The organism is Limnohabitans sp. DM1, assembly GCF_001269385.1.
In the GTDB taxonomy this organism is placed as follows: Bacteria; Pseudomonadota; Gammaproteobacteria; order Burkholderiales; family Burkholderiaceae_C; genus Limnohabitans_A.
In genome coordinates, this window is record NZ_CXOO01000037.1 from 57672 (window position 1) to 99830 (window position 42159).

Here is a 42159-nt window from a genome sequence, read left to right on the forward strand (position 1 = left end):
GGGGTGGAGGCATAGTCGCCAAAGGTGGCCGCCAAATCCAAAGTTGACACAGGATCCTGCACCACCTGGCCTGCGCCAACGCCCGGGCCACGCACAACCAGTCCGACACGCAAGAGTCCTTCGTAATGCATGGGGCCTTTGAGCATCAGGCCATGGTCACCGAGCAGTTCGCCATGATCGGAAGTGAACACGACCAGCGTGTTGTCGGCCAAACCTTCCTCTTGCAGTGCAGCAAGAATCCGGCCCACTTGGTGATCCACAAGTGAAACCATGCCGTAGTAGTTGGCCGTGATGTCGCGCAGTTGGGCATCTGTTTCAAATTTCATGCGCGAATACTCTTGCCGGACTTTGCGGCTCTCCGGCGTGCCGCCTGGGGTGTTTTCGAGCGCGGCACGGTGCCACCATGGCCGTCGGTCCAAGTCCAGGCTTCGATGCTTTGGCAAATCGACGTCTTCTGCTCTGTGCATCCAGCACCAAGGTGCTGGTGCGTCAAACGGGTGGTGTGGATCGGCCATGGACACCCAAGCGCAAAAGGGCTTCGGTGTTTTTGCCGAAGTCCGGTCCTCGCGCTGTTGAAGCCCTTGCTGTTTTAAAAAACTCACTGTGCGGTCACCCACCCAAGTGCTGTTGTGCCAAGCCGTGGGAAGTGCGCTGTTGTGGGTTTGTGCGGCATCCGTGAACGGTGCAAGCGCTTGTTTGTAAAGCGCATCTTTCATGTCGCCCAAACCGTCTGCGTGGTACCAACGCTCGTAATGCAAGCCGCCAGGTGGACGTTCTGGCAACCAGTAGTTGTGCCCGAGCTGCATCAGTTCAACGTGGTCAAACCCCATGTAGGGGCCATGCCAATCGTCCGCAAACTGGTGTGAGCTCGGAATGTTTTCGCAGCGGCCTGTGGGGCGATTGCCATAGGAGTGATTGCTGGAAAAGTGCGCTTTGCCAATGAAGCAGGTGTCGTAGCCCGACCTGGACAACGAACCTGCAAAACCATTCGCGGCCAGGGATTCATCGAGGTCGATCCCGTTGTCATGCACGCCGCTGGTGAGCGGCAGCATGCCCGTCAGCAATGCGCTGCGCGAAGGCATGCACACCACATTCGGCGTGATGCACGCCGAAAAACGGGTGCCTTGTTGGGCCAATAAATCCAGGTGCGGCGTCTTGACGCCCCGCCCTTCAAAGCCAAAACAATCACCTCGGTGTTGATCACTCATGATCAACAAAATATTGGGCTTTTCCATGTGCGGGGTCACTCAGTTTTACGGTGTCACTTGTCGGCTGTGTAGCCCGTCGCCTTGATCACAGGGCCCCAGCGCTCAAAGTCTGCTTTGAGTTGTCGGCTCAAATCCACCGAATTGAGAACCGCCGAGTCGAACTCCAATTTTTCGATGGCCGCCACCAAACGAGCAGACTTGGCCGCCGTCACCATGGCTTTCTCAAGCTCCGCCACAACCGGGGCCGGAGTTTTGCTGGAGGCAAACAGGCCAAAGACCTCACTGATTTGAAGATCTGGATAGCCCAGCTGCTTGAATGTGCTGACCCCAGGCAAGCTGGGCAATGGCTGGTCACCCGAAAACGCCAAAATGTGCAACTTGCCCGACTTGTGGTGTGTCACCAAATTGGGCAAGGTGGTCGCCAGTGCAGGGATGTTGCCACCCAAAACATCGGTCATGGCGGCCGCGCCCCCACGGTAAGGCACATGCTGAAAATCAATGCCGGCCAGTCGGCCAAACATCACGCCCATGAAATGCATGGCCGTGCCTGCGCCGGGCGTGCCATAGCTGGCTTTGCCTGGATTGGCCTTGGCCCAATCCACAAACTCTTTGAGTGTTTTGGCAGGTGTACCAAGGCCCACACCCAAGGCAAATGTGAAAGAGCAAACACTGGCCAAAGGCTTCAAATCAGCCATGCTGTATCGCAAGTTGGGGTGGACGTGCGGAAAAATAGTGGCGTTGCCACCCGGCATGAGTACTACGGTGCTGCCATCGGCGGGTGCCGCCAACATGGCCTCTGTGGCCAGTTGCCCGGCTGCGCCTGTTTTGTTTTCCACAATCGCGTTGTATCCCAACACACGCAGTTCTTCCGCCATTTGACGGGCCACCACATCGACCGCGCCGCCAGCGGGATAGCCCACCCATATCTTCAATGGCTTGGCCTGTGCATTCACCCAGCTGGGCGCCATGGCCAGCAGGCTGGCGGCGGCGATGAAACTGAGGGCGTGGCGGCGATGGGTCATGGCCTAGCTTCCGTGAAGTAAAGAACAGACGGATGTTGGGTTCGCGTGTTGTCCCGCTCAGTTACTTCGGTAACAATTTAGGGATGACCCTTAGCGAAAATGTCGAATCGTCCAAAAACGACCCGGTGTGGCGCAACAGCCAAAGCTTGGCACGCCAATTGGCCCAGGCGCTGGCTCAGCCCGTGGACTTGAAACAGCGCCCCAGGCACCGCGTGACGGTGGGTCAAACCTTGATCAACACCCGTGAAACGGTTGCCCGCTTACCTTTTGTCATGAGTGGACGCCTCAATGCCGTGGTCCACATTCCAGGCCAGCAAGGCGGGCAGATCGTGCCCATCGCATTTGGCCCGGGCGAAATCGCGCTTTTGTCCTACTTGTTCAATCGCTTGCCCAGCGGTAGCGATTTGGTCGCAGCTCAGGCCTCGACGATCCAATGGGTACCGGTGGAAGAACTTGAGGCCGCATTACTGCATGACCCTGAACTGATGGTGCTTTTGGTCAGGTTTTTAGGCTTGCGTTTGCGCGAAGTTCAGGTGCGTGAAAGAGCCGGTTTTGCGCGCAGCGTTCCGGCCCGTTTGAGCGCCAGTTTGTCACGCGCCCTGATGGATTTACCGGCCAGACCCGATGGGCGACTGCTGATCCAAGCGACCCATGAACAACTGGCTGCGAGCTGCGGCGTCAGCCGTCCCAAGACATCGCTGGCTTTGAAAAAAATGGAGCGCGACAGGATTGTGAAACTAGGGCGCAAGTGGGTCGAGGTCCTCAACCCAAAGGCCCTCCAGTCGCTCGCAAACTGAGCACATAAGCTCAGCTTGCGTGCGCCATCTGAAGACGCAGACTCAAGAGGGCCAAGCTGCAGAATCAAAGCCAACAGCTCAGCCAGCTTGATGCGCCTTCATCGCCTTGCCCACTTCCAGCGTGCCCTGCTCTGAGCCGGAGCGCGGCACTGTCTCGCCCTCACGGTCGGTGACCTGAGCCATCGCCGCCAGCAGGCGCTCTGCCGTGTCGGGGCCGGTGCCTAGGTGCACGCCTTGGGTCAGGGTGATGTGGGCCACCTCAAAGCTGCCCGCGCCTGCGCAGATGATGGTGCGGTTGGGGGCGTCATCGCTGGCCATGACCAGCATGGCGGGCACCACGGCGCTGGGCTCCAGGGCTTTGAGCACTTGCTCGGGCATCAGGCCTTCGGTCATGCGGGTGGCGGCGGTAGGGGCCAGCGCGTTGACGCGGATGTTGTGTTTTTCGCCTTCAATCGACAGGGTCTGCATCAGGCCCGCCAGCGCCATCTTGGCTGCGCCGTAGTTGGCCTGGCCAAAGTTGCCATACAGGCCGCTGGACGAGGTGGTCATCACCACGCGGCCGAAGTTTTGCGCTTGCATGATGGGCCACACGGCTTTGGTGCAATGCACCGCGCCCATGACATGCACGTCCATCACCAGCTTGAAGTCGGAAAGCTCCATCTTGGCAAAACTCTTGTCGCGCAGGATGCCCGCGTTATTCACCAGGATGTCCACGCGGCCCCAAGTGTCCATGGTCTGCTGCACCATTTTTTGCACGGCTTCAAAGTCGGTCACAGAGGCGCCGTTGGCGATGGCTTCGCCGCCTGCAGCACGGATTTCATCGACCACCGATTGCGCGGCCGACACCGAGCCGCCCACGCCGTGCACATCGCCGCCCAGGTCGTTGACGACCACTTTGGCGCCGCGTGCGGCCAGTGCCAGGGCGTGCTGTTTGCCCAGACCGCCGCCTGCGCCGGTGACGATGGCGACACGGCCTTTGAAATCAATGCTCATGGGTTTTCCTTCTTGGAGTGTGTGTGAATGGGTGACAGGGCCGCCGGGCGCCATCTGCTAATCTGGCATCTGACTGAAAAGGCCTTGTGCCGAACTTTAAAGCAGCCGGTCTGCCCGCTGTGTTACCCGATTGACACCCTCATGGAACTGAACACTGAAATCATCACCACCCCGCCCCTGGACTCTGCCTCGGTGGTCTTGCTGCGTGACCACGCCGAGGGCATGCAGGTGCTGCTGCTCAGGCGCCATCAGGCCTCCAATGTGCTGGGGGGGGCTTATGTGTTTCCGGGCGGCAAGCTCGACGCGGCCGACCATAGCCCCGCGCTGCTGGCCAGGCTGAGCCAGGACGCCGCTACATTGCACCAGCGTCTGGCCGAGCCCGAGCTGCCCGAAGAGCGCGCCGCGGCCTTGTTTGTGGCCGCGATTCGCGAAGCCTTTGAAGAATCCCGCGTGTTGCTGGGCCAGGCGCACAGCGAAACGCCCGATCTGCAGGCCCTGCAAAACGCTCTGGCCCAGGGGCACAGCTGGTCCGAGGCCTTTCAAAAGCTCTCGCTGCAGCTGCGCACCGACGCCCTGGTGCCCTGGACGCGCTGGATCACGCCCCGCCAGGCCTCAGTCACCAACAAGCGCTTTGACACGCGGTTTTTCATCACCCGCGTGCCCGACGGGCAAACTGCCGCACACGACAACCACGAAACCACCGAAACCCTGTGGATCACCCCGCGCCAGGCACTGATCCGCTACTGGGACCGCCAGATTGAACTGGCACCGCCGCAGATCATGAGCCTGGTGCATCTGGCCCGGCACCCAAACACCGACAGCGTCCTGGCAGAAGCCCGCTGCCGAAAGCCACCCGTGATCGAGCCCGAACCCTTCGACCAGGACGGCATCCGCACCATCTGCTACCCGGGCGATCCACGCCATTCCGTCGCCCAAGTCGCGTTTCCGGGCCCGAGCCGATTGATGTACAAAAACAAGCGGTTTGAACCCGAATGGGGCTTGGCGGCATTGCTTGACTAGAATATGCTGTTCAAACGTTTCAAATTGTTACGTTATTCCCAGATTTAACCCGCATCCTTCCTGTATGAGCCAAGCCGCAGATCCGACCTACCTGTCCATTGACCGGGCCATGGAATTCATTGGTGATCTCAATGGCGTTTTGTCTCTGCTCAAGACTCTGCAGCAAACCCTGAGTGACGACTTGCCCCGCTTGCAAGAATTTCTCAACAAAGACGATGTCGGTGGTGCCAATCGCATCCTGCACCAGCTCAAAGGTTTCACGCCTGTGTTTTGTGTGGACAGTCTGGTCGAACGCGTCGTCATGGTCGAGCAGCTGAGCAAACACGGCGAGCCCGCCGAAGTCCGCGCAGCCTACAGCCATTTGGCCCCCCAACTCGACCAACTGCGCGCCGAAGTCGTCGCCCACCTGGCCAGCCAATAAGCCAGGCCTGTCCCTCCCGCATTGATGTATTGCGCAGGTCGGCGGTCGAAGACCCCGACAGGTGTGGGCTTGGCGGACATGGGTATTTGCGCAGAACAGGTCCTGTGCGCCAAGACATGGGCATTGTGGGAGCCTGCCCTGCTGGCGATATGAGGCTTGTGGACCGCAGACCATCGCTTGCAGGGCAAGGCGCCTACAAAAGCCCACCCCACACCCATCGTTGAACATGACAAAAATTCAAGCAGCATGGGGCCGGATCAACAGCAGGTCAGCGGCTTCAGCCCTGACATGGGGCCTTTGCCACTGCCAAAAACGTCGGACCTTAAGGTGCCGACCTACGGGAGGCCTTGCATTCGTAGGTCGTCGGCTTCAGCCCTGACATGGGGCCTTTGCCGGAGCCCCAAAACGTCGGGGCTGAAGCCACCGACCTACGGGGCGCTGGCGTTGGATTGCTGACTGAGCCAGTTTTCGATGAGTTTGGCGTCGTGCACCAGCCTCAATTGATCGAAGGCTTGTTGGGCTTCGGGGTAGACGCGGCGCATGTAGTTGAGCCATTGTTTGAGGCGACCGGCCCGGTGTCTGGGCGCTACGCGTTGGCTGATGCCCACCCAGAACAGGCGCATCAAGCCGACGATCTGTGACCACGCCACGGATTGACCGGGCGCCATCTTGGCTGTAAATGCAGCACCACCCGCCAAATCACCCGCCACACCGCCCACAGCCGCATCGTGACGCGCAATCGCCAGGGCCAAGCCGGGGTCGGCCACCATGCCGCGTCCGATCATCAACCGTTCACAACCGGTCACCTCGCGGCAACGCAGCGCGTCGGCCACGGTCCAGATTTCGCCGTTGGCCACCATGGGCAAGCGCACATGCTGGCGCAAATCCGCGATGCGGTCCCAATATGCCGGGGGCCGATAGCCGTGCGCTTTGGTGCGGGCGTGCACCACCAGATCGCTGGCCCCTGCGGCCTCGATGGCCTGGGCGCAGTCTTCGGCGCGGCTGTCATCGTTGTAGCCCAGCCGCATCTTGGCCGACACCGGAATGTGGGCAGGCACCGCACGGCGCACGGCCGCAACGATTTGCCCCACCAGTTCGGGCTCGTCCAGCAAAACGGCCCCGCCCCGGTGCTGATTCACCGTCTTGGCCGGGCAGCCAAAATTCAGGTCGATGCCATACGGGTTGAGCTCTGCCAAGGCGGCGGCGTTGTCGGCCAGGCAGATCGGGTCAGAGCCCAGCAGTTGCACCCGCACCGGCACGCCTGCTGGGGTGCGGCTGTTGTTCAGAAGCTCTGGCGCCACGCGAATGAAGGCCCGGCGCGGCAATACCGTGTTGGTGACACGGATGAACTCGGACACGCACAAATCCACGCCCCCCAGCCGCGTGAGCATGTCGCGCAGCGTGTGGTCCAGCAGGCCCTCCATGGGCGCCAGCAAGAGTTTCATGGACTGGCGGGCCGTCTCAGACTCAGCCCAACTTGCGCTTGAGGCGCACTTCTTCCACTTTCACCCCGCCCAAAGGCACGGTGCGGGCGGTGTTCATTTCGCGCTTGAAACCGGCCAGATCATGAAAGCGCAGGGTTTTTTCATGCAAAAGCGGCAGCCAGACGGTGACATCGGTGCAGCCTTCGTCTTCCAGGCCTTCACGGGCCGCGTCCCACAGGGCCAGGCCCACGCCTTGGCCGATGCGATCAGGGGCGGCATAAATGGCCCAGATTTCACCGGTGGTGTTTTTAGATTTGGGGTCGCGAGAACGGTCAAAACCCACAAAACCCACAATCTCTTGCCCCGCCAGGGCCACGATGACTTGCGGCTCGCCGTATTCGATGGCTTCTTTCCAGTAGGACACGCGTTTGGCCATGGGCGTGGCCTCCCAATGGGTGTCGGGCACCTGCCCGGCATAAGCGGCGCGGCAGGCGCTCACATGCAAAGCGGCAACGGCGGTGGCGTCTTTTTGGGTGGCAAATCGGACTTGGATATCGGACATGGCGTGAACTTGAATGAATGAACTGAGCGCCCAAGGTGTCTGCACATCGGGCGCAAAACCTGCAATTGTCGCCGCTTCGGTTATCTTCCAAGCATGATGACGTTTTTTTATCGCATGAAATCCAGTGGGGCCTGTGCCCGCCTGCTGGTGGGCACCCTGCTGGGAGCCCTGGCCTTGAGCGCGGCCGCCCAGACCCCGGCCCGTTTTGCTGACAACATGGCCGAGCGCACCCGCGCCTGCACCGCCTGCCACGGCGAACAAGGCCGCGCAGGCCCCGATGGCTATTACCCCCGCCTGGCGGGTAAACCGGCCGGTTATCTGCACAACCAGCTGCGCAACTTTGCCCAGGGCAGGCGCCATTACGAGCTGATGACCCGCCTGATCGACCCGCTGAGCGACAACTACCTGGGCGAGATGGCGCGGTATTTCGCCGACCTGCAACTGCCCTACCCCCGCCCCACCGCCGCCAACACCATTTCGGCCGAACGCCTGGCACGCGGTCAGCAGCTGGTCACCCAGGGCGATGCCGCGCGCGACCTGCCTGCCTGCATCCAGTGCCACGGCGCGCGCCTGACCGGCGTGCAGCCCAACGTGCCGGGCCTGTTGGGCCTGCCGCTCGATTACCTGAACGCCCAAATGGGTGCCTGGCAAACCGGCCAACGCAAGGCGCATGCGCCCGACTGCATGGCCCAGGTCATCCAGCGCGTGCCCAGCGATGACCTGATTGCCGTGTCCAGCTGGCTGGCACGTCAGCCCCTGCCTGCCGACACACGCCCTGCTGCCCTGGCACCGCAGTCACCGCCCCTGCCCGAGGCATGGCGCTGCGGCAGTGCGCCCGAACTGAACCCAACTTCTGCAGGAGCCAAGCCATGAACCGCCGCCTGATCCAGCGCATCGGTCTGGGCCTGCTGGGCTCTGCATTGGCCCTGTCGGCCTGGGTGGTCTGGGACAACTGGAGAGACACCTGGCTGCCTTCTTCCTCAGCACCGCCTTCCTCCAGCGCCAGCACCGCTGCAGACCCCGGCCAGATCGAACGCGGTCAGTACCTGGCCCGTGCAGGCAACTGCGTGGCCTGCCACACCGCCCGTGGCGGCGCCAGCATGGCGGGCAGCCGCCGCATTGACACACCTTTTGGCAGCGTCTTCAGCAGCAACCTGACGCCAGACATGGCCACGGGCCTGGGCCGCTGGACAGCCGATGATTTCTGGCAAGCGCTGCACCATGGCCGGTCCAAAGGTGGGCGATTGCTCACCCCAGCCTTTCCGTACAACCACACCAGCGTCATCACCCGAAGCGACAGCGACGCCCTGCTGGCCTGGCTCAAAAGCCTGCCCCCGGTTGTGCAGGCTCAGCCCGCCCACACCCTGGTGTGGCCCGTGGGCACCCAAGCGGCGCTGGCCGTGTGGCGCAGCCTGTACTTCAAGCCCAGCCCATTTGAGCCCGACCCAACCCAGACTGCCGAATGGAACCGGGGCGCTTATCTGGTGCAAGGCCTGGGCCACTGCGCGGCCTGCCACAGCCCCCGCAACCGCCTGGGCGCCAGCGGCCCGGTGGAAGATCTGTCGGGGGGATTGATGCCGGTGGTCAACTGGTATGCGCCCGATCTGACACGTGAATCAGAAAGTGGCCTGGCCAGTACACCCCTGGCCGACATCGTGCAGCTGCTGCGCACAGGGCACGCTCCGCAGGCCCAGACCAGCGGCCTCATGGCCGAAGTGGTGCAACAGGGTACCCAGCACATGAGCCCCGCCGACCTGCAGGCCATGGCGGTGTATCTGAAATCACGCAACAGCCCGGCAGCGGCCACCACGGCAGCCACGTCCACCAGTCCAAAGGCCACCATCAGCCCCCGCGTGGCCGAGCAAGGGCTCAAGGTCTATGACCGCCACTGCGCCCAATGCCACGGCGAACAAGGCCGGGGCACGACGACCGCTGCGGGCCTGGTGGCTTATCCGGCCCTGGCAGGCAACCGGGCGGTGTTGCTGCGCGACCCGACCAATCTGGTGCAAATGGTGCTCTATGGAGGGTTTGGCCCCGCCACCGCAGGTCACCCCCAGCCCTTTGGCATGCCGCCTTCTGTGCTGGAGCTGGACGACCGCGACATCGCCGCCGTGCTCACGCACCTGCGCACCCAATGGGGCAACCAGGCCAGCGAAGTCACGCCGTTGCAAGTCAACCGCATCCGCGCGTCACAAGGTTCATAGCCCCCCATCCACAGGCCTCCCCTGTAGGTGGGCAGCTTCAGCACCGACATTGCGGGTTTCGGCGTAGGCCCCATGTCGGGGCTGATCAGGCCACCGTTTCAACGCGCCACAGCCCGTCGCGGATATGGCGGGCATAGGGGCCGGGAATGTCGGCACGCCACTCGCCCTGGCGCACCGGCGTGCTGTATTGGCAAACGGTTTGCCCGTTTTGGTCCAGGATGAGCCAGGTGACCCGCTGGCCTTCGGGCAGGCTGCTGGTTGCGCCGACGCTGGTGGCCGAGAGGTTGCAGCCCACATGAAAGGGCTGACCCATGTCCTGGGCCTCGTGCGGCGGAAAATCTTCGCCGCCCAAAAAGCCAAACACCGGATCGTGCGACAACAGGCTTTGCCGCACCGTGGGCCAGATATGCATGCGCAAAAAATGCTGGTCCACCACCCGTGCGCCCAGGTATTGGCCCTGAGCGATGTACTGCACCATCTGCTGACGCAGGTTCTTGAACACGCCGCCGCAGCCGCCCCACATGCCTGCCAGTAGCAGCTCGGTGTGACTGAAGTAGTCGCGCATGAGGTGAAAAAACCGGCCACTTTGCACCCAGGCTTGCACCGCCGCCGCCTCCCGTTGGGAAATCAGTGAATCGGCGTCGCGGATCAGATAACGGTCCACCCCGGGGTCTTCGAGCACACTGAAACGCCACATCAGGCCGCTGAGTTCTTGCTGGTCTTGCGCGCTGACCATGAGCACCTGCGCGCCCATGGTCTGCAGGGCCGTGCGCACCGCCTCGGGCACGGTCTCATCCACATAAAAGCGGCAGGTCCAGTCAGGCAACAACTCTTGCGCAGCCGTCACATTGAGCTTGGCTGTTTCACCATAGCGCGGGTTGTCCCCAAACAAGCTGAAAGCAATGATTTGGCGGCGGGCGTCCGAAGTGGCCGCTGGCACTTGCGCAGGCAAGGCATACGCGGGTTGGCCCTGCACGCTCTGGTCCTTGAGCTGCAGGCTGCGCACACCGTGCTCACGCACCTCATCCATCCGCCCCAGATGCCCACAGGTTTCGGTCAGGCCGTCCCACAAATTCACGTCCTGGGGCGCCAGCGCGCAAGCTTGCAGATACAGAGTACGGGCCTTGTCGTAATCGAGCAGGCGCAAATGGCACAAAGCGGCATCGCCCAGAATTTGCGGGTGCTTGGGAATGATTTGTCGCGCCAGGGCGTTGACCTTGAGCGCTTCGGCAAACTTGCCCTGATTGGACAGGGCCACAAAGCGCTGCCCCAACTCGGTCAGGCGCTTGTTCATTTGGGCGGCATTCTGGGGAGATCGTTGGCCAGGTCGCATGGTGTGAAAGCCTTGTATTCAGATGGCTCTGGACACGCCCAGGCCAAGGACTGAGCATAACCAGAATTGGCCTCGTTTCAGGTCTGCCCCGTTCGTCCAAAGACGCACTCAGACGCCTGTGTCCAATAAATTTCACACCGCTTGTCCCAAGTTTCACAGTCCGTGGCCCTGCACTGCACTACGATCAAGTCCACTCAAAAATCGCCCCCTTCCAGGAGAATCATTCCATGCCCGTGATCACCAACATCGAAGACCTGCGCGTTCTGGCCGAAAAGCGCGTGCCGCGCATGTTCTACGACTACGCCGACAGCGGCTCCTGGACCGAAGGCACCTACCGCGCCAACGAGACGGATTTCCACAAAATCAAGCTGCGCCAGCGCGTGGCCGTGAACATGGAAAACCGCACCACGGCCACCAAAATGGTCGGCATCGACACCAAGATGCCCGTGTGCATCGCTCCGGTGGGCCTCACGGGCATGCAGCACGCCGACGGCGAAATGCACGCCGCCATGGCCGCCAAGAAGTTCGGCATTCCCTTCACGTTGTCGACCATGAGCATCTGCTCCATCGAAGACATCGCGGCCCACACCCAAGCGCCGTTCTGGTTTCAGCTGTACATGATGCGCGACCGCGAGGCCATGGCCCGCATGATCGACCGCTGCAAGGCCGCCAACGTGAGCGCCATGGTGCTCACACTCGATTTGCAGGTGATCGGCCAGCGCCACAAAGACCTGAAAAACGGCCTGACCGCGCCACCCCGCCCCACCATCGCCAACATCATCAACCTGATGACCAAGCCCCGCTGGTGCTTGGGCATGGCCGGCACCAAGCGTCACACCTTTGGCAACCTGGTCGGCCACGTCAAGGCCGTGAGCAACATGAAGTCGCTGGCCTCATGGACCAACGAACAGTTTGACCCGACGCTCAACTGGGAAGACATCGCCTGGGTCAAGAAGCAATGGGGCGGCAAACTGATCCTGAAGGGCATCATGGATGTGGAAGACGCCAAACTGGCCGTGGCCAGCGGTGCCGACGCGATTGTGGTCAGCAACCACGGCGGCCGCCAGCTCGACGGCGCGCCCAGCAGCATCGAAGCATTGCCCGCTATCGTCGCGGCTGTGGGCGACCAAATCGAAGTCTGGATGGACGGCGGCATCCGCAGCGGCCAGGACGTGCTCAAGGCCTGGGCGCTGGGTGCCAAGGGCGTGATGATTGGCCGCGCCATGGTCTATGGTCTGGGCGCCATGGGCGAAGCGGGCGTGACCAAGGCCCTGCAAATCATCCACAAAGAGCTGGACGTGACCATGGCCTTTTGCGGCCACACCAACATCCAGAATGTGGACACCAACATCTTGCTGCCCGGCACTTTTCCGACCGCATAAAAACCCCGCCGGGCCCCTCACGCCACATGAGAGGCCCGGCGCTGGCGCTATGCTTCAAGGGTGACCAACACCGCACCCTCCGCCCCTGCGCCTAGGCGCATCGCCCACCTCGACATGGACGCGTTTTACGCATCCTGCGAGCTGCTGCGCTACCCGCAGCTCAAGGGCATGCCGGTCGTCATTGGTGGCGGCAGGCGCAAAGAAGACGACCTGCTCAGCAAGCTGCAATCGGCCTACCCCGAGGACGAGTGGACCGAAGACAGCTTTGTCGAACGGCTGGACCGCATTCCTGTCGACTTCTTCCCGCGCTTGAATGGCTACACCGGGCGCGGCGTCATCACCACCGCCACCTATGCGGCGCGGCAGTTTGGCGTCGGCTCGGCCATGGGCTTGATGAAAGCCGCCAAGCTCTGCCCGCAGGCCATCATGCTGCCGGTAGATTTTGAGCGTTACCGGCACTTCTCGCGCACCTTCAAAAGCATCATCACCGACATCGCCCCCGTCATGCAGGACCGGGGCGTGGACGAGGTCTACATCGACTTCACGGAGGTGCCCGGCGGCCAGCGTGAAGGCGGGCGCGTGTTGGCGCGCTTGATCCAGAAAAGCATTTTCGAGGCCACGGGCCTCACCTGCTCGGTGGGTGTGGCGCCCAACAAGCTGATCGCCAAGATGGCCAGCGAGTTCAACAAACCCAACGGCATCTCGGTCGTGCACGAGGCCGACCTGCAAACCCTGATCTGGCCACTGGCTTGCCGCAAGATCAACGGCGTGGGCCCCAAGGCAGACGAAAAGCTCAAGGGCTTTGGCATCCACACCATCGGCGACCTGGCCGCACGCGAGCTGCCTTGGCTGATGGCGAACTTTGGCAAAAGCTACGGCGCATGGCTGTTTGATGCGGCTTGGGGCCGCGACGACCGCCCGGTCGAGACCGAAAGCGAGCCCGTCAGCATGAGCCGCGAAACCACCTTCGAGCGCGACCTGCACGCCGTGCGCGACCGCGAAGAACTCGGGGCCGTCTTCACCCGGCTGTGCGAACAAGTGGCGGCCGATTTGCAGCGCAAAGGCTACGAAGGCAAAACCATCGGCATCAAGCTGCGCTATGACAACTTCCAAGCCGTGACACGGGACCAAAGCCTGAGCGACTTCACCGCAGACGCCAAACGCATCCGCCAAGTGGCAGGCCAGTGCCTCAAGCGGGTGGACCTGTCACGCCGCATTCGACTGCTGGGCGTGCGGGTGGGCTCGCTGGTCAAGGCGGGAGCAGCGCCTGATTCGGTGAATCACCCCATGAAGGCCGAAGAGCCGGGCCATGAATGGCAAACGCAGCTTCTGTTCACAGACGAATGAGAGGCCTACCGTTGGTCAGCGGTTGGGGTGCAGAAGTGTCCCGGAAGATATCTTTTTAATTTCGGAATAACTGAAACAAGTTCCTTGCCACGGATAACAAAAAGTAAATTTCTGAAATACCGAAACAAAGCTTGACGACCCCAGCAAAACCCGATAGTTTCGGATTGTCAGAAATAACAACCCCAAACCATGCCCCCGGATGCCTCTCACCAGAAAGTTCCACATGGATGACCAGCCCACCCGACAAGCCACAGTTTTGACGACAGCCAACACACTCGGCCCCGTCGTGCGCGAACGGCGCAAATCCCAATCGCTGCGCATCGACGACGCGGCCGGGCTGCTGGGCGTGTCGGTGGACCTCATGTCCCGGCTCGAAAACGGTCACGGCACAGTGCAACTGGACAAAGCCATGGCCGTGCTCGACGGCTTGGGCCTGGCGCTGATGGTCTTGCCCAAAGAACACCCTTGGGTCCTTGAGGCCAGCACCCCAGGCGGCGTCTCGCCGAAGGCATGAAAGGACTGTCATGACCGACGCGCTGCATGTCTGGACCGACCATAAGCCCATTGCAGTCATCGAGCACGAAGGCCGCGATGACCAGTGGCGCTTGCGCTATGCACCGCCATGGCTCGCCAACCCACAAGCTTTTCCGCTGTCGCCCCCGCTGCCATTGGCAAGAGCAAAAAGCGCACCTGATGGGTACGGCTCTGCCACGATCAAGCGCTTTGTCGAGCACCTGCTCCCGGAAGGCCGGGCACTGGACGTGGCGGTCGCCTACAAGGGCCTGACCAAAAGCAATGTCTTTGGACTCATCCGGGCGCTCGGTGCCGAGACGGCAGGTGCCTTGCAATTCACAGGTGATGTCACGGCCGCCCCCCCCGATGCGCCCACGCAGCGCGAAATACCCCTGAGCGAACTGGCAGAGCGGATCGCCCAGCGAGAGCAGCTGCCGCTGACCGTGTGGGACGGCCAAGTGCGCATGTCGGTCGCAGGCTTGCAAGACAAGCTGGTGGTTTTCATCGACACCCCACTGGCCGAAGGTGGGCGGATGTGGCTGGTGGATGGGCAGCGCCTGGCCTCTACACACATCCTCAAACCCGACACAGGCAACCCCAAGACACCGCACCTGGCCGTCAACGAGCACTTTTGCATGTCACTCGCCCGCCGCATGGGCCTGCCCGTGGCCGATGTGGCCTTGCTGCGCACGCCTCGCCCCGTGTTGGTGGTGCGCCGCTTCGACCGGGCGATTCTGGGCTCTGGCGATTCGGTGCAGGTCCAGCGCCTGCACATCATCGACGCCTGCCAAGCCTGCGACCTGCCGGTGAGCTACAAGTACGAACGCAACCTGGGCAACGCCGCCGAAGTGCGTCACATCCGCGATGGCCTGAGCCACGAAAAGCTATTTGCCTGCGCCGAACTGAGCGGCAACAAGGCCAGCACGCGGCTGGCCATGCTGCGCTGGGCACTGTTTCAGTTTCTGATTGGCAACAGCGATGCGCATGGCAAGAACTTTTCGTTTTTCGTGCGCCCTGGCGGCCTGCTGGAGCCAACGCCTTGGTACGACCTGGTGAGCGTGCTGCAGTACGACGGCTTTGACACCGAACTGGCCATGGCCTGGGGCGATGTTTTCGAGCACGAAGCTGTGAGCCCCTACGCCCTGGCCGACTTCGCCACCCGCTGCGGCATCGACCGCAAACTGCTGCGCCGAGAAGGTCAGCGCCTGGCCAAACTGGCCGAACCCGCAGCCATGGTGCAAGCCCAAGCAACGGATTACGAAGCGGGCGAACAGGCATTTGTCCAAGGCATCGCCAGCTTTGTGGCGCAGCAGGCACAGCGACTGACCCGACTCGTCGCAGACGCCGCCAACATCAAGGCCGAATACCTCTGATCCCACTTGCCAGGGCGGCCCTCTGCAAGCCCTCAGGTCAAGACGGGGACAGCGCAGCCCATCAACGATGGGCTAACCTCCGCCAAAGGAGACACCCCATGAAACCACTCAACTGCTTTTCTTTGACGAATGAAGGCCCCAATGGCCATGTCGCCCATTTGGTGATGAACCGCCCCGAGGCGATGAACACCATGCACCCGACGTTTTGGCGCGAGCTGCACGAGGTGCTGACCGACATCCACAAAGCGGGCACCGCCCGGGCGCTGGTGATCTCGAGCACGGGCAAACACTTCAGCGCGGGCATGGACCTGCAAACCTTTGGCAGCGCCATCCAGATGGACGACACCAGCGCCGAAGGCCGCTCGGCCGTGTACGACCTCCTGACCGACATGCAGCACACCTTCACCCTGCTCGAAGAACTGCGCATCCCGGTGATCGCTGCCATTCACGGCGGCTGCATTGGCGGCGCGGTGGACATGGTCACCGCCTGCTGCATGCGCTATGCGTCGGCCGACGCGTTTTTCTGCATCCAGGAAATCAACATCGGCATGGTGGCCGACGTGGGCACGCTGCAGCGCCTGCCCAAGCTGCTGCCCATGGCCTTGGTCAAAGAACTGGCCTACACAGGCCGACGCCTGAGCGCCGACAAAGCGCTGGCCCACGGCCTGGTGAACGAGGTGCTGCCCACCCACGAAGCCACCGTGGCCGCCGCCCTTCAAGCGGCCAAAGAAATCGCCAGCAAACCGCCCGTGGCCATCTGGGGCACCAAGCAAGTGTTGCACTACGCCCGCGACCACAGCACCGAAGACAGCTTGCGCCACATGGGCTGGCTGCAAGGCGCGATCTGGAGCAACGCCAACGTGCGCGAGGCCATCAGCGCGTTCCAGCAAAAACGCGAGGCCAACTTTGCGCCGTTGCCTGCGCTTAAGGGGTTTCGGGAGTTTGGGTGAAGGCTTAGCCAAGCCCCGTTGAAAGATTTGGATTACACCGGGGCAAACGGGTTGAACACCTCAAACCCCAGCGCCTGAAAGTCCGCTACATTCCGCGTCGCAACGGTCAGTCCATGCACTTTCGCCGTGGCGGCAATCATGGCGTCTTCGTAAAACGTGTCTGACTTTCGATGCATCAACTTTGCCCACGCCGTGAAGGCTGCGGCGTCCATGGGCAAGACGTTGTACGCGCCCGCCACCAAGGCCAGCCAGTCTTCAATTTGTTGAGCCTTGGCTGGGTCTTGTTCACGCGTCAGCTCGATGCCCGCTTGGATTTCGCCCAGGGTGACGGCCGACACGTAAAGCTGAGCGTCATCCAGCGTTTCCAGCCAAACCACAACGCCCCCATGCGGGCGCGGCTTGCGCAACTCAGACACCACATTGGTGTCCAGCAGATACCGCTGCGTCACAGCATCGGCTCCACAGGTCGACGTTTGGCCTGCCCTCGAGGCGGCACGATCAACTCGGTGCGGGCTTGATCAGAGAGCAAAAGTTGCTTGAGCGATGGGCGAGCAGCCGACTGCATGCGCCGCCACTCCTGCACGGGCACCAGCACGGCAGCTTCGGCACCGCGCCGGGTCACCATTTGAGGCCCCTCGACCAGGCACGCATCCAAAAACTCACTGAATCGCGCTTTCGCGTCTTGTACTGGCCATGTATGCATCTCAGCCCCCTTAAACTAGTCAGTCATCTAGTCTGCTCATAATTCCCACCCCTGTCAAGGCAAACAACGGTTGCCCTCCTTGGGCACTGGCACACTGGAGCCCAAACAAGTCTCAAGCCCATGAAAATCTTCCACAACACACACCACGCCCAACACGCAGGCCGCCAGGAAATGTTCCGGGGCCGCTTGGTCGATTGCCACGAAGTGCCTGACCGTTTGCGCTATGTGCTCGATGAACTGCAGCGCCGCCCTGTGGGTCAGTTGCTGACGCCCGATGCAGCGGCGGATGTGAACGCCGCCATGGCCCGCGTGCATGCGCCGGACTATTTGGCATTTCTGGCTCGGGCGTGGGACGACTGGGTAGCGCTGGACCCGGCCAATGCGGCGGTGGACGCCCTGCCCTCGGTCTGGCCGCTGGCATCCAAGCACGGCTTTCGCACCGATGTGCCGCCGCTCAACTTTGCGGCGCGGCTGGGGCAGTACGCGTTTGACTCGGGCACGCCCTTGACGGCGGGCAGCTGGGCCGCCGCTCGCGAAGGCGCGGCCTGTGCCCTGGCGGCTGCGCAGGCGGTGCTGGGTGGCGAACGCTTTGCCTTGGCCCTGACCCGCCCACCGGGCCACCATGCAGGTCCCAACTACATGGGTGGTTATTGCTTCATCAACAACGCCGCCGTGGCCGCGCAGGCCTTACGCGACGGTGGGCTACAGCGCGTGGCTGTGCTCGATGTGGACTATCACCATGGTAATGGCACGCAAACCATCTTTTATGAGCGCAGCGACGTGTTCACCGCGTCCATCCACGGCGATCCGCGCACCGAATACCCCTTCTTTTTGGGCCATGCCGACGAGCGCGGCCATGGCGCAGGCGAAGGCTTCAACCTCAACCTGCCCCTGCCGCGTGGCACCGGGTTTGAAGTCTGGTGGGCCGCGCTGCAAACCGCCATGCAGGCCGTGAGCGACTTTGCGCCGCAAGCGCTGGTGGTGCCGCTGGGGCTGGACACGTTTGAGGGCGACCCGATCTCGGGCTTTAAATTGCGCAGTGCCGATTACCTGAAGCTGGGGCAAGCCATTGCGCAGTTGGGCTTGCCAACGGTGCTGACCTTTGAAGGCGGCTATGCCGTGGCCGAGGTGGGCGTGAACACGGTGAATGTGTTGGAAGGGCTGCGCGGCTGATCAGCCCTGAATGCTGCGCCAGCGGTCCAGCTCTTGCGGGCGCAGGCCATAGCGGGCCAACACGCCTTCGTGCAAACGGCGCAGCTCTTGCATCACCAAGGCCCGAACGTTTTCACGGTCCGGCCCGGGCGCGGCCAAAGCCACTTGGGTGGCCACCAGCGCCAGCGGGTCTTGCTCGGGGTTTTGCACCACGGCCTTGACGATGTGGCGAATGGCGTCGCGGAAGGTCAGGCGCAGCACATCGGGCTCCACCACGCTGGACTTGGCGGTCAGGTATTCCTTGGTCGAGCGCTCATAGGCCCACATGAACAAGTCGCGCAGCAGCTCCACGCGCCTCATCTCGTAAACGCCCAGCACCGATGCGGTGTACCAGTCCTGCGACACGCCCAAAAACGTGAGCGGGCACAGGTTGGCCCGCAGCAGCGGCCAGTTGGCCAGCAGGCGCGACGTGCGCTTGTTGCAGTCGGCAAAGGGCTGCAAATACGGCAAGTGCACCATCGCAAAAAACGACTGCTCAAACGGGTCTTCGATGGCGTTGAATTTGGCCAGCGCTTCATCCAGCAAAGTGCAAATGATTGACTGGCCCGATGGCGGCTGGTAATTGCTTTGGCCTATTTGCACCGGGTGCAGCCGCAAGCGGCCTTCGTCCTCGGGGCTTTCGAGCAGGTTTTCTGACAAGGCGCTGTGCAGGTTCATCAGCAGATAGCGGCTGAACTGAGGCGCGGCCACGTTGTCCATGAGCAACTCGATGGCGGCTTTGTGGTTCAGGATCATCTGCGTTTCGGTCACGCCGTGGCCTTGCGCCTGCTGACCGTGGGCGATCAGGGCGCGGGTGTCCAGGCGCGTGTAGGTGTTGCCCTCCAGGTGGCTGGACGCCCAAGACAGGTCGATCAACAAACGGTCGAGCACGGCGCGGCCATGGGTGCCCGCCGGTTGCGGCCCCGGCGCGGTGCGGCCCATGCGGTGCAACTGCGCCCGCACAGGCTGGGGCAAATAAAACGTGACGTTGGGCTGGTAGGCGTGCAAAAACTCAGACTGGTAACCCACGGCTTGGCGAGTGCTCCAAGGCTGGGTCAGATAGGCGCGAATGTCTTTGCTGTCGGGCGAGAGCGGCCACTGGCCCGTGGAGAGTTCTTCTTCGGCCCGCCAGGCGGACGACTCTGACAAACCGACCGAAGTGGGCAAAGCGTAAGCCAACACTTTTGGCGCGATTTCAATATTAGCCACATAACGGGTAGCACGCGCCTTGCCAACTGGCGCGATTTCACCTTCCGCAACCCACTTTGCCAAAGCTCTTTGCAAGCTGCGGCGCGGCACATCGGGCCATTTCGCAGAAGATTCCGCAAGCGAAAAGCCATCAGGCTGGGCCTGAATGGCGGTCAAGAGTTGGGCGTTAAAGTCTGGCATGATTGGCGCGATTTTAAACAATCGCGCCAATTTTGCAACCAATGATGTGGACTAATCATTGATACGGGCCGATCGCTATGTCCAAAATAAGTAACACAAGTGTTACCATGAAATCACGAAGCGGCCACACAAGCCAAGCCAGAAAGAAGGCCTTGGCTGTGAACAAAAAAGGAAAGTCAACATGACCTTGACGCGTGATTTCAGGCAAACCGTGGTTGAACGTGTGCAACGTGATCCGGCTTTTGCCAAAGCATTGCTTGATGAAGCGGCCACACTGTTTTTGAGCGGTGAGCCCGATTCGGCGCGGTTGATTCTGCGCGATCTGGTCAACGCCACCGTTGGGTTTAAAGGCTTGGCCGAACTGACCCACAAACCCAGCAAGAGTCTGCACCGCATGCTTTCACCCAAAGGCAACCCCAGCATGGACAACCTGGCTGCCATCTTCGATGCCATCAGAAATTGGCTCAAAGTGACTTTCGATGTCCGCGTGGTCGAGCTGGCTTAAACCGAAGAAATGACACGGCTGCAGCCCTAAAAGTACCCTCAATTACCCAAAGGCAGATGAATTATCTTTTTCCAGATAAAACTGGGTATTTGCACAATCGCCCTCCACCAACCCGCCCTGACCCAACCTCGACTATCACTAAGGCCGTCATGACTCGCATGCACAACCCTCCGCACCCCGGGGAAGTCCTTCGGGAATATCTGGGTGACATCACCATCACCGAGGCCGCTGTCAAGCTGGGCGTCAACCGAGTCACGCTCTCGCGTGTGGTGTCTGGCGCCTCAGGCGTTTCGGCTGACATGGCCTACCGCCTCGCGCAAGCCTTCGGCACCAGTGCCGAAATGTGGGCGGGCATGCAGATGCAATACGACCTTTATCAGGCGGGCAAGGTCAAACGTCCCAAGATTGAGCGCTTCGCAGCTTGATCGCCGACAGCAGCCACTGACCGAGCGTTAGACCCTTTAGTTACACCCCCAGCACTACCTCAGTCAAAAAAAAGGGAACTTTCCATTAACATCCAAGCTCACTTTGTGAGCACCAAATGGGTCTTAATTGGAACGAAATCAAATCCAGGGCATTGCTTTTCAGCAAAACCTGGGCCGACGCCTGCAACGAAGACAGCCAGGCCAAGCCCTTTTGGATCGATTTCTTTGAAATCTTTGGCATCACCAACAAACGCGTTGCCACCTTTGAGCTGAACGTCAAAAAGCTGGGCGGCGCACAAGGCTTTGTGGACCTGTTTTGGCCCGGCGTGCTGTTGGTGGAGCACAAGTCGCGCGGCAAAAGCCTGGACGACGCGTTGGACCAAGCCATTGGCTACCTGCACAACCTGCCCGAGCGCGACCTGCCCCAGCTGGTGGTGGTGTGCGACTTTGCCCGCTTTCGGGTGCGCCGCTTGGGCACGGGCGAAACGGCGGAGTTTGAGCTCAAGCACCTGCACAAACACGTCAAGCTCTTTGGCCTGCTGGCGGGCTACAAGGTGCAAGACATTCAGGCCGAAGACCCGGTCAACATCAAGGCCGCCGAACGCATGGGCCGCCTGCACGACGCCCTGAAGGCCAGCGGTTACAGCGGCCACGCGCTCGAGGTGCTGCTGGTGCGCCTGCTGTTTTGTTTGTTTGCCGATGACACCGGCATCTTTCAGCCCGCGCAATCGTTCAGGGACTTTGTGGAAGAACGCACCGCGCCCGACGGCTCGGACCTGGGGCCGCGCTTGGGGCAACTGTTTCAGGTGCTCAACACGCACGAGAGCCAGCGCAGCAAAAACATCGACGAACAGCTGGGCCAGTTTGCGTACATCAACGGCCGCCTGTTTGAAGAAACCCTGCCCATGGCCGACTTCAGCACCGCCATGCGCGAAGCCCTGCTGGATGCCTGTGCACTCGACTGGTCGGCCATCAGCCCGGCGATTTTTGGCAGCCTGTTCCAAAGCATCATGGACGAGAAGGCCCGCCGCAACCTGGGCGCGCACTACACGTCTGAGGCCAACATCCTCAAGCTGATCAAGCCCCTGTTTCTGGACGAACTGCACGCCGAGTTTGAGCGCGTGAAAGGCCATCGCAACAAGCTGTTTGAGTTTCACAAAAAGCTGCGCCAGCTGACGTTTTTTGACCCGGCTTGCGGGTGCGGAAATTTCTTGGTCATCAGCTACCGCGAACTGCGCGAGCTGGAGCTGAAAGTGCTGCGGGCCGACCACGAACTGAGCGCCCACAAAGGCCAGCTGACGGTGGACGTGCATGGCCTGATCGGCGTGAACGTGGACCAATTCTTTGGCATCGAGATCGAAGAGTTTCCGGCACAAATTGCCCAAGTGGCCCTGTGGCTGGTGGACCACCAAATGAACCTGCGCGTGAGCGTGGAGTTTGGTCTGTACTTTGCCCGCATCCCGCTCAAAAGCTCACCGCAAATACGCCACGCCAACGCGCTGCGGCTGGACTGGAACGAGGTGCTGCCTGCGGAGCGGTGCAGCTATGTGCTGGGCAATCCGCCGTTCTTGGGATACAGCTACCAAAGCAAAGACCAAAAAGCAGACCTGGCTGCCGTGATGCAAGGTATCCACGGCGCGGGAGTTTTGGACTTTGTGTGTGGCTGGTACATCTTGGCCGCAAGGTATTGCCAAGGCCAAAAAACACACACTGCATTTGTTTCCACCAACAGCATCACACAAGGTGAACATGTGGCCGTGCTTTGGGGTGAGATGCAACGTCTGGGCATGCACATCCACTTTGCCCACCGCACGTTTCAGTGGAGCAATGAAGCTAAAGGCAACGCTGCCGTGCATTGCGTGATTGTGGGTTTTAGCAACGAAAACCAAGCTGTCAAAACCATTTACGAATACGAGGACATCAAGGGACTACCGCTTGCCGTCTCAGCGAAAAACATCAACCCGTATCTCGTAGATGCCCCGACAGTTTTTTTAGAAAAGCAGCGTGCACCACTTTTTACATCCGCACAAATGACAAGAGGCAGCTCGCCAGTCGACGGCGGAAACTTGTTAATGAGTGATTCAGAAAAAGAAGCACTCTTGGCTGTTGAACCCAAAGCAGCCAAATGGATTCGCCCGTATTTGATGGGCGATGAATTCATCAACAACATTGGCCGGTGGTGTTTGTGGCTGGTCAACAGCCCACCAACGGAACTTCGCGCCATGCCCTATGTGCTCAAGCGCGTTGAAGGTGTCCGCGCCATGCGCGAAGCCAGCACCAAAGCTGCAACCGTAGCGCTTGCCAGCACACCAACCCTGTTCGGTGAAATTCGCCAACCCAAATCAAAACGCTATTTGGCGATTCCAAAGGTTTCTTCCGAGCGCCGCCAATTCATCCCCATCGGTTATCTGGACAGTGACGTCATCTGCGGCGACAAAATCTTCTTTGTCGACGACGCCTCGCTGTTCACCTTTGGGGTGCTGACCAGCACGATGCACAACGCCTGGATGCGTTACACCTGTGGACGTTTGAAAAGCGATTACAGCTACTCCAACACCATCGTCTACAACAACTACCCCTGGCCCGGCTTCGCTGGCGAACCTCTAAGCGACAAACACCGCACCGCCATCGAACAAGCCGCCCAATGCGTGCTCGATACCCGCACCCAATTTGCCAGCTCATCACTGGCCGACCTCTACGACCCGCTGACCATGCCCCCGGCCCTGCTCAAGGCCCACCAAAAACTAGACACCGCCGTAGACGCAGCCTACCAACCCAGCGGCGGCAAAAAGACCTACGCCTCCGACGCCGAACGCGTGGCCTTCCTGTTCGAGCTGTACCAACGCATCACCAGCTTGCTGCCTGCGCCAGTAGCCAAGAAGAAAAGCAAATCCAAATCCAATGAAAGTTAAAAGTCATGAGCGGATTGAGCCATCGAAGAAAGCGGGGGATTTACGCAAGTGCCCTCTTTGCAGCGCTTCCAGACTGTCGTGTGCACATCCTAGGGGGCCCTGTCACGACCACATTCCGGCAACTAGAGCGTCATGCTCGTTGACAACAACTAATGCCATGAGCCAGATAGGGGCTGAAGTCAATCCCGACGAGATCGTTTGTTTAGTGCACCGCACCTCCGATCAATCGGTAACCAGTAGATAATTATTTGAAAGTGAAAGATAAAAATGGCATTTTTTTCGCAGGAGCAACTCGATGGACTGACCATCGCGCGAATGATTTTTCACGTGGTGGGTCCAGACGCCGACAAAATGGTTTTGCTCGAGGAAACGGATCCCAGCCCGTTCGCTGATTTCTTTCTAGCGCGACTCAAGTCCACCAACGGTGGCCTTATGTTCAATTTCGCCGACGGTTCACCGCTTGAGGCCGCGCTTCGGCGAGTGAACCTTGACCAAAATGTATTCGAAGCAGAAACCAAGAGTTTAGCGACACAATTTCAGAACCAGCACAGTGGCGCGACAAGCGAGGGAGCGTTCATGATCTTCGTATTGGAGTCCCTAGGTCAGACCTACTTTGCGCTGGTCAAGTACGATCACGAGTCAGTTTTGACATACGCTATCCAGCAGACGGCAACAGGAAAAAAGGCGGCCATAGCGGAATCACACGAAACGTTCGTGAAGTCAGCAGATGCTCTTCAAAAGTCAGTGCTCATCAAGCTTGACGACTTAGGTGGGGAGCTGTGCGTGCGCGATCGTGCCGCGCCCGCAAAAGTTTCAAAATACTTCCAAGGCTTTCTTGGAGCAAATCGTCGCTATCAACCCGAGATGTTGACGACCACTTTATGCAAAATCGCGAGGGATGTCGCGAAGAAACACTCCGAGATGCTGGGCCCGTCTGTCATGAACGACCTAAACAAGCGTGTATATGAATACGTGCAGAACACAGTGGGGTTCGATCCGGCGAACAAAGAGCCATTCCTCGCGGCCGTTTATGGGGCGCTACCAGAAGAGTCGCCTGTACGTGTGGCATTTGATCGTGAACTGAAGAATCTACGCATCGAATCCGAAGCTTTCGAATTTCACAAAGCTTCGGTTCCTCGTCCCGCAAAGAGAAAGTTGATCACTACGGAAGGCATCGAGGTTATCTGGGATAGGAACTACGAAAATAACGTTCGTCAGACCTCATTGGAGGACGGTCGAATTCGGATCACAATCGAAGCCGGTGGAATAAAGAGCGAAGATGACTTTAGCGATAAGAATCCACGAGCTGGTTGACGCCATACTCCTTGCGGGAGGTGGGTCATCTGAGAGGCTCGATCGGCTCGATTTACATGGTCGCCTTGACCAGGAGCAACTACGCGGCTGGGCAGAAGTGTTGGCGGCGCTGCCGGCAGTAGGTGTGGATTCAGTCTCCGCCATTGATGCCTTGGGCGATCAGGTCGACCTTGCAACTGCCGCGGCGGAGTTAGTTGGCCAGGAACTGCGCATCCAGGTCTCGAAGTTCTCCAGTCCGACGACCGCCTTTTGCCTCACTACCGATGGAATAGGTGCGGTCTTTGCCGATTACGAAGTGTCGTCCTTAGTCAGGCAAGTCTGGGTCGCATGTGACTTCGATCGGTTCAAAACGGAGAGTTGCCGGATTGACCCGTGGACTGACGACGCGTCTGAAGCAGAGGCGGAAGATGAGGAGGCCCGAGTGCCTGATCCTCGTCGTTTAGTCAAAGATTTTGTCGGTGGACGAGTTCCCAAGAGCATCTCACCATATCTCCTCACCTCAGGCGAGCCGGTGCCATCGAAGGTATTTGATAAATGGAAAGATCTAGCTGTCGTCCGACTACTGCATTCGCTGGTCAATGAAGTCATCTCGACGGGCGGCGAAGAAGTTGTCATCACAGGTACTCGACCCAGAAAGATCGAAAGCAACCTCAATTCTCCATATTCCGCGGAACTGTTCACTGCTGCCACAGAAGCGGCAAGGTGGGTCTATGCCTCGGGACGTGATGTCGACACTCGTTTCGCTCTTTTTACCTACGAGCTTTCCCGCGAATGGCCAGATGCATTGAACTTCAAAGATGGTTTTGCGGCTCGTGGGGTGCTGTCGCTTGAGGCTGCAAAGACAGCGTTTCGTGCACACGTTCAGGAGACGAGTAAAGACACTCTGAAATCGCTCGGAGATCTGCGGAAGACTCTCAGTGAAGAGGTGACAAAGGTTGTCGCGCAGACGCGTGATCTTCTAGGCACGATGTGGCGCGACTTCATGATCGCTGCGACTGTATTCCTTGGCCGCATTGTTTTGCTTGGTTCCGATAAGCCGCTGAGCAATCCTGGCCCTCTTAGGGCGCTGCTAAGCGGAGCGGTGATCTTCTTAGTCCTCAGTCTCTTCCTATCGCTGCGGACGAATGCGAAGTTCATGAGCATCTCGTCTGCCAGCCTTTCCGAATGGCGCCGAAAGCTCTACGGCTTCATGAATGATGACGATTTCAACAAACTCGCCAATGTTCCACTAGAAGAATCTACTCGCGAGTACAAGCGCGTAGTTCGCTGGGTCGCCGCCGCGTATGTAGTAGTAATAGCCTGCCTTCTTTGGACTGCTTGGGGCGGAAACGCCAAGCAGAGTGCCGGTAGCCTTTTAGGTACTCTGCAGGGAACGGCCGCGAGCACGCCACCGGCGTCCGTCACTTCGGCTGCTTCGGCTGCTTCGGCTACTGCGGCTACTGCGGCTACTGCGGCTAACGGGACAATTTCAACACAAACTCCAAGCGCTGCGTTCCCCCGGAACACCGGTTTATCGACGCTTCCGCCTGCATCCGGAAAGCCCAACGCCAACGGTCATTAACGCGGACGGAACTATTCTGCATGGCTTTTTAGAATCCCATGGCGCTTAGGTGTCAGCTATATGCAGGTGCAGACGTTCGCCTCTTAAGCACTAGCCGCACCCAGACTAAATCCAGCCTCTATAGATTTGCACACACCGACTCGGCCTGACTCACTGCAGTGCCGTGCACATGTTAGGTACCAGTGCGCCAGGGCTCAATGTCCAACCCCTGACCTAATGCAGTCGATCTGTTAGATGTCCCGCTGGCTTTCCCATCTTGAAAACGCCCTCACCTCATCCTTTGATCGCTTTTCAATACCGTGCGAGCCCCGTCACCGTATCGGATAAACAGCCTAATCCGCTCAAAACAAACTTGCGTTCCCTCTTCGCCGCAATGGCAATCACCGATTCAAATCTGTTTGCCCACCTCATGCGCCGGGCGGTAGCCCCCCACCCCCTTCACATACGCCAAAAACTCCCCAAAAAACGGATGGCTGCACAGCGTGGACGAATCGCCCACCAGCAGCCGCTTGCGCCGTGCGCGGACCATGCCGACATTGATGCGGCGGATATCTGACAGGAAGCCGATCTCGCCTTGGGGGTTGCTGCGCGTCAAGGTGATGGCAATGATGTCGCGCTCTTGGCCCTGAAACGAATCAACGGTGCCTATGCCGGGCCTGCTTTGCAGCAGCAGGTCATGCAGCCGTCAAAGGCTCCATGCGCACCACGGCACGCGCTCCCACGGCACTGGCAAAGCGTTGGACGGTTCGCATGGATGGCGTGCCCCTGCCACTTTCGATGCGGGCCACCACGCTTTGGGTCGTGCCCATGCGTGCGGCCACATCGCCTTGCGTCAGGCCCGCTTTCATACGCGCTGCAATCAGTTCACGGGCCAACTCAAACTCGGGTGCTTGTGCGTCATAGGCTTGGCGAACGGCGGGGTTGGCCAGCAGTTGGGCTTTTACGTCTTTCAGGCTTTTCACGTCGATTCCTCCAAGCGTTTCAATGCGGTTTCAATCGCGCTTCGTGGTGTGGTCTGTGTCTTTTTCACAAACACGTGCAGCACCAGCATATTGCGCCCCTGAACGGCGGCGTAAACGGCACGGGCAATGCCATCGCGGCCCGTCATGCGCATTTCCCACAGCTTGCTTTCCAGTGGCCGTATGTGCGGCAAGCCCACACGCTGCGGCCCTAGCTCTTCCAGCATTTCACCGATGTGCAAAAACCGAGCTTGCATATCGGTGGGGATGGTCTGCAATTCACGCTCCGCCAGTGGATGCAGGGTCACAGTCCACTGGGTTTCGAGTATAGCCTTTTTGCTATCTTTTGGCTTTTTCATGCAGCTCCCCTAGGTCTCGCTTTATCCATGCTTTGTCAGCATGTAGGCATTTTTTATGCGTTAGCTTAGCGTGACATTTGCCGCAATGGCAATCCCCGATTCAGGCCTGTTTGCCCATCACATGCGCAGTGCGGTAGCCCCCCCCACCCCCTTCACATAAGCCAACAATTCCCCAAAGAACGGGTGGCGACACAACGTGGATGAATCGCCCACCAGCAGCAGCTTGCGCCGTGCGCGGGTCATGCCCACATTCATGCAGCGGATGTCAGGCAGGAAGCCGACCTCGGCTGACTTTGACTGAATGACTCGGCTGGTGATAAAGTAGGTACGTTTTCATGAATACATTCCAAGGAGGGTGCCATGCTCGCTACCGCCAAAGTTTTTACCAACGGCCACAGCCAGGCGATTCGCTTGCCCAAGGCATTTCGCGTAGATGTCGATGAAATGTGGATTGCCCGCAACGAGGTGACTGGGGAAATCACGCTCAAGCCCAAGGACACGGAAACATTGCGCCAGCGTCGACTGGATGCGCTGATGGCTGCCATTGCGGACAACCCATTGCCCGACAACTTTTTGTCAGATGCCAGCCGGCAAAACGATCCACCCAAAAATCCGTTTGCGGACTGGAATACGCCAACAGCCCCCAAAGCCTCCGTTAAACGCACCGCCAAAACCAAGGCCCGCAAGTGATCAAGTTTTTGGTGGACACCAACATCTTGGGCTACTTCGCACGCAACAGCTCTGCCGCGCTGCAAACGCGCATGTTGGTGGCGCTCAAAAAGCAGGAGGTCGCCATCTCCGCCATCACCCGCGCCGAAACTCGGTTTGGGCAGGCACTGCTGCAAGCCGAAGACAAACGCCGCCGAACCATTGATTTGCTGCTCAATGAGTTGCCCGTTTTGCCATGGACGCTGGAGGCCGCAGACTACTATGGAGAAGTTGCCGCCCACCTGCAGCAAACCGGGCAGCCCATTGGCGAGATGGACACCCAAATCGCCGCGCACGCATTGGCGCTGGGCCTGCCCTTGGTAACCCACAACACACGGCACTTCAAGCGGGTGCCGGGCTTGAAAATTGAGGACTGGATGACGTGAAAAAGAAGATCGTTTACACGGATGAGCCCATGGGAGATGTTGAGGTGGTCGCAGATTTTCTGCCGTCGCCTGCCGAGCTGGCGTTCAAGGAAGATGGCGTGAAAGTCACGCTGGCCTTGAGCAAGAGCAGCGTAGACGAATCGCAGCAAGATCAGGCCTCAATGTCCACCTCATGCGCCGTGCGATTGCCCCCCACGCAATTCACATAAGAGCAGCGGGTCACCACGCAGCCGTCAAAGTTCTGTTCGTCGCTCAAGATGGATTTGACTCCATATGTCTTTAAGTCCATAATTTCGCAATGACTTGGACTGTTCTGTTTCACGACGCCTTCAACGCTGAGTTCGAAGCTTTGGTCGAGGAGCTTCAAGACGAACTCTTGGCACATGCCAAGTTGCTGGCGATGTTTGGACCTGATTTGGGGCGACCTACCATCGATACCCTGAAGGGTTCACGACACAGCAACATGAAGGAACTTCGGTTTTCCTGGAATGGTCAGGTTTGGCGAGTGGCCTTTGCCTTTGATCCCCGCCGACAAGCCATCTTGCTTGTGGGTGGAGATAAAGGTGGGGCAGATCAGCGCAGGTTTTACAAGCGCTTACTCACGGTGGCCGATGCGCGTTACGACGATCATCTGGGCACTTTGAGTCAATCAACCTAGGAGTCCAAAAATGGCAAGAAAACTCGATGACGTGATGGCTGCGCTGCCCAAAGATCGCAAAAAACGGGTGGAGGATCGGGCCATGGAGTTGGCGACACTCAAAGACCTTCGCCATGCAGCTCAGCAAACACAAGAGCAAATGGCTGCCGCCTTGGGGGTGCGTCAGGACACCATTTCTCGTTTGGAAAAGCGCAGCGACATGCTGCTTTCAACGATGCGCCACTATGTGGAGAGCATGGGCGGCAAGCTGGAACTGGTGGCCAAGTTTCCTGATCGCCCGTCCGTGGTGATCGACCACTTGGGAGGTGAAGTCACCCTCAACAAGCGCGCAGGTGCTGCTCGACGTTCACGGGCAGCGGCCTAGTTGCCAACTGATGTACAACTAGCACCCCCCTTGCGTTGCAAGCCCCTGACGGCTATTGATTCGGCACGGTGAAGTTTGGATTTTGTCTTTGCACATTGAAGTTTGATTTTTCTTTGTCATCCCGGCCTTGAGCCGGGATCCACAGTGCACAGCAGGTCTTCGCAAATGGCAATGCTCAACGCTGGATCCCGGGTCTTCGCCCGGGATGACAAAGATGGATCAACAAAACAGGTCATTCATACTTCATCGGGACGGATCAATGACGAATCGAGTCGCGGCTGTTTCAGCCCTGATTGCCCACCACATGCGCCGTGCGATAGCCCCCCACCCCCTTCAAATAAGCCAACAACTCCCCAAAAAACGGATGCCTGCAAAGGGTGGACGAATCGCCCACCAGCAGCAACTTGCGCCGTGCGCGGGTCATGCCGACGTTCATGCGGCGGATGTCAGACAGGAAGCCGATCTCGCCTTGGGGGTTGCTGCGCGTCAAGGTGATGGCAATGATGTCGCGCTCTTGGCCTTGAAAAGAATCGACGGTGCCCACGCTCAGCCTGCGTTGCAGCAGCAAGTCGTTCAGCACGGCGCTGTCTTCGATGGCGTCTTTCAAGTAATTGATTTGGGCGCGGTACGGTGCGATCACGCCAATGGTCAGTGGGCGCTGATCTGGCGCAGTGGGTTCGCCCAGCGCAAGCAGCTGCGCCAGGCGCTCCAGCAGCAAGTGGGCTTCTTCGGGGTTGGCGGTTGAACGGCTCTCAGGAATGGCCAGTTCTTGATAAGCGCAGCCCGCCGTGTCGATGAATTCCACGGGCAGGTCGGACGAAAAACGTGGGTCATTAAAGCGCGGGTCATAAGCGGCTAGGTCAGCGTCGCGCACGCTGGGGTGTGCCACCAGTTGGCCGCCATAAAACTTCTCTGAGCTGAAGCCCATGATGTGCGCGTGCATGCGGTATTGCACCTTCAGCATGCGGGCCGTGTTGGGTTGGCGCTGGATGCACTTTTCAAACAAGGTTTCGCGCAGGCCTTCGCGGGCGGCTTTTTCGCTTTTCACCGTGGGCGGCAACTGGTGGTGGTCGCCCGCCAACACCAGGCGCTGGCCCTTGGCAATCGGAATCCAGCAACCCGGCTCCAGGGCCTGAGCGGCTTCGTCAATGAAGACGGTCTCAAAGCCCAGGTGGCGAATGTGGCGGTTGCTGGCACCCACCAGCGTGCAGGTGATGACTTGCACCGATTCGAGCACGTCCTCGGTCATGAAGCGCTCCAAGTCGTCGGCGGCTTGGCGCAGCGTGCGTGCTTCTTCGCGCAGCTGTTGGCGGTGCTGTCGCCCCTCAAAACCAAAATTGCGGACGCCTTCTTTGGCCAGTTCTCTGGCCGTCTCGCGGTGCTGCTCGGCGGTTTGGCGCATCGCGTGCATCTTGGCGTAGCTGGCGTGGGCCATCACCCCGGCGTCGAGCGTGTGCTTGAGCAGCAGGTCCGACACGCGGCTGGGGTTGCCCAAGCGGATGACATTCACACCGCGCTCAGCCAACTTTTCGGTCAGCAGGTCCACGGCGGTGTTGGAGGGGGCGCACACCAGCACGCGCCGCTCGCGCCGGATGGTTTCCAAAATGGCTTGCACCAGCGTGGTGGTTTTGCCCGTGCCGGGCGGGCCGTGGATGATGGCCACGTCTTGCGCCGTGACCACATGGCGCACAGCGGCCAGCTGCGAGTCGTTGAGCGCACTGGGGTAAAACAGGTCGTCGGCTTGGGGCTCGCGAAAAGTTGCCTGTCGGGCGCCCAACAGCACGTCGCGCAGTTCGGCCAAGCGGTTGCCGTGTGCGGCCATGACCGCGCTCAGGGCCTGGTTCATCTCGCGGTAGCTGACCTCGTCAAAGGTCAGGTCAACACCCAGCGTACTGCCGTCCAGCACCCAGTCGGGCAGCGCTTCTTTGGTGGTGGCCAACAGCAGCTTGTTGCGCCGCACGCGGGTGACCACGCCGCTCACCACGGGCCGGTCAGGCCCCGAGTAGCCGGGCGCACTGCTGAACAGCGCCGCAGCCGCCCCCACCTGAAACAAGTGCAGGTCTTGCCGATGCGCTGGGCGCTCCAGCTCCAGCACCACCTTGCCGCCAAAACCGATGTCTTCTTGGGTGATGGTGACGGGGTACCAGGTCAGGCCACGCCGACGGCGCTCTTTGATGCTGGCACTGGCGTTTTTGAGCTTGAACTGCGCCTGGTCTTCCTGTTGCTCAAGGTGCATGAGCGCACGCACATGGCGTAACTCACTTTGAACATCATGTTGAACAGCGCCAAGCGCGGTGAGGGTCGGGTCTTGGTCAGTCAAAGGTAGAGGTGTGAGACGAAAGTTTCACCACATGGGTTTTGTGTGAGCCAGTCATGGCCTTTTTGACGACCTTGTAAATGTCGAGATCAAACTCAAAGTCTTCAGAGCGAGCGATGTCGTCCAGCTCATCGTGGTCGTTGGCGGTGCCCAAGTAACACCATTTGTTGATCACCAACATGCTGTGGCCGTCCTTGATGGCGACTGCCCCCTCAAATGGCCAAACCGGAACCTTGTAAAGCTGAAGGGCCGTTTGCAGCTTCAAGTTGTGCACCGCCAAGGACACTTGGCCAATGCAAGCGCCTTGGCATTGTTTGACTTGGTAGCCAAAACAAGGCTTGCCCTCCTCCACCTTCTCCAGGCCCAGCAGGGCCTCACACAGTTGGTATTTTTTAGCGACGGCTGCCAAGTAAGCCAGCGCTTCTTTCTTGTTGCTAAAGAGCCCGTACAAATGGTCTTGAAAGCCAGGTTGCAAATGCTTGTGCGTGATGAGTGTGGGGCGTTGCAGGCCGGAAGGTTCTGGGCTCAATTGCCAGGCGCACAGGTCTTTGGAGCGGCGCAGCTTGATGTTCGCGCTGGGCATGCGCTCTTTGATGAGCTTGGCCTCCAAGATCAAAGCGCTCAACTCGCCGCCCGTCTCGATCCATTCGATGTGGTGCACCTGTTGGGACAGTTTCATCTCTTTGCGCACGGTGAGAGCACTTTGGAAATGGCTCATGACGCGGCTGCGCATCGTGATGCTTTTGCCGATGTACAAAGGCGCTTTGTGCTCGCCATAAAAAATGTAGCAGCCCGGCGTGTCGGGAATGGCGTCAACAACAGATTGGCTGATGTGGGGCGGCAAGCTCACACTGCCCAGCAACTCATTGACCGCTTCCAGCAAGCGCGCTGGGCCAAAGGTTTTTTCACACACACGCCAAAACTGGAGCAGCAAATCGGCGTCGCCCAAGGCGCGGTGCCGTGCACTGACCGTGAGCCCGTGCGCTGCGATGATGGTGTCCAGGTTGTGCCGGGCCTGCTGCGGAAACAGCAGCCGCGAGAGCTTGACGGTGCACAGCACCTTGGGCCGAAAATCCAGACCCAAGCGCTTAAAAGAGGCTTTGATGAAGCCGTAGTCAAAACGGGCGTTGTGCGCGACAAAGATCTTGCCTTCCAACTCTTTTTTGATTTGCAGCGCAAGTTCGTCAAATGGGGGTTGGCCCGCCACCATGTCCGGCGTGATGCCCGTCAGCCTTTGGATGTTTTGCGGGATGAAGGTTTGGGGGTCCAGCAGGCTTTCCCAAACTGTTTCTTGGCCTTGGTCCAGTGTCTTGATGCCGATTTCGGTGATCCGGTCACGTTCGGAGTTGCCACCCGTGGTTTCGATGTCGACAAAGGCAAGAACAGGGAATTCGGTGTCTGGGGGGTTCATGGTTGGGCCATGGGTGGGCGTAAGTGGGGATCGTACCTAAACCCACAAAGTGTGATGGCTGTCAGGCCCATTGCGCAAAGCTTGGCGGCGCGAACCATAATCAGTGGCACAGGCGTTCTGGCATCACGCCTCCAGCACACCGCACACTCCCCTCACGCACCACGGCTCGGATTCATGTCTGTTTTAAGTTTAATTTCAGTGGGGCATGCCCACATGCCCGGCGAATGGCTGTTTGAAGACTTGTCGTTTGACTTGGCATTGGGTGAGCATGTGGCCATTCAAGGCACGTCAGGCTGCGGCAAGTCCACCTTGCTGAACATCATGGCCGGGCTCGAAGTCCCCACCCAAGGCGAGGTGCATTGGGCTGGCCAGCCCACCTCTGCATGGTCGGCTGAGCAGCGGCGCGCTTGCCGCCAAGCAGACATGGGCTTTGTGTTTCAGGCATTTCACCTGTTGCCGCATTTGTCAGCGCTGCAAAACGTCATGGTGCCTTGTTTGTTGGGCGGCGCGTCGGGTCAGGACGCCGCGCAGTCGGCGCGGGAACTGTTGGGGGACTTGGGCTTGGCCACACGGCTGGACGCCAAGCCCACCAGTTTGTCTGGTGGTGAACAGCAACGCGTGGCACTGGCGCGTGCGCTGGTGCATCGGCCCAAGGTGGTGTTTGCCGACGAGCCCACCGGCAATCTTGACACCGACACTGCCGCCAAGACTCTGGCCCTGCTCGTGGGCTTGTGCCGAGAGCGCCAGACCAGCCTGGTCATGGTCACCCATTCGGACGAGGCGGCAAGGGCCATGGGCAGAACGCTGCGCCTGACCAAAAAGGGTTTGGTGTGTTGAAGTTGACGGGCCAGCAGGTGCTGTTCTGGTGGCTGCTGAAGGGCGCTTCCATCCAGGCCTGGACGCGCTGGTTGGTGGCGCTGGTGATGGTGGCCATTGGCGTGATGCTGGCGGTGGCCATCCATACCGTGAACCATTCGGCTCTGGCCTCGTTTGGCCAAGCCCTGGACACGGTCAATGGCCAAGCGTCGGCCCAGTTGGTTGCGCCTTTGGGCGAGATGGATGACCGGCAGATCGAAGATTGGGACCGCCGCAGAGCGGCTTTGGGCATTCACACCGTGAGCCCTGTGCTGGTGGTGCGCACCGACCAACTGACGGTGCTGGGCCTGGATGTTTTCAAGGCCGCCGTTGTGTCGCCGTCTTTGTTGCCCTCAGCAGCAGGCGATGCCAGTGATTTGTTTGATGCCAAGGCGCTGTTTTTGTCGCGTGCGGCCTTGGACGCTTTGAATGTCAAAGTGGGCGACAGCATCAATCTGCGGCATGGCCTGGATTCGGTGTCTTTGCGGGTGGCAGGCGAGGTGCCAGGCGCTGCATCTCAAGTGATTGGCGTGATGGACATTGGCAGTGCGCAATGGGCCTTCAACCGCCTGGGTGGGGTGTCCCGGCTGGACCTGCGCCTGGAAGACTGGCAAAGCACACAGGGGCTGAGTGATGCCTTGAAAGCGCAGTCTGAACCCCTGCAATTGGTGGCCACGCAAGACCGCGACCGGCGCATGTCGCTGCTGTCGCGGGCCTACCGGGTGAACCTGACGGTGCTGGCCATGGTGGCCTTGCTCACGGGGGGCTTTTTGGTGTCCACAGCGGTGCATTTGTCCATTGTTCGTCAGCGGGCCGAGTTGGCTTTGTTGGGTGTGCTGGGGGCCAGCGAGTCGTGGCTTCGGCGCTTTGTTTGGGCGCAAGGCGGGCTGATCGGCGCTTTAGGCGGTGCGTTGGGGGTGGGCATGGGCTTGTTGTTGGCAGCCGTTTTGATGCGCATCGTGGGGGGTGACTTGGGCGGCAATTACTTTTCGGGTGCGCCTGCGGCCATGGTCATTGACTGGGTGGCCCTGTTCGTTTTTGCGATGTCCGCGGTGCTGATGGGTTTGGCGTCGGCGTGGCTGCCTTTGTCGCAAATCAACTGGCGGCGGCCCATGGCTTTGTTGCGTGCAGGCCAAGCCGAAACACTGGTGCTGAGCTTGCCCACCTTGAAGTGGAGTCTGCTGTGCACTGCAATGGCCATCACTCTGCTCATGTTGCCCACGCTGGGTGGCTTGCCCTGGGCTGCCTACGGGGCGATTGCGGCCCTGCTGTGCGCCGGGCTCTTGGCTGTGCCTTGGATTTTGTCCAAGCTCTGGGGTGGGCTGTCGCGCAGGGTGGCGGCGGTGCGTGTTCCGGCGGTGGTGCGCTTGGCCGTTTGGCGGCTGGCGCAAGCGCCCTCTGCGGCCACGCCTTTGATCGCGGGCACGGTGGCGGCGTTTTCATTGACGGTGGCGATGATGGTCATGGTCAGCAGCTTCAGAACTTCGGTCTCCGATTGGTTGGGTTTGGTGCTGCCCGCTGACCTGTACACCAGCAGCCAGTCCATGGTGGATCAGCCGGGGTTTGACCCATCGGTGCAAGCCTTGGTGGCCCAAGTGCCCCAAGTGCAAAAGGTGGAAACCAGTCGGCAAAGAAACCTGCGCCTGGTCAACGACCGCCCTGAGGTGGTCTTGATCGCGAAGCCTGTGAATTGGCAAGACCCCATGCAGTCTGTCGCTCTGGTCGGTTTGTCCAAGTTGCCGCCTGCGGATGGCCCCAAGCATAGGGTGGTTTTTGGCTCCGAGGCCATGGCCGATTTGTACGGCTGGCGTGTGGGCGAAGTCGCCAGCTTGCCTCTGAACCCGCAGGGCCCATCCAAGGTGTGGGTCGGCGGCTTGTACAGAGACTATGGCCGCCAACATGGCTCTGTGGTGATGTCAACCGCAGACTACGAAGCCCTCACGGGGGACCGTTCGCGATCCAGTGTTTCGGTTTGGCTGGAGAACGGCGCAGACACAGCGCAAGTCATCTCCCGCATACAGGCCCAAGTGCCTGAATTGACGCAGCTCAAATGGGTCAGTGCCAGCGATGTGCGCCAGCTCTCGCTCAAAATTTTTGACCGCAGTTTTGCCATGACCTACGCTCTGGAGGCCGCCGCTTTGTTTGTGGCCTTGTTTTCGGTGGCGGCGGGCGTCACGGGTCAGTTGCTTTTGCGACGGCGCGAGTTCGGCTTGCTGGCGCACTTGGGGCTTTCACACAAAGACAGCTTGCGCCTGGTGTCGCTAGAGGTTGGCTTGCTCTTGGCTGTGGCGGTGGTTTGGGCCAGTGTTTTGGGTGGTTTGATGAGCCAGATCTTGATCCACAAAGTGAACCCCGAGTCTTTTCACTGGACCATGAACACGCACTGGGATGTGGGGCAATGGTGGGTGATCAGTGCGATGCTGCTGATGCTGGGCGTGTTGGCCGCACGCTGGGCGGCAGGCCAAGGACTGGATTCAAAACGCTTGGCTGAGAGCCTGAGGGCCGATTGGTAAACCGCATGACACAACCCCCTTCCAATCGGCGGCTCGCCATCCAGACTGCTGCCATGATGGTGGCCGGTTTGTCACCTTGGCCTGCCCAAGCGGCAGCTGCAGACACCCCGTTTTACCCGCCGGTCAAGCCGCGCCGCTTGAACTTTCCCAGAGATTACGGCTCGCACCCCGAGTACCGCACCGAGTGGTGGTACCTGACGGGTTGGCTGGGCGAGGGACCATCGGCCATGGGGTTTCAGTTGACCTTTTTCCGCAGCCGAACCCAGCATGCGCCCGAGAACCCCAGTCGGCTGGCGCCAACGCAATTGCTTTTTGCGCATGCGGCCTTGGCAGTGGCCCACAAAAATGTTTTTTTGCATGCCAACCGTGCGGGGCGTTTGGGCGGTGCTTTGCGACGCGCAGAAACTTCGGACACCGATGTGCAGTTTGAGGATTGGCATTTGCGCCGAGAGCAAGGCTCAGCGGGCGAGGTGTACACAGGCCGCTTTGCAGGCGAAGGTTTTGCCGTGTCTTTTGATGCCAGCGCGGCGCAGCCCGCCCTTTTGCGCGGCCAAGAGGGTTTTTCGTCCAAAGGCCCCGAGGCCTTGCAGGCCAGCCACTATTACAGCCGTGCGCCTTTGGGTGTGAAGGCCGATGTGACGGTGGGAAAAGAGACCCAAAAACTGGTGGGCAAAGCTTGGTTTGATCACGAGTGGTCCAGCCAATTGTTGATGGCCGGGGCTGTGGGCTGGGACTGGCTGGGCATCAACTTGCTGGACGGCGGCACGCTGATGGCTTTTCAGATACGCAACGACAAAGCGGCTGCGATTTATGCCCATGTGGACGCCCGTGACGCAGCAGGTCGCCCAGCCAAAGGCTGGCAGGGCCTGCGGTGGCAGAGCGCAGGCCGTTGGCGCGCCAAGTCCTTGATCGACTACCCCATCCCCATGGACTTGTGGGTGGGCGATCAGCGCTTCAGATTGGTGCCGCTCATGCTGGGCCAAGAGGTGGATGCACGCGCCAGCACAGGCGGTTTTTATTGGGAAGGCGCGGTCAGTCTGATGCAGGGCGAACGTTTGCTCGGCCATGGTTATTTGGAGCTGACGGGTTACGGCGCGCCTTTGAAAATTTGACCCTTGCAGGATTTTGAGACTGTCATGGGCTTGGTGGCTGTGCAGACTGCACTTTGTGTTTGACGAATTTCACCAGGCCTTCGCTGGCTTCTTCAATCAAGTCCAACACATGCTCAAAACCATGGTCTCCACCGTAGTAAGGGTCGGGGATGACCGGGGCCTGCGTGGTGAGCAAAAACTCCGCCAAACCCCGGATCTTGTGTTGGTGGGTCGAAGGGCATCTTTCTTCCAAAAGCGCACGGTTGTCCCAGTCCATAGTCAAGAGCAGATCGAATTCCTCAAAGTCTCTATCCACGACAGGTCTGGCCCGCAGGTGTGCAAGCTCGTAGCCTCTTTTGAGTGCATGCTTTTGGCTGCGCTCATCGGGTGGCGCGTCGGGGTGAAAGTTGTGCGTGCCTGCCGAGTCAATTTGGACCTTGTGCAAGAGATTGCGCTCAGACAGCCGTTTGAAGAAAACAGCTTCGGCTGTGGGACTTCGGCAAATGTTGCCCATGCAGACGAACAGGATTTTGTAAGTGGCTTCGCTCATGTCGTGGCGGGTCTTGGGGTGGTTTATTTTTTCGTCGGTTTGGGGGCGCGATTTTGCGTGAAGACCAGGCACGGATCTTCACGCTCAACCTGGGGCACCACATGCACATGGTCGTACCATTCGGCATCATTTTGATCGGTGTTTTCAACATACCCATGCACTTGGGTTTTGGCCTGGTTTTGGGGCGTGAGCCACTGCATGACCCCCGCGTCTTTTCTGACATGGCCGTTGCCAGCGATCAGCACAACGGGGGCATTCGAAACACCATTGACCACATGGGCCATCCACACATCGCGTGCGATCTGCCCCTGAACCATGGGGCCAATCGCTTGGGTGGGCAACATGTTGCAGTGGCCCTCCTGGATGGCTTTGTTTTGTGCACTCAGAAGTTGACCGGGGATCTGCTTGAGTTTGTACTTGTCAACCATTTGCGGGCCCAACACAGCGGCAAAGCCATGGGTCATGACTTTGCGAACATCCACATTTGACAAATTGGCCGCGACCAGTTTGATTTTTTTGTCCAGTGCCCATTGCACATAAGGCCTGTAAAAACGCCACTCCCAGCCAGTCGTTCCCGCTTTGGCCACAACACAATCCACGTCTGGGCATTGCGACAGCGCAGCGTCTAAAACGGCTTGTTTTTCACGGTCAAACTGCTCCATCGCCACCACGGGTTGTGGCCCTTGTTCGATCAGTTGCCTGACCCGCTCCAGTCGGCGTTGGTGACCGTGTTCGTTGTCATGAACCTCACCCAAAAAGAATATCTTTGTACTGTCTTGGGGTGTCTTGGCATCAGGGCTTTGCGAGGCCGCGGCAAAAAACGTGCTGGGGACTGCGAGAGAAAAAACCGCGAGGGCGCAGCGAAGCCGATGCAGACGAATGCTGGCGTTGTTCATTTTTTGCAAGGCAAATGTTCACTGGACCGATAAAAAACTTCCCAAAGCTTATGGCAGGCAGCCCGGAGGATGGCACCCGCTTGGGGCTATCCCCCCAATGAGGTCTGGGGAATTGGTTTGTCGGGGCACACTGGCAATGTTTGACGCGGCCCTCGTTATCGCCGCGTCATCATTTACACAGAAGGAAGTGCCGTGGAGGCCAAATTTTCAGAGCGTCTTGCCAGCCTTTCCGAGGGGGATATTTCCGTCATCATTCAGATGGCCTGGGAAGACCGGACTGCGTTTGAAACCATTCGGGAGCGCATGGGTTGGTCGGAAGCGGATGTCATTCGCCTCATGCGGCACGAGCTTCAGCCCAATTCTTTCCGGATGTGGCGCAAGCGCATGAAAGGCCGAACGACCAAACACCGGGCGCTGAGAAGCCCAGACATGAAATTCGACGACCATTTGATTGCCGACCACCGACGCGGCAATTGCTGATGGATTGAACCACGACAAGCGGACACGACCACACCACCAGGCGCCGCCACGCCGTGGACAACAACACGCCTTTGGCGGCATCCCTTTCGCGCAAGGTCGATGGCGGCTTCACCGCCATCAGCCCCGCTCTGCATCGCCCGCCTGCGCAGATGCGGGCAACCCAAAGACCCGGTCGAAGCACCAGGTGAATGCGATGGCATAGAAGAAAAAGAACGCCAGCAAACCCAAGTTGGCCACCAAGGCAGCGGTGGGCGAAATGTCGAGCCACAGCGACATGACGGGCAAAAGAATGATCACCAGCCCGCCCTCAAAACCCGCCCCGTGGGCCAGCCGCCTGACAAAGGAGCGGCCACGCACCGATTGGCGCGACTCCCAGCGCTCAAAGAGCCAGTTGAAAACGTAGTTCCACGTCAGTGCAATGCTCGACAACACGACCGCAAGGCCCAAGGTGGAGGTGGGCGACTTGTCAAAAGCCACACTCAACACGGGCCCGACCACAGCGATGGCAATGGCTTCGTACAAAAGGGCCTGGAAAACGCGGCGGGTGGTGGGGGTCATGTTGGGGAAGGCGGTGAGGTGAACAGCAAGGAAAGAGCACTAGCAGGCGCGTGTTTCAGAAGTTAACACGTCATCCTCGTCAGGCGCTTGGCCGCCTTGACGGCTCAAGAATGCCAAAGCTGCATTGACATCGCCAACTGGTTGGCCGTTTGCGGCCAACGGCTCAGCTTGAGGGGATGCGCTGGTGCGCAACGGGCTGCGGTCCAGCCCGCCGCGTCGAAAGGCAGCCATGTCGCCTATGGATTTTTCAATACGTACTTTATGACTCACGAATGACTCACGCCGCTAAACTCAATGAGTTCAAAACGCTTATGGGGTTAATTGTGAAAACACCTTCACGCCATTTGATTTTATGGGTTACCGGCTTGCCTTTCTGATGCGGTCGAATTTTCTTGTAACTTATAATTCACATGTTTGAAGTTGGTGATTACCTGACCGCGCAAGGCGATGACCCTTATGCACTGTGGTTGATGTCACTGGCGGATCGACAAGCCAGAGCCCGAATTTTGATTCGGGTAGGCCGAATGGCCAGCGGCAATTTTGGCGATGTGAAACCGGTTGGCGAAGGCGTTTGGGAGGCCCGAATTGATTGGGGGCCGGGGTACAGGATTTACTACGCACAGGCCGGACAGCGCTTGATCTTGCTGTTGGTCGGTGATGACAAGCGAAAACAGCAAGCGGACATTGAACAGGCCCACCGTTACTGGCTGGACTGGCAAAACAGGAGAAAGCTCAAATGAACATCAGAACCAGCCGCCCGCATGACGAAGCCGTTGTGGAGATGCTCAAAGCCGATCCTGAGTTTGCCAAAGAATACCTCGCCGTTGCACTGGATCAAGCTGATCAACCCGGCGGTCAACAAGCTTTGTTGGCGGCTTTGCGGCACATCGCCGAGGCGCAAGGCATGTCTGCGGTGGCCGAGAGAGCGGGCATGCCTCGCGAAAGCTTGTACCGGGCACTCAGTCCACGCGGCAACCCCACACTCAAAACCTGGTTGGCTGTGTTGAACGCCACCGGATTGCACTTATCGGTGGCGCGGCCTCAAGTTTGATGTCTTTTTTGACAACTTTTTTGGCTCTGATGAATTTCAAGTGGGTTGCCCAGCATGAGGATTGATAGCGTGGAAGTCGAGTCTCCCGGCGATCAAGAAGATGACAGTCTTGATCGTTGTGATTCGCGTAAACCCACGCGCACGACGCTTGGATGCCTGGAACAAACCGTTGATGGCTTCGAGGAATCCGTTGGTCTGGCGTGTCTGCGCCCAGGCCACGATGCCTTCCATATGAGCGCGGATCATCTTGGCAACGTCCTTCATCGGTTCGACCTTGGAGCGCATCACGCATGTGCACCAGTGATCCAGCATGGTTCGCACAACGTTGATCTGCTTTCGATCAAGGATCTCACGCAACTGCTCTTTGTAGGACCACGCCCTGGCCGTGCGTTTGACGGTCATCTTGGCCATCAACGCATCCAGTTCAGCTGCCGCCTCCGGTTTGAGCTTGGCT

The 42159-nt window shown here is 59.5% G+C and carries 46 protein-coding genes (1 of these 46 cut by a window edge); 27 read left to right on the top strand and 19 right to left on the bottom strand.

Annotation, left to right across the window (positions count from 1 at the left end; translation table 11 throughout):
* Together AMM33_RS14855 and AMM33_RS14860 are read right to left on the bottom strand one after the other, a co-directional pair.
* A protein-coding gene (locus AMM33_RS14855; protein WP_090142082.1) for a sulfatase family protein crosses the window boundary here: on the bottom strand, positions 1 to 1235 show its 5' portion. Its footprint begins 337 nt before the window's first position; only the first 1235 of its 1572 coding nucleotides appear in the window; it begins with the start codon at positions 1233 to 1235; its stop codon lies off the left edge, out of view.
* A 26-nt stretch (positions 1236 to 1261) separates the two neighbouring features.
* On the bottom strand, positions 1262 to 2230 hold the full coding sequence (locus tag AMM33_RS14860; protein WP_090142083.1) for a Bug family tripartite tricarboxylate transporter substrate binding protein: 969 nt from the start codon (positions 2228 to 2230) through the stop codon (positions 1262 to 1264).
* 83 nt (positions 2231 to 2313) lie between these two features.
* On the opposite strand from AMM33_RS14860, the gene AMM33_RS14865 reads away from it, so the two are divergent.
* On the top strand, positions 2314 to 3027 hold the full coding sequence (locus AMM33_RS14865) for a Crp/Fnr family transcriptional regulator (RefSeq protein ID WP_194945479.1): 714 nt from the start codon (positions 2314 to 2316) through the stop codon (positions 3025 to 3027).
* A 78-nt stretch (positions 3028 to 3105) separates the two neighbouring features.
* Here AMM33_RS14865 and AMM33_RS14870 read toward each other — a convergent pair whose 3' ends face one another.
* Positions 3106 to 4020 (bottom strand): SDR family NAD(P)-dependent oxidoreductase, encoded by a 915-nt coding sequence (locus tag AMM33_RS14870; RefSeq protein WP_090142132.1) that lies wholly within the window; start codon positions 4018 to 4020, stop codon positions 3106 to 3108.
* Between the two features lie 141 nt (positions 4021 to 4161).
* Between AMM33_RS14870 and AMM33_RS14875 the strand changes: the two genes are divergently transcribed.
* Together AMM33_RS14875 and AMM33_RS14880 are read left to right on the top strand one after the other, a co-directional pair.
* Entirely contained in the window at positions 4162 to 5040 is an 879-nt protein-coding gene (locus tag AMM33_RS14875) for an NUDIX hydrolase (protein ID WP_090142085.1), read from the top strand.
* Between the two features lie 64 nt (positions 5041 to 5104).
* Entirely contained in the window at positions 5105 to 5461 is a 357-nt protein-coding gene (locus AMM33_RS14880; protein WP_228768158.1) for an Hpt domain-containing protein, read from the top strand.
* A 428-nt stretch (positions 5462 to 5889) separates the two neighbouring features.
* On the opposite strand, the gene AMM33_RS14885 is transcribed toward AMM33_RS14880, so the two are convergent.
* A complete protein-coding gene (locus tag AMM33_RS14885; protein ID WP_090142086.1) occupies positions 5890 to 6906 on the bottom strand; it encodes a tRNA dihydrouridine synthase in 1017 nt (338 codons plus the stop codon).
* A 22-nt stretch (positions 6907 to 6928) separates the two neighbouring features.
* The gene (locus tag AMM33_RS14890; protein WP_090142087.1) at positions 6929 to 7447 is read right to left on the bottom strand and encodes a GNAT family N-acetyltransferase; all 519 of its coding nucleotides are present in this window, start codon (positions 7445 to 7447) and stop codon (positions 6929 to 6931) included.
* A gap of 96 nt (positions 7448 to 7543) precedes the next feature.
* Between AMM33_RS14890 and AMM33_RS14895 the strand changes: the two genes are divergently transcribed.
* Together AMM33_RS14895 and AMM33_RS14900 are read left to right on the top strand one after the other, a co-directional pair.
* Positions 7544 to 8320: a c-type cytochrome gene (locus AMM33_RS14895; RefSeq protein WP_228768159.1), complete on the top strand. Its 777-nt coding sequence runs from the start codon at positions 7544 to 7546 to the stop codon at positions 8318 to 8320.
* The gene (locus AMM33_RS14900) at positions 8317 to 9651 is read left to right on the top strand and encodes a cytochrome c (protein WP_090142088.1); all 1335 of its coding nucleotides are present in this window, start codon (positions 8317 to 8319) and stop codon (positions 9649 to 9651) included. The genes AMM33_RS14895 and AMM33_RS14900 overlap by 4 nt, the downstream gene beginning before the upstream one ends.
* An 85-nt stretch (positions 9652 to 9736) precedes the next feature.
* Here AMM33_RS14900 and AMM33_RS14905 read toward each other — a convergent pair whose 3' ends face one another.
* Positions 9737 to 10945, bottom strand: coding sequence for a tetratricopeptide repeat protein (locus tag AMM33_RS14905; RefSeq protein ID WP_194945480.1), 1209 nt, complete (start codon positions 10943 to 10945; stop codon positions 9737 to 9739).
* A 266-nt stretch (positions 10946 to 11211) separates the two neighbouring features.
* Here AMM33_RS14905 and AMM33_RS14910 point away from each other — a divergent pair, with 266 nt between their 5' ends.
* From AMM33_RS14910 to AMM33_RS14930, 5 genes are all read left to right on the top strand, one after another.
* Complete coding sequence (locus AMM33_RS14910) at positions 11212 to 12366, top strand: alpha-hydroxy acid oxidase (RefSeq protein ID WP_090142090.1); 1155 nt, start codon at positions 11212 to 11214, stop codon at positions 12364 to 12366.
* 114 nt (positions 12367 to 12480) lie between these two features.
* Positions 12481 to 13713: a DNA polymerase IV gene (dinB, locus tag AMM33_RS14915; RefSeq protein WP_228768160.1), complete on the top strand. Its 1233-nt coding sequence runs from the start codon at positions 12481 to 12483 to the stop codon at positions 13711 to 13713.
* A 223-nt stretch (positions 13714 to 13936) separates the two neighbouring features.
* The gene (locus AMM33_RS14920; RefSeq protein WP_194945481.1) at positions 13937 to 14227 is read left to right on the top strand and encodes a helix-turn-helix domain-containing protein; all 291 of its coding nucleotides are present in this window, start codon (positions 13937 to 13939) and stop codon (positions 14225 to 14227) included.
* Between the two features lie 10 nt (positions 14228 to 14237).
* Complete coding sequence (locus AMM33_RS14925; protein WP_090142093.1) at positions 14238 to 15599, top strand: HipA domain-containing protein; 1362 nt, start codon at positions 14238 to 14240, stop codon at positions 15597 to 15599.
* Positions 15600 to 15697: 98 nt separating this feature from the next.
* The gene (locus AMM33_RS14930; protein ID WP_090142094.1) at positions 15698 to 16549 is read left to right on the top strand and encodes an enoyl-CoA hydratase-related protein; all 852 of its coding nucleotides are present in this window, start codon (positions 15698 to 15700) and stop codon (positions 16547 to 16549) included.
* A gap of 32 nt (positions 16550 to 16581) precedes the next feature.
* On the opposite strand, the gene AMM33_RS14935 is transcribed toward AMM33_RS14930, so the two are convergent.
* Positions 16582 to 16998 (bottom strand): type II toxin-antitoxin system VapC family toxin, encoded by a 417-nt coding sequence (locus AMM33_RS14935; protein WP_090142095.1) that lies wholly within the window; start codon positions 16996 to 16998, stop codon positions 16582 to 16584.
* Positions 16995 to 17252 carry a type II toxin-antitoxin system Phd/YefM family antitoxin gene (locus tag AMM33_RS14940; RefSeq protein ID WP_090142096.1) on the bottom strand — a complete coding sequence of 86 codons (258 nt, stop codon included), beginning with the start codon at positions 17250 to 17252 and terminating at the stop codon, positions 16995 to 16997. Before AMM33_RS14940 ends, AMM33_RS14935 begins: the two co-directional genes overlap by 4 nt.
* A 120-nt stretch (positions 17253 to 17372) precedes the next feature.
* On the opposite strand from AMM33_RS14940, the gene AMM33_RS14945 reads away from it, so the two are divergent.
* Positions 17373 to 18425 carry a histone deacetylase family protein gene (locus tag AMM33_RS14945; protein ID WP_090142097.1) on the top strand — a complete coding sequence of 351 codons (1053 nt, stop codon included), beginning with the start codon at positions 17373 to 17375 and terminating at the stop codon, positions 18423 to 18425.
* Here AMM33_RS14945 and AMM33_RS14950 read toward each other — a convergent pair whose 3' ends face one another.
* Positions 18426 to 19832: a Fic family protein gene (locus tag AMM33_RS14950; protein ID WP_090142098.1), complete on the bottom strand. Its 1407-nt coding sequence runs from the start codon at positions 19830 to 19832 to the stop codon at positions 18426 to 18428.
* Between the two features lie 181 nt (positions 19833 to 20013).
* On the opposite strand from AMM33_RS14950, the gene AMM33_RS14955 reads away from it, so the two are divergent.
* The 5 genes from AMM33_RS14955 (at position 20014) to AMM33_RS14975 (ending at position 26549) form a co-directional block, all read left to right on the top strand.
* Positions 20014 to 20337 carry a helix-turn-helix domain-containing transcriptional regulator gene (locus AMM33_RS14955; RefSeq protein WP_090142099.1) on the top strand — a complete coding sequence of 108 codons (324 nt, stop codon included), beginning with the start codon at positions 20014 to 20016 and terminating at the stop codon, positions 20335 to 20337.
* Between the two features lie 149 nt (positions 20338 to 20486).
* Complete coding sequence (locus AMM33_RS14960; RefSeq protein ID WP_090142100.1) at positions 20487 to 20762, top strand: HigA family addiction module antitoxin; 276 nt, start codon at positions 20487 to 20489, stop codon at positions 20760 to 20762.
* A gap of 116 nt (positions 20763 to 20878) precedes the next feature.
* A complete protein-coding gene (locus AMM33_RS14965; RefSeq protein WP_090142101.1) occupies positions 20879 to 23674 on the top strand; it encodes a DNA methyltransferase in 2796 nt (931 codons plus the stop codon).
* 267 nt (positions 23675 to 23941) lie between these two features.
* Positions 23942 to 24988, top strand: coding sequence for a nucleoid-associated protein (locus tag AMM33_RS14970; protein WP_090142102.1), 1047 nt, complete (start codon positions 23942 to 23944; stop codon positions 24986 to 24988).
* Positions 24954 to 26549: a hypothetical protein gene (locus tag AMM33_RS14975; protein ID WP_194945482.1), complete on the top strand. Its 1596-nt coding sequence runs from the start codon at positions 24954 to 24956 to the stop codon at positions 26547 to 26549. The genes AMM33_RS14970 and AMM33_RS14975 overlap by 35 nt, the downstream gene beginning before the upstream one ends.
* Positions 26550 to 26937: 388 nt before the next feature.
* On the opposite strand, the gene AMM33_RS14980 is transcribed toward AMM33_RS14975, so the two are convergent.
* The 4 genes from AMM33_RS14980 to AMM33_RS14995 all read right to left on the bottom strand — a co-directional run bounded on the left by AMM33_RS14980 (position 26938) and on the right by AMM33_RS14995 (position 28185).
* Positions 26938 to 27231 carry a C-terminal helicase domain-containing protein gene (locus AMM33_RS14980; protein WP_090142104.1) on the bottom strand — a complete coding sequence of 98 codons (294 nt, stop codon included), beginning with the start codon at positions 27229 to 27231 and terminating at the stop codon, positions 26938 to 26940.
* A complete protein-coding gene (locus AMM33_RS14985) occupies positions 27224 to 27511 on the bottom strand; it encodes a helix-turn-helix domain-containing protein (RefSeq protein ID WP_090142105.1) in 288 nt (95 codons plus the stop codon). The genes AMM33_RS14980 and AMM33_RS14985 overlap by 8 nt, the downstream gene beginning before the upstream one ends.
* Complete coding sequence (locus AMM33_RS14990) at positions 27508 to 27867, bottom strand: type II toxin-antitoxin system RelE/ParE family toxin (RefSeq protein ID WP_090142106.1); 360 nt, start codon at positions 27865 to 27867, stop codon at positions 27508 to 27510. Before AMM33_RS14990 ends, AMM33_RS14985 begins: the two co-directional genes overlap by 4 nt.
* A gap of 117 nt (positions 27868 to 27984) precedes the next feature.
* Entirely contained in the window at positions 27985 to 28185 is a 201-nt protein-coding gene (locus AMM33_RS14995; protein WP_090142107.1) for an AAA domain-containing protein, read from the bottom strand.
* Between the two features lie 42 nt (positions 28186 to 28227).
* On the opposite strand from AMM33_RS14995, the gene AMM33_RS15000 reads away from it, so the two are divergent.
* The 5 genes from AMM33_RS15000 (at position 28228) to AMM33_RS15020 (ending at position 29983) form a co-directional block, all read left to right on the top strand.
* Positions 28228 to 28557 (top strand): antitoxin, encoded by a 330-nt coding sequence (locus tag AMM33_RS15000; protein WP_090142108.1) that lies wholly within the window; start codon positions 28228 to 28230, stop codon positions 28555 to 28557.
* Positions 28554 to 28961 carry a type II toxin-antitoxin system VapC family toxin gene (locus AMM33_RS15005; protein WP_090142109.1) on the top strand — a complete coding sequence of 136 codons (408 nt, stop codon included), beginning with the start codon at positions 28554 to 28556 and terminating at the stop codon, positions 28959 to 28961. Before AMM33_RS15000 ends, AMM33_RS15005 begins: the two co-directional genes overlap by 4 nt.
* Positions 28958 to 29170, top strand: coding sequence for a hypothetical protein (locus AMM33_RS15010; protein ID WP_090142110.1), 213 nt, complete (start codon positions 28958 to 28960; stop codon positions 29168 to 29170). The genes AMM33_RS15005 and AMM33_RS15010 overlap by 4 nt, the downstream gene beginning before the upstream one ends.
* A gap of 89 nt (positions 29171 to 29259) precedes the next feature.
* Positions 29260 to 29619 carry a type II toxin-antitoxin system RelE/ParE family toxin gene (locus AMM33_RS15015; RefSeq protein ID WP_090142111.1) on the top strand — a complete coding sequence of 120 codons (360 nt, stop codon included), beginning with the start codon at positions 29260 to 29262 and terminating at the stop codon, positions 29617 to 29619.
* Between the two features lie 10 nt (positions 29620 to 29629).
* Positions 29630 to 29983 (top strand): helix-turn-helix domain-containing protein, encoded by a 354-nt coding sequence (locus tag AMM33_RS15020; protein WP_090142112.1) that lies wholly within the window; start codon positions 29630 to 29632, stop codon positions 29981 to 29983.
* A 283-nt stretch (positions 29984 to 30266) separates the two neighbouring features.
* Here the strand turns inward: AMM33_RS15020 and AMM33_RS15025 are convergent, their stop codons facing one another.
* Together AMM33_RS15025 and AMM33_RS15030 are read right to left on the bottom strand one after the other, a co-directional pair.
* Positions 30267 to 32219 (bottom strand): IGHMBP2 family helicase, encoded by a 1953-nt coding sequence (locus AMM33_RS15025; protein WP_228768163.1) that lies wholly within the window; start codon positions 32217 to 32219, stop codon positions 30267 to 30269.
* A gap of 76 nt (positions 32220 to 32295) precedes the next feature.
* Positions 32296 to 33711: a 3'-5' exonuclease family protein gene (locus tag AMM33_RS15030; protein ID WP_090142114.1), complete on the bottom strand. Its 1416-nt coding sequence runs from the start codon at positions 33709 to 33711 to the stop codon at positions 32296 to 32298.
* A gap of 213 nt (positions 33712 to 33924) precedes the next feature.
* On the opposite strand from AMM33_RS15030, the gene AMM33_RS15035 reads away from it, so the two are divergent.
* From AMM33_RS15035 to AMM33_RS15045, 3 genes are read left to right on the top strand one after another with little or no spacing between them, the layout of a single operon-like run.
* A complete protein-coding gene (locus tag AMM33_RS15035; protein ID WP_090142115.1) occupies positions 33925 to 34548 on the top strand; it encodes an ABC transporter ATP-binding protein in 624 nt (207 codons plus the stop codon).
* Complete coding sequence (locus AMM33_RS15040) at positions 34542 to 37079, top strand: FtsX-like permease family protein (RefSeq protein ID WP_194945483.1); 2538 nt, start codon at positions 34542 to 34544, stop codon at positions 37077 to 37079. The genes AMM33_RS15035 and AMM33_RS15040 overlap by 7 nt, the downstream gene beginning before the upstream one ends.
* Before the next feature lie 5 nt (positions 37080 to 37084).
* Positions 37085 to 38191 (top strand): lipocalin-like domain-containing protein, encoded by a 1107-nt coding sequence (locus AMM33_RS15045; protein WP_090142117.1) that lies wholly within the window; start codon positions 37085 to 37087, stop codon positions 38189 to 38191.
* Between the two features lie 22 nt (positions 38192 to 38213).
* On the opposite strand, the gene AMM33_RS15050 is transcribed toward AMM33_RS15045, so the two are convergent.
* Positions 38214 to 38720: a low molecular weight protein-tyrosine-phosphatase gene (locus AMM33_RS15050; RefSeq protein ID WP_090142118.1), complete on the bottom strand. Its 507-nt coding sequence runs from the start codon at positions 38718 to 38720 to the stop codon at positions 38214 to 38216.
* Positions 38721 to 38743: 23 nt separating this feature from the next.
* Positions 38744 to 39475, bottom strand: coding sequence for a ChaN family lipoprotein (locus AMM33_RS15055; protein ID WP_228768164.1), 732 nt, complete (start codon positions 39473 to 39475; stop codon positions 38744 to 38746).
* A 333-nt stretch (positions 39476 to 39808) separates the two neighbouring features.
* On the opposite strand from AMM33_RS15055, the gene AMM33_RS15060 reads away from it, so the two are divergent.
* Positions 39809 to 40096, top strand: a complete 288-nt coding sequence (locus AMM33_RS15060; RefSeq protein WP_255350703.1) for a TIGR03643 family protein — start codon at positions 39809 to 39811, stop codon at positions 40094 to 40096.
* Positions 40097 to 40213: 117 nt separating this feature from the next.
* Here AMM33_RS15060 and AMM33_RS15065 read toward each other — a convergent pair whose 3' ends face one another.
* Positions 40214 to 40654: a PACE efflux transporter gene (locus tag AMM33_RS15065; protein WP_090142121.1), complete on the bottom strand. Its 441-nt coding sequence runs from the start codon at positions 40652 to 40654 to the stop codon at positions 40214 to 40216.
* Positions 40655 to 41064: 410 nt separating this feature from the next.
* Between AMM33_RS15065 and AMM33_RS15075 the strand changes: the two genes are divergently transcribed.
* Positions 41065 to 41394 carry a type II toxin-antitoxin system RelE/ParE family toxin gene (locus AMM33_RS15075; RefSeq protein WP_090142123.1) on the top strand — a complete coding sequence of 110 codons (330 nt, stop codon included), beginning with the start codon at positions 41065 to 41067 and terminating at the stop codon, positions 41392 to 41394.
* A complete protein-coding gene (locus AMM33_RS15080; RefSeq protein ID WP_090142124.1) occupies positions 41391 to 41705 on the top strand; it encodes an addiction module antidote protein in 315 nt (104 codons plus the stop codon). Before AMM33_RS15075 ends, AMM33_RS15080 begins: the two co-directional genes overlap by 4 nt.
* 36 nt (positions 41706 to 41741) lie before the next feature.
* Here the strand turns inward: AMM33_RS15080 and AMM33_RS15085 are convergent.
* Positions 41742 to 42159 (bottom strand): transposase (locus tag AMM33_RS15085; protein ID WP_194945484.1); only part of this gene is annotated, 418 nt, incomplete at its 5' end.

Excerpts from the sequence above, each read along its gene's own strand:
- AMM33_RS14860 (WP_090142083.1), bottom strand. The coding sequence starts at position 2,230 with ATGACCCATCGCCGCCACGCCCTCAGTTTCATCGCCGCCGCCAGCCTG.
- AMM33_RS14865 (WP_194945479.1), top strand. The coding sequence starts at position 2,314 with ATGACCCTTAGCGAAAATGTCGAATCGTCCAAAAACGACCCGGTGTGG.
- AMM33_RS14870 (WP_090142132.1), bottom strand. The coding sequence starts at position 4,020 with ATGAGCATTGATTTCAAAGGCCGTGTCGCCATCGTCACCGGCGCAGGC.
- AMM33_RS14875 (WP_090142085.1), top strand. The coding sequence starts at position 4,162 with ATGGAACTGAACACTGAAATCATCACCACCCCGCCCCTGGACTCTGCC.
- AMM33_RS14880 (WP_228768158.1), top strand. The coding sequence starts at position 5,105 with ATGAGCCAAGCCGCAGATCCGACCTACCTGTCCATTGACCGGGCCATG.
- AMM33_RS14885 (WP_090142086.1), bottom strand. The coding sequence starts at position 6,906 with ATGAAACTCTTGCTGGCGCCCATGGAGGGCCTGCTGGACCACACGCTG.
- AMM33_RS14890 (WP_090142087.1), bottom strand. The coding sequence starts at position 7,447 with ATGTCCGATATCCAAGTCCGATTTGCCACCCAAAAAGACGCCACCGCC.
- AMM33_RS14895 (WP_228768159.1), top strand. The coding sequence starts at position 7,544 with ATGACGTTTTTTTATCGCATGAAATCCAGTGGGGCCTGTGCCCGCCTG.
- AMM33_RS14900 (WP_090142088.1), top strand. The coding sequence starts at position 8,317 with ATGAACCGCCGCCTGATCCAGCGCATCGGTCTGGGCCTGCTGGGCTCT.
- AMM33_RS14905 (WP_194945480.1), bottom strand. The coding sequence starts at position 10,945 with ATGAACAAGCGCCTGACCGAGTTGGGGCAGCGCTTTGTGGCCCTGTCC.
- AMM33_RS14910 (WP_090142090.1), top strand. The coding sequence starts at position 11,212 with ATGCCCGTGATCACCAACATCGAAGACCTGCGCGTTCTGGCCGAAAAG.
- dinB (WP_228768160.1), top strand. The coding sequence starts at position 12,481 with ATGGACGCGTTTTACGCATCCTGCGAGCTGCTGCGCTACCCGCAGCTC.
- AMM33_RS14920 (WP_194945481.1), top strand. The coding sequence starts at position 13,937 with ATGGATGACCAGCCCACCCGACAAGCCACAGTTTTGACGACAGCCAAC.
- AMM33_RS14925 (WP_090142093.1), top strand. The coding sequence starts at position 14,238 with ATGACCGACGCGCTGCATGTCTGGACCGACCATAAGCCCATTGCAGTC.
- AMM33_RS14930 (WP_090142094.1), top strand. The coding sequence starts at position 15,698 with ATGAAACCACTCAACTGCTTTTCTTTGACGAATGAAGGCCCCAATGGC.
- AMM33_RS14940 (WP_090142096.1), bottom strand. The coding sequence starts at position 17,252 with ATGCATACATGGCCAGTACAAGACGCGAAAGCGCGATTCAGTGAGTTT.
- AMM33_RS14945 (WP_090142097.1), top strand. The coding sequence starts at position 17,373 with ATGAAAATCTTCCACAACACACACCACGCCCAACACGCAGGCCGCCAG.
- AMM33_RS14950 (WP_090142098.1), bottom strand. The coding sequence starts at position 19,832 with ATGCCAGACTTTAACGCCCAACTCTTGACCGCCATTCAGGCCCAGCCT.
- AMM33_RS14955 (WP_090142099.1), top strand. The coding sequence starts at position 20,014 with ATGACCTTGACGCGTGATTTCAGGCAAACCGTGGTTGAACGTGTGCAA.
- AMM33_RS14960 (WP_090142100.1), top strand. The coding sequence starts at position 20,487 with ATGACTCGCATGCACAACCCTCCGCACCCCGGGGAAGTCCTTCGGGAA.
- AMM33_RS14965 (WP_090142101.1), top strand. The coding sequence starts at position 20,879 with ATGGGTCTTAATTGGAACGAAATCAAATCCAGGGCATTGCTTTTCAGC.
- AMM33_RS14970 (WP_090142102.1), top strand. The coding sequence starts at position 23,942 with ATGGCATTTTTTTCGCAGGAGCAACTCGATGGACTGACCATCGCGCGA.
- AMM33_RS14975 (WP_194945482.1), top strand. The coding sequence starts at position 24,954 with ATGACTTTAGCGATAAGAATCCACGAGCTGGTTGACGCCATACTCCTT.
- AMM33_RS14990 (WP_090142106.1), bottom strand. The coding sequence starts at position 27,867 with ATGAAAAAGCCAAAAGATAGCAAAAAGGCTATACTCGAAACCCAGTGG.
- AMM33_RS15000 (WP_090142108.1), top strand. The coding sequence starts at position 28,228 with ATGCTCGCTACCGCCAAAGTTTTTACCAACGGCCACAGCCAGGCGATT.
- AMM33_RS15015 (WP_090142111.1), top strand. The coding sequence starts at position 29,260 with ATGACTTGGACTGTTCTGTTTCACGACGCCTTCAACGCTGAGTTCGAA.
- AMM33_RS15020 (WP_090142112.1), top strand. The coding sequence starts at position 29,630 with ATGGCAAGAAAACTCGATGACGTGATGGCTGCGCTGCCCAAAGATCGC.
- AMM33_RS15025 (WP_228768163.1), bottom strand. The coding sequence starts at position 32,219 with ATGCACCTTGAGCAACAGGAAGACCAGGCGCAGTTCAAGCTCAAAAAC.
- AMM33_RS15030 (WP_090142114.1), bottom strand. The coding sequence starts at position 33,711 with ATGAACCCCCCAGACACCGAATTCCCTGTTCTTGCCTTTGTCGACATC.
- AMM33_RS15035 (WP_090142115.1), top strand. The coding sequence starts at position 33,925 with ATGCCCGGCGAATGGCTGTTTGAAGACTTGTCGTTTGACTTGGCATTG.
- AMM33_RS15045 (WP_090142117.1), top strand. The coding sequence starts at position 37,085 with ATGACACAACCCCCTTCCAATCGGCGGCTCGCCATCCAGACTGCTGCC.
- AMM33_RS15050 (WP_090142118.1), bottom strand. The coding sequence starts at position 38,720 with ATGAGCGAAGCCACTTACAAAATCCTGTTCGTCTGCATGGGCAACATT.
- AMM33_RS15065 (WP_090142121.1), bottom strand. The coding sequence starts at position 40,654 with ATGACCCCCACCACCCGCCGCGTTTTCCAGGCCCTTTTGTACGAAGCC.
- AMM33_RS15075 (WP_090142123.1), top strand. The coding sequence starts at position 41,065 with ATGTTTGAAGTTGGTGATTACCTGACCGCGCAAGGCGATGACCCTTAT.
- AMM33_RS15080 (WP_090142124.1), top strand. The coding sequence starts at position 41,391 with ATGAACATCAGAACCAGCCGCCCGCATGACGAAGCCGTTGTGGAGATG.